Consider the following 54,991-nt stretch of genomic DNA (forward strand, 5'->3'; position numbering starts at 1 on the left):
CCGGACGAACGTCCGAACTGGAAACTCAGCTCTCTGCTGAGCAAAAACCGGTGGTATTGCGGAGCCAAGCTGGTCGGGTCGCATAGCTACAACCGGCACTTCGGGATGGAACGGTCGCGTAGCTGGACCATCCTCTTCGACAAGCTGACGATGTACCCGTTGGCGTTGTTCGATGCCACGGGTTATTCGACGCAGCGCACGGGTGCGTATGCATCGATCGTGGTCGATTGCCTGCTGAAGCAGAGTGCCTCGTTCAACGTGTTTGTTTTTGGTACGGGGCGGGTCGCCACGGCGGTCGTGGACGACCTGCAGGCCCATCACGCCGGGCGTATCCAGACGCTCTATGTCAAGAGTCATGAGATGGAGCGTGCCGAGGCTTTCGCACGCGATGCGGCGACGCGGGTGAGCTATCCGGTCGTGGCGGTCGAGCGTCTGGACCGTCTTTCGTTTTGCGAATTTGTCGTCACCGCGTCGAACGCGGCGTCGCCGCTCTTTGCGGCGGAAGATATCGGCCGCGATGCCGTCGTGCTGCATCTCGGAGGAAACGAGACGCCGGCTTCCTGGATACGCCATGTGCTGGAGACGGGGACTGTCATCTGCGATGACGTGCAGACGGTCGCGCATCGTCATTCGCAGAGCCTTGCACTGTATTTTTCCGCGCAGGGGCGTTCGCTCGAAGACAGCGCGTTGCCGTATCAGATTCTGGATCTGTGGCAGATTCTCGACGACCCCACGTTCAACGGCCGGAGGCCCGCATTAGTGACCTGCGTCGGTATGCCTGTGCTCGATCTCTATCTCGCCCAGTATGCGTATGAGCAGAACGATCTGACGCTCGCCGAACCGGCCAATGACGCCTTGGCCGGCCCACCGGGTTAAGTCCTCTGGTTAGAAGCGATCAACGGCGAACGCATCTAGCGAGAGGGACGGCTTGCCTTCGATGATGGCTTCCGCGAGCAGTTTGCCGACGATCGGTGCGAGCTGGAATCCGTGCGCCGAGAACCCGAACGCATGGAAGAGCGATGGCGCGGCGCGGCTGGGAGAGATGACGGGCAGGCCATCGGGCATGAAGCCTTCGATGCCGGACCAGCAACGCACGGCCTGGGCGTTTCGCATGATCGGGAACAGCGTACAGACCGTGCGAGCGGCTTTCGCCAGACCGTCGAGGGTGGTACCGGCGTCGTTGGTGTCGAGATCGACCGGGGCACGGTGTCCACCGCCGATCAGCACCGTGCCGTTGTCGAACTGCTTGAACGAGAGCGATCGACCGACGGCACCGACGACGGGCCCCACGAACCGCTCCATGCGTGCCGTGACCATCAGCATCGAGCCGTTCGGCCGGAGCGGGGTAGGGTCGCCGAGAGCCGCGGCCAGGCGTCCGGCCCATGCGCCGGCGCAGTTGATAAGGGTGGCGGCATGATAGGTTGCGGCACCCGCCCGTACGGTCCATCGCGCCCCATCGCGCGCCGGCAGGTCGGCGGCGCAACCTTCATGGAAGACCGCGCCGCGTGCTTCCGCCTGGCGACGAAACGCGGCGGTGGTGCGATAAGGCAGCGCATAGCCATCGTCGGGGACCCACAAGCCGCCCTCGCAATGCGGCGCCAGCGCCGGCAACCGCTGGTAGAGCGCGTCATTGTCGAGAACGAGCTCGCGATAAGCCAGTCCCAGCGAAGCCACCGCCCGACTACGGGCCCGGAGTTGATCCATCTCGGTCTCGGTTTCCGCGACGCGAATCTGACCCACGGGTCGGAACCCGCCGTCGTCGCCGACCAGCTCGGGCAGGCGGTGCCATTCGTCCTTCGCGGCGATCGAGAGCGCGAGTTCGGGTAATGCGCGTCCCAGCGTCCGGACGCCGCCGGCATTGACGCCCGATGCGTGCCGACCGACGTAATCTTTCTCCAGCACGCGAACGGAGGCGCCGCGCCGGGCCAGATGCAGCGCGGTGGCACACCCCATGAGGCCGCCGCCGATGATGAGCACGTCGGTACTGTTCATACGGGTACCTCGTCTCCTGCCAGTTCGGCCAGTTCCGCCAGGCGAACCGGGACGATCGGCGGCCGAATCCGCAGCGCATGCTCGACACGCGGCGCCTCGCCCTCCGCACACATCACATGCGCGAGCGTCAGCCCGCACTGACGCGATTGGCACGGTCCCATGCCGCAACGCTGACCGCTCTTGAGTCGGTTGGCGTCGCGCCCACCCTGGCGTGCAAACGCACCGACGTCGCGTCCATGGATCTCCTCGCAGCGGCACACCACGGTCTCGGGGTCGGGCGGCGAGCTGAACGTGGGTGCGGGGCGGTACAGCGTTTCCAGGAACGGCCGTACGGCGGCATCGCGGGTGAGCGTGCGCAGGATGGCATCGCGGCGGCGGGTGAACTCGTGCTCGCTCATGCGACCCAACGCGTGAGCGGCCGCCAGGGCAGCGAGCTCGCCACGCAGTGGCGCGCAGGCGGCACCGGTGATGGCGGCGGCATCGCCGGCCAGCAGGATCGCCGGCTGGGAGGTCTGTCCGCAGGCGTCCGTCACGACCCGCCAGCATTGCGCACGTTCGTCCCATACGCGCGCGCATCCCGCCGCGAGCGCGGCTTGAATGTGCGGGATCACGCCCTGATGCAGGAACAACCCCGAGGTCTCCAGCGACGTCCAGTGCCCGCCACGCTGGTACTGCACCCGTTCGAGCCGGTCCTCGCCTTCGGCGTGGATACCGGTGACGCCGTGCACGATACGCAGGCCGGCGCGGCGTAACTCCATCAACATCTGCACGCCTCGCGCGAGATAGCGCGCGCCGCGCAGCGCGGCACGCCACTGCGCCGCGGCGCGTCGGTAGTGATCGAACGGGGTCGTGTCCAGGACTGCGGCGATCGGAATACCGAGGCGGGCGTACTGGGAGGCGACGAGATACAGCAGCGGACCGGAGCCGGCGAAGACGGCGTGCGGCCGGCCGATGCCCGCCGTCTTCAGCAGGATCTGTGCGGCCCCCGCGGTCATGACGCCCGGGAGCGTCCAGCCGGGGATCGGGCAGGGGCGTTCGATCGCACCGGTGGCGAGGATCACGCGTTGTGCCGCGACGCGATGGGCGTGCCCGTTCATCGAGAAGGCGATGTTGCCGTCGGCGCCGACGAACCAGACGCTCGTGCCCGAGCGGTAGTCCGCGCCACAGGCACGTAGCTGGCGAACCAGGTCGGCCCCGTGGGCGTACGTCGTGCCGAGCCGAAGATGATGGGCGGGCTGCGTGTCGATGCCGCGGTAGATCTGTCCACCGGGGCTGTCCTGTTCGTCGAGCACCAGCACCGACAGCCCCCGGCGGCGTGCTTCGATGGCCGCTCCCATGCCGGCCGGTCCGGCGCCGATCACCGCGAGATCAACGGTCTTCATGCGTGGCTCTCAGGTCGACGTGCATGTCGTGTCGCACCGGCGTCAGGCAGGTGCGCTGGCCGGGCTGTCCGTCGATGCGCGCCACGCACTCGAAACATGCGCCCATCAGGCAGTAGGGTGCGCGCGGCAGGCCGCTGAGCGCGGAGCGACGCCAGAGCGGCACGTCGGCGTAACCGAGCAGTGCGGCGGCGACGCTGATTCGGGCAGGTACCTGAAGCGGCGTGCCGTTCACATAAAGCCGCACGGGCGTGTTGCCAGGGGCGAGCGGTTGGAACACCGAATGGCAGGTCATGATTTGCCGACAAAAAGACGGTCGAGGCCGACCAGGCGATCGATCGCGATGACCAGCGCGAGTGCGCCGACGATCATCAACGTCGACACGGCGGCGACCATCGGATCCATGGAATCTTCGATGCGCAGGTAGATGCGTACCGGGAGCGTCGTCATCGACGGCGACGCGATGAAAGTGCTCATCGTCAGCTCATCGAAGCTGTGGATGAACGCCAGCAACCAGCCGCTGGCCAGTCCCGGCAGCAGCAGCCGCAACGTCACGCGGCGGAACACCATCCACGCGGATGCCCCCAGCGAGATGGCGGCCTGTTCGAGCGAGGCATCGAGGCCGTAGGCAGAGCCCAGGGCAAGCCGGAGCGCGTAGGGCAGCACGATCACGAGGTGCGCGCCGAGCAGCCCCGCGAAGGTGCCGTTGAGTCCGATGGCGTTGAAGAAGCGCAGAAACGCGACGCCCAGCACGATGTTGGGAATCAGCAGGGGCGACATCAGGACGCCGTGCAGTGCCGAGCGCCCGGGGAACTCGCCGCGTGCAAGTGCGAGGGCGGCCGGCACCGCCAGCGCGATCGCGAGGCTGGCCGAACCCGTGCCGAGCAGCAGGCTCGTGCGCAGCGCATGGCCGAACTCGGGCGCGCTCAGCAGGGCCCGATACCAGCGCAGCGAGGCGCCGCCGAACGGCATCGACAGATAGCCTTTAGCGGTGAACGACACGAGCACGATCGCGACGAGCGGCGCGGCCATGAAGCCCACGAACAAAGTATGAAACGTCAGCGCCAGGGGGCCGTTCTTTCTCATGACAGGACCTCCTTCAGTGCGCCTTGCGCCGGCGGGGGCGCGCGGCGTTGCCGCTCAACCAGCCGTTGATACAGCGTCAGGATCAGCAGGTTTGCGGCCAGCAGCAGGACGGCGAGCGTTGCGCCGGTCGGCCAGTCCAGCGTGCCGAAGAACTGGTCGTAGACCGCGGTCGCCACGACCTTCAGGCGCCTTCCACCGATGATGGCCGGCGTGGCGAAGGCGGTGGCGGCGAGCGAGAACACGACCGCTGACCCTGACACGATGCCGGGCAGGATCTGGGGAAGGACGAGGCGCCGGATCACGGTCCACGGGCTCGCACCGAGGGAGATGCCCGCGTATTCCACGTCCGGGTCGCAGCCCTGCAGCGCGACCCAGACCGCGATGACGACAAACGGGACGAGCACGTGGACGAGCGCGATCACCATGCCCGTCATCGTGTAGAGCAACGAGAGGGGTTCGTTCACCCATCCCAGCGTGAGCAACCCCTGGCTCAACGGACCGTTGGCGCCGAACAGCACTGACCAGCCGAGCGTGCGCACGACGACGGAGATCAGGAACGGCCCGAGCACGGCCATGAGGAACAGGCCGCGCCAGGGCGCCCGCATGCGCGAGAGGATGTAGGCTTCCGGCGTGCCGATCAGGACACTGAGCAACGCCACCGTCGCGGCCAGCGCGAACGTGCGCGCGAAAATGACGTGGAAGTACGGATCGCCGAGGACCGCCAGGTAGTTTGTCGGTGCGGCATCGCTACCGGACCAGGTGCCCCGGCTCGCGTCGAAGGTATGCAGGCTGAGCAGCACGGTCGCGACAAGCGGGATCGCCAGCAGCAGGAGATACAGCAGCCAGGCTGGGCTGCTCAGTAGCCACGGCGTCAGGGCCGCACGGGACTTACGCATGACGGGTCTCCGTCACGACACGCACGTCATCCGGCCGCCAGCGTAGCCCGACCACGCAGCCCTCGTGTGCGTCGCCGTGACCGCTTCGCACCCGCAAGGCACCGAGCGCCGTGTCGATCTCGTACATCCAGTGATCGCCCCCGTACGTGCGGGCCGAGACCGTGCCGGTGAGGGTGCAGCCATCCTTGTCCGCATCGGCGACGTTCGGCAGCAGATCGATTTTCTCGGGACGCAGGCTGACGCGCGCGCGCCCTCGCACCGGCACCCGCTGCGTGGTCTGGAGCCACTGGCCGTGCGACTGGACCAGCACCGCGCCGCCCGGCCCCGAGGTCGCTTCGCCGTCGATCAGGTTGGTCTTGCCGAGGAAGGTGGCGACGAAGGGCGTGCGCGGATGTTCATAGACCTCCCGCGGCGTGCCGGCTTGCTCGATGTGTCCACCGTTCATGACGGCGACGCAGTCGCTGAGCGCCATCGCCTCGGCCTGGTCGTGAGTCACCATGATGGTGGTGGTGCCTGTGCCACGCTGGATGCGACGCAGTTCGTCCTGCATGTCCTCGCGCAGTTTGGCGTCGAGATTGGAGAGCGGTTCATCGAGCAGCAGGACGGGGGGCTCGATCACCAGCGCACGGGCGAGGGCAACCCGCTGGCGTTGCCCGCCGGAGAGTTGCGCCGGATAGCGATCGCCCAGCGTTGCCAGTCGTACCAGTTCCAGCGCGCGGCCGACGCGACGCTGCTGCTCGGGGCGCGGCACGCGGCGCGTGTGCAGTCCGAACGCGATGTTTTGAGTCACCGTCATATGCGGAAACAAGGCATATGACTGGAACACGATCCCGAGGCCGCGGGCATTCGCTTTGATCGCGAGCAGATCCCGCCCATCGAGCCGGATCGATCCTGACGAGGGCGTCACGAAGCCCGCGATCATCTGCAACGTAGTGGTCTTGCCACAGCCCGAGGGGCCGAGCAGGGAGACGAACCGACCGCGTTCGACAGTGAGGGACACGTCGTGCACGGCCACGGTCCCGGCATAGCGCTTCTGAAGCGCATCGAGTTGGAGGAAGGTCATAGGTCGACGCGAGGAAAATGTGGAAGGGGGGATGGACTGCGGCGGGGCGCAGCCATCAGCGCTCGACGTCACGGACCCAGCGCTGGGTCCACGCGACGCGCGCGGAATTCACGGTGTGCCAGTCGACCGGCACCAGGTGTGCGACGGCGTCCGAGCCGTAGACGACCGTTCGCGCGACCGCCGCGGGCAGCACGGTGGTGCGATTGACTGGCCCCCAGCCGGCGCGAGCGGCGAGGATGGCCTGCACGCGTGGAGCGAGAAGGTCCTGAACCAGTGCCTGGGCGAGCGCCGCGTGCGGGCTGCCGGCAACGACGCAGGCGCTGGTCACCAGCGCCTGGGCGCCTTCCTTCGGCGCGACGAAGGCGACCGGAAACCCGGTGCGCGCCAGGGCGTCGACGCGACCGCTGCCCCAGACGCCGAGCACGACCTCGCCGGTTTGCATCAGCTCGGAAATCTTGCCGGACGAGGTTTCGAAGGTGAGGACATTCGGGGCCACGCGATCCGTCAGGAAGCGGAAGCCCGGGGCGATATCGCTCGCGCTGCCGCCTTGCGCCTGCGCCAGCGCAAGCAGGGTCTGCAAGCCATACGTGTTGATGATCGAGGGAACGAGCACGCGCCGTCGATAACGCGGATCGGCGAGATCGGTCCAGGAGGTTGGTGCAGGCCACCCGTGACGCGCGAAGGCGGCGGTGTTGTAGGCAAGGCCGGTGGCGACGATGCCGATGCCCACCGAACGACCATCGCCATGCGTCGTGGCGATGTCGTACACGTCGCGGTAGACCGGCGCAGGTTCAAGCGGTTGGCATAGGCCCAGCGCGGTCGCTTCCTGCATCGGACCGTCGTCGAGGATCGCCACGTCGATCGCCGGGTGATCGCGCTCGGCCTGGAGCCGCGCGAGGTTGCTAGCGGACGCGCCCGCGACATACTCCACGTGAGCGCGCTGCGCCGCAGCAAAAGGCGCGAGAATCTGGGTCCGGAACGTGGCTTCTGTCGTTCCCCCATAACCGGCGACCACCAGCGCCTCGCTGGCGACGGCGGCCGGGGTCATTGCGCCTGCTAACGCGGCCATACCGAAGGCGCGTAACCAGGCTCGCGGCGCATCCATGCGCATGGCGATCTCCTTGAACGTTTGTGCTTATCGTGTCCTTGTCATGGTAGGCAGCAGAAAGGCATAGAGTCAAAGTCGAAATATGTAAGAATCTATGCCAGTGATCTATGGATGGATCAATGGGGGACACATTGCGTGATTTCAGCATGCGCCAGTTGGAGGTGTTCGTCGCCGTGTACCGGCGTCGATCCGTGACGGAGGCCGCGGAGGCCCTGCACATCACTCAGCCCACGGCGAGCAAGCTGCTTGCGGAGCTGGAACGGATTTCGGGGCTGACGCTTTTTACGCGGGAACAGGGGCGGCTCACACCGACGATGGACGCGGAGAGCCTGATCGAACCCGTCGAGAAGATGCTGGTGGCCAAAGACGAGTTGAAGCGAAATTTCGGGCGAGTCGCGCGCGGACAGGCAGGTCATGTTCGGGTGGCAACGCTACCGGCGTTCAGCGTGGGCCTCGTTCCGCACGCGGTCCATGCATTCCTGCGTGAGCGTCCCGAGGCGACCGCCGATCTGCATACCGCGCCATCCGACTACGTCATCGAAAGGGTGATGAACCGTATGGCGGACGTTGGCTTTGCGACGTGGCGCTCCGTGGATAACCGGGTCACGCTTTCGCTCTTCGCGTCGCTTCCCGCCGTCTGTGCGCTGCCGGCCGACGATCCACTCGCTGGGCGCACGGAAATCTGCCCTGAGGATCTGGCGGGGCGTCGGTTCGTCTCACTCGATAAACAGTCGCTGTTCCGCAGAGAACTTGATCGTGTATTCGAAGAGGCCGAGGTCGCGCGCCGGATTGTGATTGAAGCCGGCGACGCGGCCACGGTGTGCAAACACGTGTCACTCGGAAATGGCCTGACCGTCATCGATCCGATTTCCGCGCTTGATCGGTGGCGCGGCGGCGACATCGTGATGCGGCCCTTCACCCCGGAAGTGACGTTCGAGGTGTACGCGGTCAAACCGAACGGGACAGCGCTCTCGACGTTGGCCGAGCAGTTCCTCGCCGAAGCCGGTCAGGTGCTCGCCGCGTTGCAGCGCGAGATCGCCGCGGCCTGTCGGGCAGGTCCAGCGTGCTGATAGGCGATGGGGCGTCGCGCACCACATGGACGGACGGCGATCGGCGTGCGCGGCTGCCCGTTATTCATTCCGATCGATCCGGAGAAGGCCCCCGAACTTGCCGCACACGTACGTGTGGTGCAGGCGTCGGCCGCGTTGGATTTCGAGCAGTTGCCCAGGCTCGGGGCACACCAGGAGATTTTCGCCTACCAGATCAGAGAGGCCGGCGACACGGTGTTCATCAACATGGAGTTTTACGGCCGGCATCGAGCAACGGCCTTGGCGATGGTGGCCTGAACGGTCACACGAACTCGGCGCCTTGTCACCATGGCGACGGCAGGGGCTAGAACTTGTGCCGCATGCCGACCCGCGCTAACGCCTGGCGGTTGCTGCTTGAGGCGGTGAGGCCATTGATCGCCGCCACGGCGGGGCCACCGGTGGATCGCGTGCCGGACGCCTTCTGGATCATGCCGACGATGTAGACATCGGTGCGTTTCGACAGAACATAGTCAGCGCCGATCGCGCCTTGCCAGTAGGTCGCGCCGTCGTTTGTGGCGGTGGTGCTGGCGACGGTGCCGCTTTTCAAATAATTGACCGCGGTGCCGAGGACAAGTGCCGGCGTCGCCTGAAACCGGAGATTCAATTCGACGTCATTGAACGTTGCTGAGCCCGAGTAGTGCAACGGATTCGGACCCGATGTGGAGGTATCGCCGAGCGACAGGAATCTCGTATTCGAGTACGTCATGCCGAGTGTGGCCTTTCCGATCGTGTAGGCCGCACCGGCACCGATGACCTGCATGGACCGGGCTGAGGCAAAGCCACTGGTTACCGGCGACGTGAAGTAGACACCGTTCGCGCTCACCGCGGTACTCGCGCCGTTGTCGCCGTAGAAACCGACATTCGGATTGCGAACGTTGAGGTAGCCCACACCGACGGTCAAGGCCCCACTGTCGTAGCCGGCGCCGAGCGACCACACCTGGTCTCGAGAAGCATGACCTGCGATACCACCGAGGCTATAGAGGCCATCGACTTTCAGCCCCTGGTAGCTCGCGCTTGCCACCTTGATCGCATTGTTGACGCGACCGGTGTTGTTGAAGTTGTCGATATCGGCGGGATGGGCGGTAATCGATCCGCCCCATTGATCGGCGATACTCAATTTCCCGAGGAAATCCACCACCGAATCGTATTGCCGCCCGATCGTGACGGTGCCCAGGTCGTTACCCAGGCCGATCCATGCCTGACGGCCGAATTCCAGCCCCTGAGAGCTACCGGGATTCGCGTTGCTCAACGCGCCGTTGGTGATGTTGAAACCATTCTCCAGCATGAAAAGCGCCTTGGTGCCGCCCCCCAGGTCCTCCACGCCGCGGATGCCCCATCGGGTGCTTTGCAGACCGCCGCTTCCCATGCTGACCAGGTGTTTTCCGTTCACGTTCGTGTTGTAGGTCAGGTTCTCGTCGAGAATGCCGTACATCGTGACGCTGCTTTGCGCGCTCGCGAGAGAACTGACGGCGCCGGTGAGGAGCGTCACGATAAGCGACGAAGTCTTCATGCTTTCTCCAAGTCAGATTTGTGGTTATGAAACCTTCTGTCCGCGAGTCGCACTATCAATACAAAGCACTGCCAAGGATTGGCGGTCTCACATGGAAGGGTGAAGGGAATCTATCGACGCCATTTTTAGACGTCCAATTCCAATTCACCTTTATTCCATGCCGGAAGGCTATGACGACACGAAACACGCTGGTCGCCGGTATGCGCCCATGGCGCCGGGAGACCCGTCTGCTACTGTGGAGAGGCCGTGAAGCAGCGTGAATTTATCGAGTGATTTCCCGAGCGCCTCGAAGTGCTGATCCGGCGCAGGGCGTGTCGGATCGAAACCGCGCTTGAAGTGCGGACAGAATCGGGGCGAATCGTGTGGCCTCTCGCCTCAATGCTGGTGGCGGAGCAGGCTCAGCACCATTCCATCAAGGGAGGGGGCAGAAAGGGCGTGCGGTTATTGGATGCGGACCGGAAGGGCGCAGGCACTGTAGTACACGTGGCAATGGGTCGTACCCGTGCTGCAAACCTTTATGCCATCGTCGCTTGCCTGTGCGACCGTGGCGGCGGAGCTGGCATTGATTTTCCCGTCGCCGATGATCACGACGCCGCACTGATCATGGAAAGAAATGAGGACCCTGCATTGGGTGCCGCCTTGATTTTGGCATTCGCTTACGGCCGACGCCTCAGCGCTCGCTTGATTCGTGCCATTCATGGAAGCGCCGAGTTTGCCGAGTTGATTATCTGTCGCAATGGCGCCCCACTGGCTGGCCCATCGCGCCGGAGGTTGCTGCACTCGCTGCTGAGAGGGCTGCGCGGCACTGTTGGTCGGCATGCATCCTTGCCACCCATTGCCTTGAATGGGTACGCAGTCTATGCCGGGTTGTTGGGCATACGCAGCACGACCACAAGACACCGCAGCGATGAACAGCAAACTCAGCATGGAACGGATTTTCATGCCCATCAGCGTCCTTGTCATTCATCATCCCCCTGAAAAGGCTTTACAGCGTCTTGTCCGAATCTTAGGGCAGCCGCAAGCGATGCTCCGGGTTGGCGCCGTGAGCGGCCTGCCGATCCGCCGTGCGCCAAGTATAGATGCGCCGCCACGTCTTGACGTACAGGCTCTCGCGACCCGACGGCTCAGGAATCGAAACGGAGGGCTATACGACACCTTGGTACAGGCGTTCACGTGAACGGCGAAGTCAGGCTATCGATTGCGTTATGGCATCGCCGTCGACAGGCTCAAACCGAGCACACGAACGAGATGCTGTCGCACTCTACGCCTGTAATAGGCTGCGACTGTGCCGCCGGCGGGGCGATGATAGCGTCCGACGGCGATGAGCCAGTCTTCGCCCGGATTGTGTTGCTCGCGCAGGATGGTGGCGGCAATGGCGAGGTTGCGATACGGGTCGAGCAGTTCGCACGGTTCACGGTAGCGCTGGGCCTGATACCCCAGGTTGACCTGGCCCAGACCGACATCGAGGCGCGTGGCAGGCCACTGTCTCAGAGCGATCCGCAGTGCGCCGCACGCCTGTGCGGCAGTAGCATAGCGATACGGTACGCCTGCGATGTCCAGCGTCCACGGCCAGGGAATCAGGTGGCCGTGGAATCGCGCGCCGCTCTCCTGGAGCGCCACGGCGAAGAGCACGGTCGACGGGACGCCCGCGTCGTTGGCCGCGATCTGGTACGCAGGCGGCGGGAGCTCCATGGCGTGAATGGGGAGCGACGCAAGCCCGATCCATAAGGCGGCGATCCGCGTATAACGCCGAGTCACTGGCGTGACCATTGCCCGTGATCTTCCTTCAACACGGCGGGAAGATCGCTTTGGTCGCCGAGCGACAACCAGCGACCGGCGTCATGGTTGAGGGTGATCGTACGCGCGCGGACTTTCGCAGGATCGAGGCCAACGCGCCTGGCCCATTGGCGGATCGCGCTGTCATCGCCACGACTTCCGACGACATAGATATCGAAGGGCAAGCCTTGGGTCTGCAATGCCTGCACCTTCGCGTCGCACGCGGGACACTGATCGCGCACGAACACCGCCAGCCGTCCGGTGGCGTCCGTTGACGCGGCGACGGCCGGCGAGGCCGCGGTATCCTGCAGATGGACGGGTTGCATGGTGGGGTAGAGGCGCTTCCAGGCCGCGTCGTAGGCGAGCTGATAGGCGAGTTCTTTCTGGACACGCTGGGCTTCGAAATGCACCTGTAGCTCGGCATAGCGTCGACGCTCGGCGTCGGACCGTGCCTCGATCCCAAGTGCCGTCAACGGGTCGAGATTGGGTGAGGCGATCCCGAGCGGCCCGCGCATCAGTTGCTCGTAACGACTCCACTCGTCGGCGTGCAGGCCCCATGCCTGGGCTTGGGATGCGTCGTGAGGCACAACGGCTGTTGCCTGGATGCGCGTGCTTTGCGTGCTTACCTGTTGGGCATGACTCATCGGAGAGGTCGACAGGGTGATCCACGCGGCGGCGGTCATCGACCAGCAGAGCGCTGCGCGATTCATGGTGTGCGTCCTGGAATGTCGAGACGGACGGTTTGCCCGTTGGCGCGGAATATGGCCGTCGACCCGTCGATGGTCTGGAGCTGCCAGCCGGCGGTCGCATCCCCGGGATGCAGTAGTGTGGTCTGATCGATGGGTGCATTAACGCTTGGCGCGACTGCAAGAAAGCCCTCGCCCCCGCGCAGTTCCGTGCCGAGCACGGTGAATGGCGGCGTCGGGACGGGCGCTGCCACCGGACGAGGCCGCCGAACCGGCTTGCGGTCCGGTTTGACATGCTGGGCGGCTACCTCGGCGTCGAGCTGGCCGAGGCGGGTTTGCAACGCGGCCAGGTCCTGGCTCGCCGCGCGGGCGTCGATGGCCTGCTCAAGCTTGCTCAAACGTGCGTCGGTCGCTTTCTGGGCGGCGCGCAGATCCGCACGCCGCACGATGTCGACGGGATGCGAAAGCGCGGTCACGCGTTGCTCGAGCGCGGTTTGTTCACGATGTAAGCCATCCATATCCGCAACGCGCGGCACATGCGCGACGCGTGTCGCGATGCCGGAGACCAGCAGGTAGTCAATCACGACACCGGCGCTGACGAGCGTGCCCCATGCGCAGGCGACGAGGAGGGGTAGGCGTAGGCGGGGAGTCCCGGACTGCGGAAGCGGCATGGTCATGGCGTGCTCTCGTGGGCAGGCGTGATCGAATCGTTCGGGGCGGCCGGGCCCGGCGCCGCGAGGGAAGTTGCCGGCAGGGGCGATGTTCCTGGGATTGGGTTGAAGCACACGGTGCGCGTGGCGCTGTCGACGGCCACTTGCCAGGCGCCGCCGACAAGCGCCTGAAGTGCGTCTCGCAGGGTGACCGGACCGAGATGCAGGTCCGCGGCGGGCAGCGGCCAGCCAAACAGCGACTGGACCGGGCCTTCGCCGGTGCAGAGTCGATAGCCGGAGCGTCGCAGCACATAGCGCAGTGCATCGCCCACGGTGGCATCATCCGCACCCGGCATCGTCACGTCGATGATTTGCTGCATGAGTTCGTGCTGCGATGCCGTCACGCCGACCTCGACCAGCGTGTAGCGGCCGTAGCGCACCGCTGGCACCTCGGACTCAGGCGCAGGCGCGACCTGTCCGGTGTCGCTGAGCGCGGGGGCGGGGGATGGGGCCGCAGGCGTGACGGTGGCGCAGCCGGCGACGAGTTGCGCACCGGCGAGCAACCACGCGTAGCGAGTGAGCAGACGCCGCAGGCGAGATGGGGCAGGGCTAGGCATACGGAAGTCCCCAGGATCGATGAGACGTCACCATCGCGGCGGCGTGCCCGGGTGTCACTCGCCAATCGGTCACCTGTCGCGACCGCTTTCCAGCCGTCCAGGCCGAGCCCGGTCGTCAGCGACGACCCACGCCCGGAGGCGAGCACCGATGTGCCAAAGACCACATCCCACGAGATCGTTGCGACGGCGGATAGAATGAGCCTCCAGGCGGCTCGTCCGCGGCGGCTGCTGGGGCGAGTGGTCAGTCTGTCGATCTCTCACGAAAATCGGCGGCCAGCGATGCCGGGCCCGCGCGCGTATCGTTGAACAGCGGCGAGTCGAGTGGGTGCCTTGCGCGCCAGCGCAGCACAGATGCGCCATTGAATCGTCCACGGGGGAGCACCATGCGGTGTGATAGCTGCCATCAAAAAATGCAAAAAGTTGACCGGCGCACGGAACTGGCGGAGTTAGACGATGAGGCTACCGACGGCCAGATGGCGGATTACCTCGCTGCGGAGGAATCGGGTGACTACGGTGCATGGGGCATCGGGATCGTGGAGTATGAGTGCCGCCGATGCAACCGCATCTTTCAAGTCATGACGGACGAGCTGCAAAGCTACGATCCCTTGATTCTCGGCTGGCACGAGAAAGCCAAGGAGGGTGACTATTTTTCCCGCTTCGTTTTCGAGTATCTGGCGTTTTGCGCGCTGCTAAAAAACAAGCTTTTCATTGCGATCGACAGCGATCGAAGAGCGATACAGGCGCTCAAGCGAGACGAGGGGCGAAAAAAAACTTATCTCGCAGCCATTGCCGGGGATGAAGCTTTGTTCAAGCTCTGGCAAGCGGTGATCAACGAGCTCGGCCAGATGCCTCTGCTCAACAGCTCCCGCGACCTCGATCATCCAGAAATTGACGCGTGGTGGAACAACACGAGCGACGATATCGCGAGGGCCGAGAACGCGCCCAAGGGCGTTGTCCTATCTCTGGCGGATTGGGGGAATATGGTCGAATTTTGGTACGGTATCCGAAATAACTTATTTCATGGTGGAAAATCTCCGACCATTCAACGCGATTGTTTCCTGGTCGAGCACGCGTATCTGACCTTGAGGGCTTTTGTGGCGGCCGAAATCGCCGGCATGGCGTAGTTACTGAAATTTGCCCAAAGAGCGGCCCTGCATGGTCGTTGGTAACGCATGGATGAGGCAGGTATATCGATGTCTGAACACTCCACGATTGTCCTCATTGGTCCCGGAGCGATTGGAACGACCGTGGCGGCGGCGCTTCACGAGGCCGGCCGCAGTCCGATGCTTTGCGGTCGCTCTGGATGGGAATGTCTGACGCTGCGCTTCGATGGTGGGCACATCGTTGTGCCGGGGCCGGTGCATACGGTTCCCGCGCACATCAAAAACACGGTCGACCTGGTTTTCGTCGCGGTCAAGTCCACACAGCTAGAGGCGGCCGCGCCGTGGCTTTCCGCCTTGTGCGATGCGAAGACCGTCGTGTGCGTGCTGCAGAACGGCGTTGAACAAGAGACACAGGTTGCCCCCTATGTGGCCGGTGCCACCGTACTACCGTCGGTGGTATGGTTTCCCGCGCAACGTGAGGCGAACGCCTCGGTGTGGCTACGTGGCAAACCGCGCCTGACTCTGCCCGACATACCGGCAGCCGATCGGGTGTGCTCGGCGTTGCGCGATACGCTGTGCTCGGTCGAGGTGGTCACGGATTTCACGTCTGTCGCATGGCGAAAATTGCTACAAAACGCTGTCGCGGGCTTGATGGTGCTCACGGGTCGCCGCGCCGGTATGTTCTCGCGCGATGACATCGCCCGGCTATCCCTTGCTTACCTGCGAGAATCGCTGGCGGTTGCCCGAGCCGAGGGCGCCGCGCTTGGCGACGAAGTACCCCAAGAGATCCTCGATGGTTTTCAGCGTTCCCCAGCCGACCTGGGTACCTCCATCCTCGCCGACCGTCAAGCCGGCCGCCCGTTGGAATGGGATATTCGTAACGGCGTCGTACAACGGTACGGTCAGCGTCACGGCATCCCGACGCCGATCAGCGACATAGTGGTTTCACTTCTGGCCGCCGCGAGCGACGGGCCAGGGTGAAATGGCCTATCGGCAGGCGATGGTCGCGGTGTCGATGTCGATGGCCACGCGATGAACGCGGGCATATCGGCGGTGTCCGTCGCCTTGCGACATGTCGCCACGATGTGACGAGGGCTCGTGCCATGCCACCTTGCCTCGTGATGGAGGTGTCGATGGTTGGTAAGAAAAGGAAAGGCCGGCGTCCCGGAAAGGACGCCGGCATGGGTGGGTTACGCCGCGACCAGTTGCCGGGCCAGGGCGACTTCGACGGAATCACCGTCCTGATTCAGAATGTCCAGGCCGGATTCGGGCACGTCTCCCGACGTGCTTTGCGACACCATGATCTTCTTGGCCATCAGCCCCAGGCAGGTCATCTGCGAAGAGTTGGCATAGCCGAGATAGATCACTTTCACCGCAAGCTTCTGGCCAATGCGCCAGGATCGGCGGGCCGCCTGCTGCAACGAATATACGTTGTAGCCTGACTGCATGAACACGATCGTTGGAAATTCCAGCAGGTCCAGTCCCGTTTTCACCAGTTCCGGATTGGTGACAAGGACATCGATGCCACGATCCAGCTGCTCGGCAATCCAGTCCTCGCGTCGGGAAGCGTCCACGCTTGCGCGCAGTACCGCGACCTTCAGACCTTCCTGTTCGAGCAGGACCTTCAGGCGCGAGGTGGTGTCGCGCGTGCCTGTGTAGACGGAATAGACCAGCGTCTTGCGACCTTCAGCCTTCTCCTGCTTGCAGATCGCCAGCAGCTCGCGTTCTTTCGGCATGACCTCCAGATCACTGAACTGGGCGGGCACGAAGGCCAGTCCTTCACGCGTCCGAGGATGCTTCACCGACTCCGAACGAAAACACGTGTCAGGCCAGGCCAGCAGCACATTGAGGACCACGCCGAGCAAGGTCGTATCGCGTTTCGCGAGCGCCTGTTTCAGATGCATCGTCAACGTACTCGACAGGTCCCGATAGGCTTTCGCCTGCTCCGGTGCCATGGCGACCTCGCGAAATTCCTCGTCGTACGGCGGCAGGACGTTGCCACCGATATCCTTGAGCTTGAGGAAGACCGTGAACGGCAGGACGCACCGCAACACGCCCTTGGGACCAAACCCCGGCGCCTTGACGGTGCGCACCGTGATCTTGGAACCCTTCGCCGTCTTGTGCGCCGTGCCCTTGCTCTCGGAGTAGATGTCCTTCAATACGCCGTGATCGCGCATGAACGCCATCGCCGCCGACGTCATGCTGCCGCTCTTCGTCGGCCGGTAGCCGTCTTCGATCATCCGTCCTGGGAGGGCACGGAACAGCAGGTAGAAGAGATCATCGCCGTAGCCGCCCATCAGCGTGCCGGTGAGCAGCAGCGTTTTGCGCGCCTTGGCTGCGAGCACCCCCATGGCCTGGCCCTGCGCCGAGCCACCGTTCTTGTACTCATGCGCTTCGTCAGCGATAAGCAGGTCGAAGGTGCCTTGAGGCAGGTAACGTTTGATGAACTCGGAGGGCTGGTAGCCACCCTCACCGAAGCCGAACTCCATACTTGCCATCGCGCGTTCCATGCGATGGGCCTGACGGTCGGAAAACACGAGTTCGCCGCTGTCGTCCATCAAGTTGATGAACTCGTGGATGTTGTCGCCGAGCATCGAAGCGAGGAACGCATCACCGAATTTCTGCATCAGCTTCTGCGCGGTGACTTCCCCGATCGTTGGAATACGCTTCAACGCCCTGAGCACAGCGGTTGACTGGTCCGATGCCGAAAGTTCGCGTGGCCGCATCAGCGTCCACAACGCGGCGCCGCAGCGGCCGCACCAACGGCGACTTTCTTCGGCATCGAGATCGACTGGATTGAGCGGCTCGCCGTCGTCGTCGGTGATGAGCTGGCCGCAGTCGGGACAGGTGGCCGCGAAGCCTTCACGCGTCCGACGCGGACTGTAGATCGGCTTCCAGTGAAAGCCCATCCGCATCCGCACGCGCCCCAGGACAAAGAACTCCTGACCCTGGGCCGGCACGCCGAGCTGCTCGCGCAGCTTCATCAGTTTGACCAGCGTGTCGGGGCCGTTGAGTATCCAGACCTTGGCGTTGGCCACAGTCTCCTGGATCTCCCGACGCCATTTGTAGACCAGATGCGGCGGGGAGAGGACGAGGGTGCGGCGGTACCCTTCGGTATGGAGGACGGCGGCGGTGGCGATGCCCACGGTCGTCTTGCCGCAGCCCATCTCGCCATTGACGATAGCAGCACGTTCGTCGCGATCAATCAGCAGTTCGGTGACGGCGTGAACTACTTCGGCCTGTGCCGGGAACAGCTTGCGCTTCAGGCCATCGATGACCTGTTGCCGGTGAGAATGTGGCTGGCCGTCGTAGACCGGTGGGTTGGCGCGATTGAGGGATTCGAGCAGATCGTCGCCGAACTCGGCGACGAAGTCCGTCAGTCCCATCGTGAGAGGGGATGAAGCGGCGTCCAGCAGGTCGCCTCGCGCCGCATCCTGGTCGATCAGTTCGGTGGTCATGGTGCGCTCCTGAAAAAGCGGGGTACGCACCGCACCCGCTGGGGCGATGGCATGCCCCAGGGTGGGAAGGAATTCGGACGAACGGTGTTACGGAAGCACCGGTTCGTCGTCGAGCCGCAGTGAGGTCGCACTGCGATCGGCTTCAGTGACAATGCAAAGGTGCCGGCCGCCGGCGATGTCGTACCGCGAGACCAGGCGTCCGTGTTCGTGCAGGGCGACGTCGTTGTGCTTTCGCATGGCATCGTCGACGACGCCCCAGTCGCCCTGGAGGTGATGGGTCAGGTGCAGGGCGGCAAAGAGCCGCCCTTGCTGTTCAAGTTCGATGACCCCCTGACTGAAGTGCACCGCACCAGGGAGGAAGCGATAAGCGTTGATGGCGACCAGCAGGGCGCCGCTGCGGACGGTAAGCATGGGGAGATGCTCCACGTAAGAGGCACGTCCCCACGGGGAAATCGTGCCCCAAGGGTTAGGTGTATGGTCGGCGAATCGTGATCAGTCGTCCTCGCATTCGTCGGGTAATTGCACGATCGTCATGTCGCGATTTCGGGTGGTCACGACCCAGAGCGTGATATCTGGCGTGACCTTGTAGAGGGAGAGCAGGGGAAGTCGATCGCCGCTCAGTGCTGCGTCGTTGATTCGACGAAGGGAGTCGGTTGCTTCGCCCCAGTCGCCGCGAGCGTGGCGCTGAAAGTACGGCCAGGGATCGAGCCGACCTTGGTCTATCAGGCGGTTAACGCCTTCGGTGAAAATGAGTGCGCCTATCTTGAATAACGGTGATGGAACCTTTGCGTGACAATTTTCAGGTGCCATGGCTATCTCCGGAGAAAAGCGGAGTCCGGCACCCGGGCGGGGCGACATGACCCCGTAGGTGAGCAAAAGGCGGTGGTGGACCGCCCGAAGGTGCGATATCAACGAATGACGACGATCTCGCCGTGCGTCGGTGAGCCAGGGGTCATGTCCCACGCGCGGATGATGGGAACGAATCGATCGGTGAGGATGCGTGTTTCCGCGATCGAGCCGTCATCCCGTTCCGTGAATTCCGTGCGCAGGGTCTTCTCCTTGTGCGTGTCACCCTTCACGGCCAGTACGCGGCCGGTCCGGGACGTCACGACGCCAGAGATCGCACCCGCCGCGAGGGCCAGCGCGAGATGCCAGTGTGATAACGCGCGTGCCGGCGGCCGCAGGGATTGCTGGGCCGCACCGAGGTGCACATCGAACATGGGCCAATTGCCCTGCAGCCGATGGACTTCATCGGCGAACTGAGCGGGGTCGAGCGTGACGCGGAAAAAATCCTCCGGCTCGTTGACGCTTGCCGGTACGACGTAGGGCTGAAACGGCCAGGCCTCGGGCAGTTCCTCGGCTTCCTGCTCACCGCGGCCCACCTGCAGCAGGCATTCGCGCGCGGCGCGTGCGGGGTTGCCTGTTTGGTCACGCTGGCGGGTCCGTCGACCGAAGATAACGACCTGCTTGAACTTCGTTTCGACGGAGCGATAGACGCGCACCTCGATGAAGTGGCGGGTCAGCCAGCCGACCAGCTCGTCGTCCAGGGTGTACGACGGCACGATGAAGATCAGGACACCGCCGTATTGCAGCAGTGGCAACGTGCGTTGATAGAACAGCTTTTCCAGCCGCGGGCGGCCGTGCCCCTGATAGCCGATGTTGCCGTCGGCGTCACGGGACAGATCGCCGTAGGGTGGATTGAGCCAGAGTAGCCCAAAGGTCTGCCGGGTGATGATGGTGTCCATCAGGTCGCCGTGAATGCAGTGGTCGACCAGCGGACGGGCGTGGTTTGCCCGCTCGACATCGTATTCGACGGCGTACGCACGGACGCTGTCGCGTCCGAGCGCGTGCGCTGCCTCCGCGATGGCGACACCTTCACCCGCGCAGGGATCGAGGATGCACATGGAGCCGCTTGCGGGAGCGAGTGCGGACAGCGTTCGCTCCAGTGTCGGTTCGTCCGTGGGGAAATAGCCGTTCTTGACGAAGTTGCGCGCAAGGCGCGGAAACATGAGGGCCATGGTGACCTCCTGCGAAAAAATTAGAAGTGGACACGCGTGGGGGTGCGTGTCGGGGATGCCCTTATGCCGCGCGTCGCAGTGACGTGCGGGACTCTGGGAGGGACGGCGACGCGGCCAGGTCCTGCTGGCGGATCAGCTTGCCGAGGGCCTGTGTGATCGCGGGCACGTCGATGGCGAGCCGGTATCCGTCGAGCGGACCGAGGGCGGTGGGAAGTCGGTTCAGCATGTGCCGATCACGTAATTCGCCCAGCACGGTGTCGCGCCAGTGATCCAGCAGGGGCAACGGGCACGTGTCGCGTACCAGTCGCCAGAGCCGGTCGATCTCGTGGTCGTGCCCGCGGGGGAGGAGTGCGAGCGCGCTGGCGTTGGCCTGGTCAGGTTTCACGCAGCGTTGGTCGAAGAGCCACAGGTGAACCAGCGAGCCGAACAACGTTCGACGGAAGGAGCGACCGCTGCATTTCTGGAGCCGGTCAACCTGACCGACGAAGACCTGCAGGGCGCCGCCGCCCGTCTGTAGATGGAACTGCTCCAGGCCGCTTTCGGCGGGGCCCAGGGTGAGTCGAGCCAGAAACGCCTGGGTGGCGGTATCACGGCCCCAAACAGACAGGAAGACCAGGTTGCCGCTTTCGTCGCCGATGTAGGCGTCAGCCATGAGGTCAGGGCATTCGTCGATGGGATACAGCGCATGAGAGGGGGCAGGCATGATGACGTCCTCGATACGGTGAGGGGCAGCACCGCCCGCAGGGGCAGCCGGTGCCCCGATTGGGAAGAGAGAATGCGGATCAGGGTGATCGATCCGCTCGAGTTGATTCAGTTGCGCTCAGGCTGCGGCGAGATGCCAATCCTGTGACCGCGGCGCGAATTCGTACCCGATGACTCCGAGACGGTCGCACTGCTCACGCAGGCGGCGGCGGTCGACGGTCGTATCGAGCTTGACGATCTCACCGAGCGGCCAGAGGTGGCCGAAAAGCAGCTCGTCCTCCGCATCGGTCGACGCATCCGATGATGTCTCGACCGGTGTTTCACCGAACGGTGTGGTATCAACCAGCGGATCGCGCCGATGGCGGGTTTTCGTCTTGGCTTCGACCGAGGGCATCGCCGGGCGCGGTGCTTGCGCTTCTTCATCAATCGGATCGACTTCCTGCGGACTCAGCCGGCGAGCCTCTTCACCCGTCAGTGCGTCGATAGTGGAGAGGGTCATCCCAGCCAGAAGGGCCCGAATTTCGATGACCATGCGGCCACCGTTGGCCATGTAAGTCGCTGGACGGATTTCGGCAATGGCAAAGTCGCCGTCGTATTTGCCTTCGCGATACTGATCGAGTTCGGCATTCTTGACGACGAATTCGCCAATCGATGTCGCAAGACGGCCAACGTTGAAGTCACCGTTACGACCGTGGATGGTTTTGATGGCCAGTTGGCCGGGCATACTGATCATGGAAGACTCCTGCATGCAGGCGCGTCCATGCCACCGACGTGAACGTCGGCGGCATGTGGTCGCGAGGATAAGGAAAGGGCCCGGTGAGGCCGCTGATTAGAACGATTGGCCGACGGCGTGTCTGGTGTCGGCGATCTCGCTCGTGTCGTCGGCTTCGCCGTCGCTGGCTTGCAACGATGCGTCCATGGGGATGGCGGCGGCCGTCGGTGCAGCCTCGGGCGGTTGCGCGTGAACGTGCGCGTCGCTTTCGTCGGTGGGAACCGCTTTCGGTTCGGCCTTGTAGACCAGTTTGCCGTCGATCTTGATCCAGCCGATGTAGAGCAGGCGGGCCTTCAAACTGACACCGGTCTTACCGGCGCGGTCTCCCTTGGTGTACACGAACGTGTCCGGCCAGAGGTCACCGAGCCGCACGAAAGCCAACACCTTTTTCTCGGCATCCACCGCGTCCTTGCAGCGTCGCACGAGATGTTCGGCATCGCCGCCGACAACGTTGGTATCGAAGCGAAGGTAGTCAGGTTTGTCGCTTGAACCCTTCAGAATATTGACGTCAACTGCCCAGAACGGTTTGCCTTTCTTCGGCCTTACCTCGCGAATGCGGTTGAAGTAGCCGATGCCGGTGGTATGCAGGTCGAAATAGGTGCTTTCGCTGGATGAGGACATGGTGGACTCCCGGGAAGAACGCGGAGACACACCAGGCCCCAGGCGGGAGGTGTGGAACCCCCGCATGGGTGGATAGAGATGGCATCCTCGTCGATGATCTGACGACGTTCGCGCATGGGATGCCGGTGCGAACAGGGCGGATCAATGCGGTCGAGACCGCACCGTAGCCTTGAGATCCGGGCTACCTGGGCATGTTGCTGACGAGCGTCAGCGGAACATGCGTTCAGCGTGAGTCAGCGAAACGGCGACATACAGTGAGAATGGGTGGGCGACGCTTCCCGGTTTTCCGCTGAGTGGCATCTCGACATGACGGTCTCATGCGAATCTCCCCCAGGAGATTCGCACGGGTTTGTTACGAGTCTTGCGTGCTTTCCCGGCGAGCGGGAAGGTCTAAAAACCGAGGGTTTGAAATGGCGGCCAAGGTCTCTTCGGCCGAGGCATCGCCTTCCCAGTGGCCGTCGTAGAAGGCGCTGCGATCGAAGTCGGAACAGCTGTCAATATCGATGCATGGCGTCCCATCGTGGCAGTACGCCCAGCACAGATCCTGAGAATCGGGATGGAACAAGGCAACGGTGTCCGGACTGGTAATCAGTGCTTTGCCCGGGTTGGCCGCGAGCAATGTGCGATAGCGAGCAAGCACGTCTTCGTAGCTGAGCCATTGAGTGGACATGGCGATGACCTCGTGGTTGGCGTAGGAATAACAGCGCACGCGGCTCTTTGCCGTGATGACGCTGCGGGACATAGGGAGTAGAAAAAAAGACCCCCTCATGCGAGGGGGAAAGGGGGTGCGGAAAACGCGCTGATGCTTCCGGGGTGAAACGAGGACTGCCACCAGGGGAGGTTCAACCCGTCGTCGGGACGGTGGCCGTATGCCGGGCAAATCCTCGCGGCACCGATGTATGGTGCGCGCCTGTCATGCGGGCGGCAGCGAACAATCCGTTGTCCGGCAAGACCGATTATGGTGATCGGCACAAGGGGAGGTCGGCGCGTCATGCGCTTGGTGGGCATCGGGCTTTGTCGTGCGCCTGGTCTCTTCGCTGCGAGCCGAATGGATCGCGGAATGTGGAGCGATGCGCCATCCGGTGCGTGGCATGGGAAACCTTCATACCCATGAAAAGGAAAGAGGCGTGGTCCCTTGCGGACACACGCCTATGAAAGGAAACACCAGGGTCTTTCACACTGCGCAAAGCATGAGTCGTGCGATGACCCGGCGCAGGTGGCGACGCATCTGCGTGATGGTCATGAGGTGCTGAACGCCAGCGCGTTGCAGCAGCGCTGCGCCCTGTGCAAGATCGTAGAAGCAGACGAGAACGGCAGCCAGTTGCTGCTGCTCCTCCGAGAGCGCGTCGAATCCGTTGCGGATCGCGCCCACGTTCGGGCGTAGGTCGCGAGGGTCCACAGCGTCATTGACGCCTTGCGCGGTACCATCGCCGAAGAGATGGGAGCCGACGAGCTCGACGGCGTGGCGCCAGGTAAAAAAGAACTGGAAGTGCGACGGTTTCATCCCTTTGTCGAGAGGGACGACGGCATCGAGAACATCTTCCTCCAAAAGATCAGACATGGCCGAGAACTCCTGGGTGGTGAAGTGGCGATATTTACGGCGTGATGCGTTGCGTCCACGTGCCATTGTGCAAGGCCGTTTCTGCCGCAGACCGCGAGCGAAAATATTCAATTGATTCACGTGAAACAGGCTGATGATTTTCTGAAGTGCCCAAGTAGTAACCGTTGGCACTCCGTAGAATTTCAAGAGGCAATTCGCGACCTAAATAAAGCCATGCGAGTTTGCCGATCGAGGGATGTTTATCGGACGACATGTTGCCTCCTTTGAAGGGAAAATGCAGGGCAGAGAAATGGGCATCGTCGCGTAGGGGCGATCGTTCGCAGAGGATGCGAGGCGAACTTGATGATCTATGCAGCAACGCTGCACGTGGACTTGAAGATCGTGTCCACCTGGGCGACTGCTGGTGAAACCAGCGAGAGCTTTGAGAAGCGTCCACGATGGCGCGCGTGGAAGCGATCCAAAATCGACTTCGCGGGTATGCCGCATTTGATCGTGATAGGGACGCAGAGCGTGATGACAAAAAAGCCCCCCAAATTGGGGGGCTACGTCTCAGTGCTGTGGCGGCACCAACTCCAGGACAAATTCGTCGATGGTGGCGGAAACAACCAGGTCGTCCCGACCCGTCAGGATGCGGGTGAAGAGGGCGGACGTGGGGTCAAAACTCTCGGCCGAATCGTCTCCGCCCATTTCACGGTGGGCAAGGTCGTACCACTGTTCGAACGGATCGATGGCCGGGTTACAGCCCACGGCATAGGCGAGGTGTTTCGTTGACCCGTTCGGCAAGCGTTCGCCACGAGCCGGCATGAAATAGACGCCGCGATCCTTGACGAGGAATATTTCGCATTGTTTAGCCAGCGCATCCACCAGCACCCGGCGCATGTCGGCGTTCTTGAATCGAAGCATGATAGGACTCCGGAAAAGTGGGGAGATCGCTCTCGCCGAAGCGAGCGCGATTGCTGAAGGGGTCAGTGCGTAGTTCGCTTTCCCGGGCCGCTTATGATGTCGACGTGGATGCGCCGCCATTGACCGTCATCGATCAGGTGCTCCAGAACGGTTCCGAGGTCATCGACATACACTTCATCGTGCCGTTCGACGCATGCGCCGTGCTGACGCAGTTCGATGGCAAACACGTCCAGTCCGCGGTCATAGATCACCGCAGCACGGCCGGAAAATTTTGCGGTGCTGACGGAGAAGCTGATCTCGGGAGGCGTTCGCAGAATGTCTGCGGAGATGGGGTCGACGAGTTCGAAGTCGCGGGCGTTGGCGTCAACGAGCAGATGCACGATCCGGCGGAAGCGATCCGGTGCGGGCAGTTGCTCGAGCTGCTGGACCAGATCATGCAGCTCGGGACATTGCGGGCGGGCCACAGGCAGCTTGGTGTGCGGCGTGCCGAGGATCATCGATGTCACGGTGTATGGCTGGCCGTCTGCCGTGTGGCGTGTCGATTCCTCGGGGGTATCTGCGCGCAGCCCGTCAAAGCGCCGGCGCGCGTACGGTGAGACATGTACGGTCGCACCGATGGCCGGCTCCTGACTGGCGAGGTGGCGATCGACCACAGCAAACTGGGTACGCCCGATCTTTATCACGAGGGCGTCGGAGGTGATGGCGATGACCTTGCCTTCGAAAGGCGCTGGGTCGAGCGCAAATCCCAGCGCGTTGATGTGGGGTTGATCGTCGTAAAAGCGGTACGTGAATGCGCGGGCGTTGCTTGGCACGTGGCCTGCAACGAGGGTTGAGAGCTGCGCGGTGATGGCTGAGCGATCCATGTGAGGCTCCTGAAAAAATGCCAGGGAGCCGCACCCACAAGGGAGGGCATCCCTTGGGCGGTCGATGAAATGACGCTGACGCGTCGAGCATGAAGATGACCAGTGCGAGGCGTCGCACCGTAGCCTTGAAGATCGCGGCTACCTGGGGAGCCGAATGAAAATCGGCATGTCCGCGACGGAGGGTGATGAGTGCGACGGCTCACGTCGCGAGTGAATGCGCCCTCGGGTGCGCCCCATTGACACAAAAAAAGCGGCCCGAAGGCCGCTGGTGGGGTAGATTCAATGGGAGGTGTCCCAGTTGTGTTGCCTCAGCCCGTCAAGGGCGGGGGCATCGGGATCAAAGACCAGGATGCGCACGTCGGCCTGGCCGGCGAGGTCAAGGAGTTCCGTCAACGCGTCGGGGACGACGTGGTGCGACTTCTCGAAGGGCCAGGCCTGTCTCGCTTGTCGCTCGGTGAGCGGCAGCTCGTTGTGGGGCCATGGTGTGCCGATCAGCTTGACGCCCACAGAGGAAGACCCAGGAATCTGGAAGGCCTCGAAAAGAGGTCGGTGTGCGACCTTGGCGTGGGCCATCTGGAGGAGATAGTCGTACGCCTGCTCGGTAAGATGGCGGATGCTGATTTCCCAGCACCGGCTGAAAAAGCCTGTGTCGAACCGTAGGCGGCGCACCACTTCCTGGGCGTGCCCTTCGGTGGCGGTGTCGCCCACGTGAAGCGTTCTTCCCCCCAGGTCTTCCGCCATCACGGCGTAGACCACGCGATGTACCGTGCCGTCACCCCGGCACTCGTCATCGAGCGCCGGTGCGACGTCCTGTCCTTCTGTCACGACCGCAAAGGTATCGTTGAAGATGCACGGAAAACGCTCCACGGCGCTATCGGGAAGATGTGACTGGCTTGGATGCAGTGTTCGCCACACCGGCGGCCAGTCGCTATCGTGGATGATGCATATCGAACGGGTGATCCGTAGATGCTGATAGCCGCGTTCGAACGGATTACGTGGATTGGACATAGGGGCTCCATGAAACGGTCGCTGGAGTCCGCTTCCCCTGCGGGATGGCTCCGGCAGGGGGCTAGGAAGAGAGATTCAGGCGAGTGTCATTGCCACGACGTGGCCGTCAGCTTTTCAGCTACGCGGTGGCGCATTTGTCGCTGGAGCCCATGGTCATGAATGCTTGCGAGGAGGCCAGTCATTTCCGTAGCGATAAGCGATGCACATGTATCGATGTCGCGTGCTTGGAGCGCCTTGCGAAGATTGGCGCCAAGGGCGACGAGATCGGTGCTTGAAGCGGACAGACGCAGTTCGCGGCTGATGTAGACACCCACGCCGCCGCATCGGAACAGCTTCTGCTGGTCGTCGTTCCAACTGACTTCCAGCGTGATCGCCTGCAGGTTGTGCCCGTCGTTGAAGCGCGAGGCCAGCAGGAAGAGCCGGTCAAGGTCAGCAGGCCCATGGAAGATGCCGCACTCGATACACGCACGCCATGCATCGTCGCGTTGCACCCGGAAGTGCATGGCGAGGGCCTGGAGGATCGGCGTCATCGACTGCTTACCATCATCGTGAAACGGAACATCGAGCCGCCCGGCCAGACGTACTAGGTGCGCGTGAACGTCGGTCCACTGCGGGTCGCAATGCCGGGCGATGCGGGCGATGGAGACAAAACCGTCATCGGACCGTAGCGCGTTCAGTGCGAAGGCACCGAAGAGCGCTTCGATGACGGGGGTAACGCGATCGAGAACGAGCGTGCCGGTGGCACGGTAATCGTGCATGTGCATGAAATGCTCCTGGAGGGCAGAGCCGGTCCTGGTGGACGCGCGCATCCGCGAGAAATGACCCGTTGCGGGGAGGTGAATAGGTGGCAGGGGAAAGGTGTGGCGTGGAACGGGCTACCAGCCGACGTAGGTCAGAATCAGTGACGCGATGACCTGGCGCCGGTCGAGATCCAGGCTGTCGAGGTCGGAAAATCCCTCGAAGCCGGCGCGCTGCAAGAGGCTCCGGCTGTCGCGGCTGTTGTAGAAGCTGGTCATGGCAGCGAGAAACTTTCTCTCGCTGGGACTCATCGGGCCGAACGCCCGACGGATTAGTGGCATCCGCGGAGGAAGGTCCCATTTCGATGCGGCGCGCTCGAAACCCTCGCGGGTTCCATCGCCGAAAAAATGCACACCAGCGAGCGTGACGCCGCGCTTCCAGATCTCGAAGAACTCGTGAGGCGCCCTGGCGAAGTGCGCCTGGTCGCGATGAATGGCGGCGAAAATGTCGCTGTCGGACGATTGCTCCATGATGGCTTCCTTGTCGTGTGAGGGATGAGAGTCAACGTGCCGAGGTGGCTCGGGTCGTTGTGGACGAGTGCATGCATCGGTGCCTGGAGCGGCACGCGTCCGTGTTCGTGATGCGGAACGGACTGGTAGGTCGGCCACGTATGAAACGCGGAGCAGCCTTGAAGACCATGGCTGTCTGGGCATGTCGCTGAGATGCATCAGCGGGACATGGCGCTAACGTCGCAAAGATCGTCGCGGCGCGCGTGCGGAAATGGGCAGACGCACCAGACCGCATTGCGCGGCGCAGTGTGCTGATGTGGCATCTTTCGCGCGGCGTTGGCGGCGCATTGGTGGCCGGCTTATGGACGCGTTAGCCCATCGTGATGCGACGCTCCTCGGGAGCGTCGCTGACGGGACAGGTCACGCGCGGATCAATGGTTTGTGTCGTCCGCCATGAATTGCTTCCACACCGCGAACGCTTCTTCGGTGGGTAGCTCGTTGAGGATCACGATGGTGCCGCCAAATTTCTCGCGGATACGAGCGAAGACGACGGACTGGTTGGGATAAGCCTTGAGCTTGACGCCCTTGAGATACTTCAGCGTGCCATCCCGGACAAAAAGCGCCTTGTTGCCGATGTCCCGGTTGAAGGCGGCACGTAGTTTTCGCCCGGCGTGAAGTTCTTCCGCGAGGAGATCGACCAGGAAATCCAGGCTCATATCGAGGGCGTCGTCACTGGACGGTCCCGTGGAACCTGGGCGATTGAAGGTGTATGGCGGCAGTGTCGATGCATACGCTTCTGCTTCAGCGAGCGCCGCTTGCGCACCCGTCAAAGGGCGGAGATGGGTTGGTCCTCCAAACCCTTCGTTCCTGGCTTCGGCAATGGGTTTGCCGTCGAAGAGCACGGTAGCCGAGAAACACAAGGTTTCCTCGCTTGCGAAGTCAGCCACCTTCAGATTCTTGAGACGGATGCGTTCCTGGGTTACTGGCATGACGGCACCTCATGGTGGTGGGCGGGGCATGCGCTGCCCCGACGGGATAGCGCATGTCCGGTCGGGGTGGGTAGAAAATGCATCGACGTCGGATCGACGTTCGCCCGCGCGAGGATGCGGAGCGGGCTGGCAGGGTGCTGACAACGTCAGCCACGTGCATCGCGAGCATGGAACGATGTGGGGGCCGCATCTGGAACGAATGGGACGCGCCGACGCTCCGTATTGGAAGCAGCGTCAGCTCGGCGCGCCGCTAACGAAGGGCTGCGCACAGCCGCTGGCCGAGCCACGACAGGCAGGGCACCGCCATCGAATTGCCGATGGCCTTGTAGCGTGGCGCGTCTGCGGCAGGCTTGCCGCGATACGGTACGAGCGTGTAGTCGTCCGGCATGCCCTGAAGGCGTTCGCTCTCCACGGGCATGAGCCGGCGCACCCTCCATTGCGACCAATCGGCCTCGCCCGGCTCGCTCGGGGTGTAGCGGAAGTGCGCCTCGTAGGCCGGCGCCAGCACATGCCCCTTATCACTGCCGCCGCTGCTTGCGCGCAACGCAGGCGAAACCGCCCCGCCCAGTTCAGCGCACAGGCCGTCCTCGCGTCTCCGCAGGGAAAGGCTGACGACCATGGGCCGCCCTTGGCCGGGCTTGCCGCCGCCAGTGGAGAGTGTGCCGGCGAGCTGCCCGTGTCCGGATTCGAGCCGCAGTTCGCCGCGCGAGTTTTGTGCGAAAGCCATGGCTGGGACGACGCCTGCGTTCGCGTGGCTGGTGCGATGCCCGCCTGCACGCAGCGTCGGTGCCCGTTCCACCATCGCATCGGCACCACAACCCTGCGCGGTGAAAGCGATGATCGGCACACCCCGGCCGGTGCCGTCCTCGCCGCACCCCTTGCCGCCGTTGGCGGTGTCCAGGGTGTGGCTGATCGCGCCAGCGACCGATTGCACCAGATACGTTTCCGTGTGGAAGTCATGGCGGAAGCCGGCCTTGGCGGTCAGGCTGGCGCCGATATGAACGGGTCGACTGTTGCCTCCCGCGAACGCGATGGTGACGGGGCCGTAGGGACTTTTCAGTCCGGTATACCCGCTTGCAGCGTGAGGGCCTGATGCAGCAGCGAGGGCAGCGTCTTGCCACGGCGCGAGGCCCGGCGCAGGATGCCCGTGCAGGCCCGCTGGCTCAAAAAGTACCGCGGCGGGATCGAGGTCGTTTCGACCACTTGCGACAAGAAACACACGCTTGCGTCGTTGGGCCACGCCGAAATATTGAGCGTCGAGCACGCGCCAGGCGATGCGCCGGCGGGGACCAGCAACAAAACCTGCGTGCGTCCACGCTTTCCCTGCTGGCTCCAGTGGGCGGTCTTCGCCGGCCAGGGCGCCGAGCAGGCAACCGAAGGCGTTACCGCGATCGCTGAGGACGCCCGGGACGTTTTCCCAGACGACGGTAACAGGCGGCCGTTGGGCCTGACGACGGACTTGATCGATGGCATGGGCGAGCTCAACATAAGAAAGGGTGAGGGCGCCGCGCGGATCGGCGAGCCCGCGGCGGCCACCGGCGACACTGAACGATTGGCAGGGGGTACCACCGACAAGGATGTCGGGTGCCAGCACTTCATGACTGCGGATGCGGTCGGCAATCAGCGTCATGTCGCCGAGGTTGGTGACGTCCGGATAGTGGTGGGCGAGCACGGCACATGGGAACGGCTCGATTTCGGCGAACCAGTCGGCTTGCAGACCGAGCGGGCGCCAGGCGAGGCTGACGGCCTCGATGCCGCTGCACACGCTGCCGTAGTGCAGCGTGTCGGGTGGGGGTGAATGGCGGGGCATGGTGCTTCTCCTGTTCGTGGGCGCGGACCGGGTGGGCCACGCGGGTGTGCAAAGCAGGAGCAAGACGCCGAAGGTCACGCGGACCTCCGGCTACGACAGAGACACCACCTGCGGACTGCACCAGCGATCCGGCCGTCGTCAGAGCCGCGCTGCCTCAGTCATCACTCGACCAGTGTCGTGGTTGAGGTCGATATCCTCTGGCACACATCCGCGCACAAAGGGAGCCCGTTGTTGCGCCGGCGGGCACCGGCCGGGAGTACCGTCGACCCGAGGGGTCTCCTGACCTCACGCCCACACCATGCGATGCGACGTCAGGAGACCCCTCGCGCGACATAGCAGCGGGATCGGAAGTGGCGTCGTGGTGACGCCAGGAACAAAAGCCTCCCTGTCCGCGCCGGGTGAACGCGGGACTGGCACACAGTATGGGAGGTCGGCGTGCAGGGAGTTCCGCGGGATGCGGAACGATCACCGAACACCGTGCACGAGCACGGCGCGGCGGGGGATGCCGGGCGTCAGGAGGATTTCGGCGCGCGCCGCCGAGGGCGTGACGCGGAGCGCTTGCCGGTGCTGGATTCGACAGGCAGCGTGCCCTTGCACTCGGGGTAGCGGGAGCATGACCAGAAGGCGCCATTCTTGCCGGTACGCTGGCGCATGGGCTGCCCGCATTGTGGACAGGCAGGTGCCGCCGGCATCTTGACGGAGAGCGTGGCGCCACGGTGCTGAAAGACGATCTGCGAAATCCATGCGGACTGCTTCGCGATAAACGTGTCGAGCGTCAACTGGCCGGCGCCGATCATGTCGAGTGCCTGCTCCCAGATCGCCGTGGTGACAGGGTCGGCAATGGCGGCAGGCACGGCATCGATCAGCGTGAACGCGGCGTCGGACGCACGAATCGAACGGCCCTTCTTCACGAGGTAGTTGCGTCCGAGCAGGCCGCTGATGATGCTGGCACGGGTCGCCTCCGTCCCGATACCGGTGGTGTCCTTCAACTTCTGTTTGAGCACCGGATCGCTGACGAGTCGCGCGACACCCTTCATCGCCTTCACCAGTTCGCCCTGCGTGTAGGGGCGTGGCGGCTTGGTTTCGAGCGCCTTCAGATCGAGATGCTCGATACGCGTGTCCAGGCCTGCTCGTAACGGCGGCAGCACCTGGGTGCGTGGTGACGATGCGTCCTCGGGATCGGGCGCGTCGGGTTCGCTCAGCGCCAGCCGCCAGCCTGGGACGATGACCTGCTTGCCGACCGCATGCAGGGTCTGTCCGCCACTGGTCAGCGTGGCCATCGTTCGATCGAATTCATGATGTGGCAGAAACTGCGCGAGGTAGTGCGCGCGGATCAGGCGATAGACCGCGGCCTCCTTGTCGCTCATCGCCGACAGCCTGGCCGGTTCGAGCGTGGGGATGATGCCGTGGTGCGCGGTGATCTGACTGTCGTTCCACGCGCGCGAACGCTGCTGGCGATCGAGTTGGGGGATGAGCGGTCCGAGACTGGGGTCGGTCTTGAGCAGGCTGTCGAGCACCGTAGGCGCTTCGGCGAACATGCTCTCGGGCAGGTAGCCGGAGTCCGATCGCGGATAGGTCGTCGCTTTGTGCGTCTCGTAGAGCGCTTGCGCAATATCGAGTGTCTCCTGCACATCCAGGCCAAACTGGCGGGAGCACACTTCTTGCAGCGTGCCGAGATCGAATGGCAACGGTGGCCCTTCGCGGACGCGTTCGGTCGCGACGTCGATCACCTGCGCGGTGCCGGCGCGGCGCATGCTGTCGGTCGCCCGTTGGGCGACGCTCTGCTGCAGACATCGGCCCGCATCGTCATGACTGCCGGCGGGGGGCACCCACTGCGCGACGAACCGGGTGTCGTGGGTCGCGAGTGTCACGTCGATGGACCAGAACGGCACGGGCACGAAACGGGTGATCTCGCGATCGCGCTCGACAACCAGCCGCAGCGTGGGCGTCTGCACCCGGCCGACGGACAGCACGCCGTTGTAGCCGGCCTGCTGACCGAGGACCGTGAACAGGCGGGTGAGATTCATGCCGACAAGCCAGTCGGCGCGTGATCGCGCGAGCGCGGAGTAGTACATCGGCAGGGTGTCCTGCCCGGGCCGCAACGCGGCAAGTGCCTTGCGGATCGAAGCGTCGTTCAGCGCGGATAGCCACAGCCGCTGGATGGGGCCGCGGTAGCCGCAGTAGTCCAGGATCTCGCGCGCGATCATTTCGCCTTCGCGATCGGCGTCGGTCGCGATGACGACGTCGGAGGCCGCACCGAGAATGTTCTTGACCACACGGAACTGATCGGCAGTCTTCGGCTTGACCTCGATGCGCCATTGATCGGGAAGAATCGGCAACTGATCGAGAGACCAGCGCTTGTACTGCTCGCCGTACGCTTCGGGCGGCGCGGCTTCGAGAAGATGGCCGATGCACCACGTGACCATGAGGCCTGGCCCACCGAGGCATCCGCTACCGCGTTCGCGAGCGCCGAGGATGCGGGCGATATCTTTGCCTTGCGAGGGCTTCTCGCAGAGAAACACACGCATGCAGCCTCCCATGGCGCGCGAAGTTCAGCGGATGGGTTTCAGCATGGTGGCTGGCGAGCGGCACGGCAGCAGACAACGTGGCAGCGAAGATGTCCCGGTTGTGTCGCTGCCCGATGGAGGCGGCGACAGCACGGTCGAGCTAGTCGAACGCGTCGGACTCATCCAGGCACAGCCGTTCGCGCTGCAAGGCGTCGTGGGCGCGATTGAGTTCGCAGCCAATGTAATGGCGTTGGAGCCGTCGAGCGACAACACCGACAGTGCCACTGCCGAAGAACGGATCGAGAACGAGGTCGCCGCGTCGTGAGCCCGCGAGGATGCAGGGTTCGACCAGCGCCTCTGGAAAGGTCGCGAAATGTGCGCCGCGATAGCTTTGTGTGGCCAGTGACCAGACCGAGCGTCGATTCGCACGGCCCGTCGCATTGGCCCAATCGTTGCCACTCTTTGTACGGAATTCACCGCGGTCGTCGTCACCATATTTAGTGCCGCCGAAGCGTGCGCCGACCGCTTTCATGCGACCGTTCGATTTGCCCGGCACCCGATCGCTACCCTGCTGGTGTGCGAGTGTGGGTTGCGACAGGCGAGCGATACTCGATGGCGCGAGCGGCTGCGCGATGGCCGATGCGTTGAAGTAATAGGACGCATGGTTGGCCAGCAGAAAAAGATACTCGTGCGCTTTGGTGCACCGGTCCCGGACACTTTCGGGCATCGGATTGCGCTTGTGGTAGATGATGTCCTGCCGCAGATACCAGCCTGCGTTTTGCAACGCGAACGCCAGATGCCACGGCTGTCCGATGAGATCCTTCGGCTTCAACCCCGGCGGTACGGCGCTGGGCCCGGAGAACGTGTGACCTCTCGCGCCCCGGGTGCCGCGCACCTGATAACTGCGATTTGCCGCATATGAATCACCCATGTTCACCCATGCCGTGCCATCGTCCGTCAGCAACGCGCGGCATAGCTCGAACACGTCGACGAGCGTGTCGATGAACTCGCCCAGGGTCGGTTCCCGGCCGATCTCGCGGTGTTTGTCCGGGTGGTCCTTGGGCAAGTACGAGCGCAGCCGCCAATACGGCGGGGACGTCACAACCATCTGCACGCGCACGCCGTCGGCGATCATCGCGCGAAGCAGGTCGCGGCAATCGCCGAAATGGCAGCGGTCGATCCATGGACGCATGATGAATACGCAACTTTTGCGTACGCGTCAGTGATGGCCGTCCGATGACGCGTCGAGCGCGAACATGGACTAGTCGACATCGCGTGGTGGAGTATCCGTCGACTCCGGCCGGGCGGCCATGGTCACGGCGTCGATTCGGTAAGGCAGGATGGCGACGCAACGCGCCTCAACCACGAAGGTCACGCGCGGGTTGTCGTCCTTGTCGGTCCACTTGTCCTGCACGATGCGGCCGTCGACCAGCACGCGCATACCCTTCTGGTACAGCGTGGACCAGTGTTCGGCCTCGTCGTGCCACAGTTGCACCGGCGCCCAGAAGCCGCCGCGGTCCTCGTAACCGTCCTTCGCAGGAACGGGATTGTCGAAATGCACGTTTAGGCGCAGCAGCCGGCGCGGCTCGTCGTTGCCGTTCGGAAACTCGCGAAATTCCGGATCGGAGCCGATATTGCCTTCGCCAAAAAAATGAGTGCTCATGGAAACTCCTTGCGTAAAGTGAGCGCAGAGGCCGGCATCGGCTACCCCCTGCGACGTTGGGAGACTGCCTCGGCGTGGGCCATCTTGCTGGCGCAGGCGATGGCCTGAAGCGCGAGGGTGTGTGTGAGGCTGATCTGCATATTCAGCGCGATGCGCTGGAGTTCGATGGCATAGAGGTCGTCGATCAGCGCGTGCGGTGTGCCAGGGTGCTGAAGCAGGTCGCTCCACAGCGTGACGCCCATCAGGGACCGGTCGCTGTTGCGCCAGCGCAGGAACGTCGTCCCTGCGCCAGTGGTTTGCTGGGCCAGGTGAACGCCGAGCTGGGCGAACGGATAGCCCCGTGCCTGGGGAAGCACGTGATGGAGCGCCAGCCGGATCAGATCGTCGCGCAGCGCAGCGCAGTGATTGGCCCAGTCCTCCAGCTGTCCCTTACCTTTAAAAGGTTTTAAAAGGCCTTTTAGGTAGGGCGCATGTTCCAGCCGCAGGAAGTCCGCCTGTTCCAGCGGCACGAAATAGCGCGGCGCCATCACGCGGGCTCGTCGGCGTCGTCGTCCGACGCTTCCGCCGCCGGACTTTCGGCGGGCACCTCGGCGTCGTGTTCCACCGAGGCGACTGGGGTCTCCACGTTGGGCTTCGCCTCGCGGCTCAGTCCGGTGCGGCGTACGATCGGCGGGGCAAAGCGTGAGCGCCGCGTGCCTTCGAGCACGTCTTGCGGCAGCGGACCGAATCGTTCGAGGGCGGTGCGCGCCATGGCGTTGTTCGCGGCGAAGTCGTCGCGTTGCGCACCGGAGAATTTGTACTGCTGCGCCAGTGCGAACAGGCTGCGCAACGCGTGCGCGCCGTCGTTGAGCCAGCGTTCGAGCGTGCTGCGGTCGATCATGGCGGTGTGATGGGCCAGAATCAGCCGCCGCGCGAGATCGTCGAACTCGGCGAGCAGGTAGACAGCCATGAAGCCCAGCTGCGCGTTGATGAACAGCGGCAGTTTCACCGGCTGGACGTTGAGGTTTTCGCCAAGGCTCATCGCTGGCGGCACGGCAGTGAGCGCCTGGTCGACCTGCTGGCGCAGGGCTTGAAGTTGCGTCTTGGTCTCGGCGAGCTTGTCTTCGATGCGGATCATCCACCAGTCGGAGTAGGGATCATCCTGCTCGCTGCCGCGTTTCATCTTGTTCATCACGCTGATGAAACCGTTAAGGCCGATGATGCCGGGGCGGCCTTCTGCGGGTGCCCGGCCGTGCCAGATGCGCGAGGCGTGGTGCGTGTGCAGTGTCAGCGCCATCGCACTGCGCAGTGATCCGAGATTGAGTTCGACGTCGGTGGCCATGGAGCGACTCGCCTGGGAGGGGAGTCGCCAGCTTCGGCAGGATGCGGAAGGCCGTCAGTGAGCAATGCGCAGCTGTCGAGTCCCGGTTTGGCGTTCGCATGCAACGCCTGGCACCCATGGAGCGTATTCGAGAGCCGTTGCTCGGGGGGGCTGTACCGCCGCGGAGATTTATACCAGTGGTATAAATCTCCGCGTATGCTTGATGGAAGCCACTGGACCCTCTGGGATGGGGAAATGGTGGAGGAGGGACGCTGCCTCGCTATGGTAGCGGCATCGACGGGCATCACGGCTTGCCCGAAGGCACGATACTGTGGCTGCAGTCGACCTGGATGAACCTGTCAAAATGGACAGGGTGGTCATGGTTGAGCGGTGGCGGTGCGACATGAACGAGGGCGACGGTCGACGTCGCAGTGGTTCGAGTTCGGCCGGTTCACGATTCATGTTCCGACGACCTAAAAACATAATGAAACCTGCAGATATCAAGGCATTGGCGGAAGCCATCGCGAGCATGTTGGTATCCCATGGGGCACATGGACTGGCGACCGGCTCGCTCGAGGGCATGGGCGAAATCACGTTGCGAGACGGACTGGTTGTCGCGGCGGCGGCGGAGGCAGCTCGCAAGCGGCAATCGTGGGTGATCGAGCGCGAGATTGTTCCTCCCAGTTGGACTGACGCGCCGGTGGATCTCTATCTCGGTCGTGTCGGAAACAAGGGCGTGATGTCGACCCTAGGTGGCTGTGAGTTGAAATGGTGGCGGAAGACGGACCCCAGCAATGCCGCTAACCGCCGTCGCGATCTGATTCGGGATTTCATCCGTGCGGCGTCGCTGTACGCACTTGTCGAAGAGTTTTCCTTCGTTGCGCTCTTGTCGACCGAGGGCTCGTGGTCTTCCACCATCGGGACAAGCGGCACGGACAAAGCGGCGATGAGCATGCTGTCTGCCACCGGCTCGCAGAAATGGAACTTGAAGAAGATGATCGGTAGCAAGGCGATTGAGGGTGCCATGCGTTCTCTCGGCGACAAGGTACCGATGCCCAACATTTTTCATACCGAACTGCTCTGTACCCGGTCACTGACCGATGGGGCCAACGTGTTGGCCTTCAGCAAGGTGTGGCTCGTCAAAAAACCACAGAACACCAAGATGCTGACGCTTACCCAATTGGCCGGATTGATACCACCGAAACCTCCGAAGGCCGGTACTTTACCGGCGGTTGCGCCAGCAAACCCGCCTGTAGGGACTTGATGCGATCTCGACGCAGTGCGCGACCTCCCGTCGTTGACGAGGGGGCGTTGTATGGTTTCGTCCACAGATTCGCTCTGGGATCTGTATTTATGCCAGTGGTATAAACCGGTCGCGGGTCTCGCGAATCCGTCGTCCGGCGGTTCGCCTCGCGGCGACGTCGGCCATTTATACCAGTGGTATAACGGCAATGGATGTCAGTGGACAACGTTTCGCGACCGCCGCAGGGGTTTCTCCCGTACATGCGACGACGAATCGCCTCACGTCTGTCGCGTTCACGGCAAACCCAGGAGCTTGCGGAGCCGGGCGATATGCTCATTCGCCACGACGGGATCGGCGCGCCGCGGGGGGCTGGCCGGCGGTTTGGAGGGAGGGGGTGAGGTTGGTGGCGTGGCGCGTTGACTGGCCCATGCCTTGAATTCACCACGTAGCGCTTTCTGGACCACACCGAACAGGTAGCCCGCCGGGTTGCGTACGGTGCTGCTATCGCACCGCGCCTGCCATTCATCGAGCACCGCCTGCTGGAGATCGGCGTCAAGCGTTTCGAGCGCAAGCAGCGCGCCGGCCTGCTGCTCCGTGTGCAACAGGGCGAATCGCGCAGGCAAACGGAGCGTGGCGTCGGTGCCGTCGCGCGCGCGCCGTACAGTACGTTCTTCTAATGCTTTTATAGTACGTACTGTACTGACCGCCTTCGGATTCCGAAGCGCTTGATCCCATGCGCTTTCGCCACCGGTTTCGGATTCCGAAGGCGGGGGTGCACGATTCCGAAGGGGGACTTCGTCCCCGCCTTCGGAATCGTGCAGGGGTTCTGTCTGTGGATAACCTGTAGCCGCGCCTTCGGAGACGCCGTCATCGACAAGGCCATCCCAACCCTGATCGCCTAGACGTTCGGTGAGCCGTTGCAAACGCGTGGGTAAGGCGCGCCCCCGCAACATCGGATCGTGATGGATCTCCTGCAGGCTGTACTGGCCCACCCGTTGTATGGCCTTGCTCGCATGCGACAAGGCATCACTGACGAGACTCAGGTATTCCGGGTCGAGCTGCATGGCTTCAAACGGGGTGAGTGGTTCATCGTGCAGGACATAGACGTTGCCGGCCATGCGACCGTTGATCGGATCGCGCCGACGTCGCACGAGGCTCAGCCACCGGGTGAGACGCAGCAGGGTCAACGCGCGCGCGACAGTTTCCGTGGAGGCCCGAGCCGTGCACGGCATGGATGCGAGGAAGGGGCGCAATTGCTCGTACGTGGGAAACGCGGTTAGTCCGTCCTCCGCGAGCTGCATACGGATGACTTGCCAGGCGTTGCGTTCGAGGGGCGTCAGCCGGGCGTCGAGAAAGAGGGCGCGCGGTACGCTCTCGTGCCGGTTGCCGCTGAACAGAAACGCATCGCCCGCCATGACGCCAGGCGTCGGCGGGCGAGGTGGCGTGGGCCCGTGCATGTCAGGTGAGGCCCTGGTCGATCCAGCTCCTGATGGCGGACCAGACGACCGATGCGGGCAGCGCCATGCCTTCGGCGAGGTCGAGGGCGAGGGGCAACATCCCCGGCTCGTCATCAAGGGCAATGCCGGTGGATTTCACCTGCGGCTTCCAGCGTTCCCACAACGCGGCTTCCTGTGCTTCAGTCAGGACAGGATGCCGACCCTTGCGTTTCGGCAGTCCGAGGATGTCGCGCCGTAGCGCCACTTCCTGATGGGTCAGTCCATAGAAATGGCTCACCATTTCCGTACTCGCGCCGAGACTCAGCATTCGGTCAATCATCGCCACTTCGGTCTCGACGTCCTGAACCTGTTTCAGCAGCCGTAGCAGCACATCACGATTGACCTTCACCGAGCACCACGACACCGTGGCATTGAGCAGGATGCTGACCAGGGCCGGCTTCTTCAACGCGTCGAGCTCCACCTCGCCAAACCCCATCGCCTTGCAGCGTCGCAGTTGCCCATTGCGCAGATCATGGAGCGCCTGAGCAATGACGGCCTGGTTGAGGGGATGCGGGGTGGACATATCCGTGTCCTCAGGCATGTGCGATCGGCGTGCCGGTCGTGTGTCCGCGATCGTGATCGTGCAATCGACGGGCGAGTCGCACGAGCCGGAACAGCTTGACCAGGGCCTCGTCGCTCAGGCGCGCCTTGTTGCCATCGGCGCCGCCGAGCAGTAACGACGCCAGGGGCAGATCCGTGGTCGGTGCACCCTCGCTGAGCGCGTGCAGCAGTGCCGCGATGGCATGCCGGGGTGCCGCAGCCGAAGTGGGACTCGCCGTGTGCGGCGTGCAGGTGAAGCCGACGCCCGAGGCCACTTCATCGATCGCGTCGATCAGCCCTGCCTCGGCCGCGATCTCGCGCGCGAACTGGGCGATGTGCGTGCGCAGCGGCGCCGGTGCGTCGAGGCCCGCATCGATGAACCAGATATCGGTGATCGGGTAGAGCGCATCGACCTGAATAGGAATGGATTGCAGCATCCCGTGGGTGGCGTCCGGGCGTTCGTCGCCCAGCCCCTCGGCGACCAGCCGCTGGATGGCATCGAGCCGTCCGGTGGTCGGTGCGGGTGACACGATGGCTGTTGGTGGCCTGTCGTCGGGGTCATGTTCACCCGTTATGCGTGGCGCCGGGGTCGACGAAGCAGGCTGCCCCACCGACGCGTCCGCGGGCGCGCCGGCCGGTATCGTGCTCCCCGTCGTTGAGGGCACGACGGGGAGTATCATCGGCCTGGCGGATGCTGCGTCGATGGCGCGGCTGGTCGCATCACGCGCGGCATCGGGTGAGGGGATCGGCGCTGCCGGCGCGCCGGTCAGCGCGCGCTGGCGGTTCTCCGCATCGCGAAGATCGAAGAGCAGCGTGTCGTAGTCCATGCCGAGATGCTCGGCCATCTGCCCCACCAGCTCGTCTTCGATGCGTGCGATCGGCAGGGTGTCCGGCGTACCGTCGAACGTCGACAGAATCTCCTGGAAGAGCGTGGCGAACTCGACGGGCACTGACCGTCCTGCGGCGCGTGTGTCCCAGAGCCGCGCGCCGGCGCGACGCAGCCCCGTCAGCCGTTCGATTTGCGGTCGCCCGAGTCCGCCATAGAGAAGATGCGGAATCGCGGGTAGCAGATAACGCACCGCTTCCTGCATACGGCTGATGTGGGGCTGCGTGACGGGATAGCCGTCCGCCGTCAGCCGGCGGGACAGCTCGGTTTGCGTCAGCGGCTGGCCACTTTCCTGCTCATAGAGCTCTCGCGCTTTCTCGACGCCGAGCGCCCGTTCAATGAACGACAACCCGCCGTGCAGTTCGTTCTCGGCAAGATGGCCGGTGAGCGCGACGATCTCACCGCGGGCCGACCACGGCCGGAACAGACAGGCGATACGGAAGAAACGCTCTTCCCGGGTTTCCGTCCATAGTTCACGCAGGATCGCAAGGCGCGTGTTGCCGCCGTTGCGGATGATGTAGTGCGGCTCGCCGGGGCGGCGGGTGATCGCGGGTGGCGCGTCGAGGCCGCGCTCGCGTATGGAGGCCTTGATGTCTTCGTACAGCGGATTGCGAGTGACGCGTGGATTGTGTTCGTACGGCCGCAGCTCGTCCAGCGTCACGACCATGGCCGTGTCGGCGAGAGGATCGCTGAGCGTGGTCGCCTCGGGATCGGTGCGCGGAAACCCGTCGGCCAATAGCTTTTCCGCCATCGCTTGCGCAGTCAATTCAGCCATGGTACTCCCCCTCATCCGGGGCGTCGCGCAAGACGCGTTGTAGCCGCGCACGGGCGTTGCGGATCGCGCGATGGTCGCTCGCCGTCGAACTGGTATAGATCGCAGGCAGTCCGGGCTTGAGGAATTTCAGATGGCCGCCGGCGGTTCGCTGGACATCCCAGCCTTCGCGCAGGGCGTACTCGATCAGCGGGCGCAGCCGGCGATGCCCGCGCACCAAGTCATGAATGTTGGGCATGGGGGCGGGTCTGATCGGTCGAGGTATGGACCTGCGCAAAGCGTTCGCGCCAGGCAGGAAACAGTTCATCCGCCAGGGCGCGCATCGTGTCGAACGCGGCCGGGGCGACCCGGCCGGTCGGGCGACGCCGCTCGATCCGGTGCACCGGTTGCGATTGCGTGGCTGCGCGGGGATAGGCTTCAATCGCCGGAATGTCCGTGGCCAGCACCTGGACGGCGGGCTGGTCGGCGAAGATCTGTCGCAATGCTTGCTGGACGACGCGTGCATTGGCAGACACGGCGGGGACGCGATTGATCAGCAGGCGCAGCGGCGGGAGCGCAATGCCGAGCCGCTGATACGGCGCAATGTCCTCGATCAATTGCAGCGTGCCTCGCCGCAGTTCGCGCGCGGCGAGGATCTCTGGCGTGACCGGCGACACAGCCAGGTCTGACGCCAGCACGGCTGCTTCGAGCAAAACGCTGCGCGCGCCCTGGGTATCGATCAGCATGAGGTCGTAGTGCGGCGCGAAGACCGGAAGCAGATTGCGCAGGCGCAAACGCCCGTCCGGCGCATGCAGCAGCAACGTGCTGAGCTGGCCACGGTCGTCGTTGGACAGCACGAGGTCCAGGTGGTCGATGGTTGTTGAGGAGACGAGTCGGTCGCGCGCCTGCTCATTGAATGCGAGCAGTTCATAGACGCCGCCCACCGCGCGCGTGGCCAGCGGAAAGTAGCTCGACAACGTCGGCTGCACGTCAAGATCGAGCAACAGCACGCGCAAACCGGCATCGGCGACAAAGCCGCCCAGGTTGGCCGCCGTCGTGGTCTTCCCGACGCCGCCTTTCGTAGAGATGATCGAAACCACGCGCATCGCGTCGCCCTCCGTGGTGTCCGTGGGCGTCAGACGCGATTTTTCAGGCGATCAGCAATCCACTGGTCGATTTCGACCGAGTCCCACGCGACGGCGCGTACCCCAAGGCGGATCGCTTTGGGAAACTTGCCTTCGTTCATCAGGTTGTAGATATGGGCACGCTTGAAGCCGGTACGTGCCTCGACTTCCGCGCGCCGCAGGAAGCTATGTTCCGTCGCTGGTTCCGGACTTGCCGGGGTGTTCGTCTGCTTGGTCATTAGAGCCGCTCCTTAGCGCTTGTTAGCGTGAGTCGGCTCCATTGAAACGATGGCGGGTGACCCGGGGCACTGTAAATACGAAACGGCCGTAGCCCATATAGGTGACACGGTGACTAGGTGATGCGAAATTGCCGTTTGGCCTCCGCGAACTTGTTCTCTAGCGTCGACTGCGAGATGCCGAACACATCGCCGTAGTGGGCGAGCATCGCATCGATAATTGACCCTTGGGACCGGAAGGCGGAATACGGTGTGCCGGACGGTGACTGACTCAACATCAATGTAAGCATGCTTGCAATGATGTTCAGATAGGTGGCTTGGCCGCGGGGGCTTGTCGCTCGTAGCCGATGCTCCCGCGTCAGGCTCGCCTGGTGTTCCGTACTTAGCGCCTGGTGTTCCAGGTGTAGCGCCTGATGTTCCGTCTGCAGGGATTCAAGCCGGAACTTGAGGACATCGCGTTCGGCAAGCAGGGCCTGGAAAACGTGACGGTCGAGCAGCGGATCGGCCGCACACTCGCTGGCGTCGAACAGGAACACGGGTTTCTGTTCGGGATAAAACGTTTGCATCCAGCGTTTCAGGTCCACGTGCCGGATGGTGAGGTCCGGATCATCCAGCAATGCAGGATCGTCATGGGTGATGCCATGTTTCCCGTACGGCAACTCGTGATTCTGCATGCCGTCGAAGAGTCGCTCCGTATTAAGGCGAAGCGCCGGCCAACGCCGGCAGTCCGTGGGGGCGGGCATGCGGCGTGGTCCCAGGGTGGTGAGAATGCGGGCTTCGAAGCGGACGAGCCCACTCCAGCGGATGGCCGCCTCGATCGGCCGGTAGTAGACCTTCTGATGTGCGCTGGTATCGGTATTGTCGCGCATGTGCATTTCCTTTCGGATAAAGCTCCTTGTGAGCCATGATCTAGATGGGTCCACTCACGTTGCGACGATGCAGGTAAGTGGATTCGACGCGGTAGTCCCTCCGTGTGGCACGAAGCCTCTACGTTTTTGTCCAAACGCGACCGTATGTAAAGGTGCATATCGTCTGAATCGTTGCATAGAAGGTCACACCGGGTTGTGTGACCTTGGAGGTCTCACGTGAGACCCCGTACGCACCTGGAGTTGAAAACGGGCGTGATGGATTTCCCAACGGTCCTCCACCATGGCTCGCATCGCGCGATTTTCGTCTGACCTAATTAACAACTAACGTGCGGCCGCCTGCGGGCGAATGTCATCGCCCTGCGCGAGCTGTTGCGCGCGTTCGATGAACCGGTCGAGCTCGGGGAAGGACGTATCGTTGCGACGCAGCACGTAGGTCACCAGGGACGGGGCGAGGCCTGCCAGCGGTCGCGACACGAGATCGAGGGTCTTATAGGCCGTCATGTCGTGTTCGGAGGCGATGCCGAGGCCGTGCCCGGACGACACCTGGACCATCATCAGAAGGAACGACGCCGCCTCGATATAGGACGGGAGCGGGTGCGGGAGCCATTCGGTAATCTGCTGGAACGTGCCGGGGTGCGTCTGTTTGCTCGGAAGGATCAAGGGATAGCGGAGTGCTTCGGACAAGGGCACCCGGTCGTGGTGGAGCAGTGGATGGCGATCCGGCAACACGAGGACGACGGGCGTATCCCACAAGGGGATGGACGTGATGTCCTTGTCGTCGCACGTGGCATGCGCAAAGGCGGCATCATAAAGATCGTGCTGTAGTCCCTTGACCTGATGTCGGAAATCCGCCTCGGATAACGTCACATGCGTGCGTGGCTCATCGCGGCGGGACCGGGTCAGCAGATCACTGAGATGCTTTGCGGCGACGCCTTCAGCGACGGCGATGCGCAGCACGCCGTGGTAGCCGGAGGCTGCCATGCGGGCACTATCCCTGGCTTGTTCGAGCGCTTCCATGACGCGCTCGACCCCGTCGCGGTATTTGCGGCCCGCCCAGGTGAGTCGTGTGCCATGGCGATCGCGGTCGAACAGACGCACTTCCAGGTCGGCTTCGAGTTCCCGGATCGATCGGGAGAGGGGCGATTGTTCAATATGGAGGCGATTGGCTGCCCGTTGAAAATGAAGCTCTTCGGACAGCACGAGGAAATGCCGTAAGTGACGCAGCTCCATGGCAACATCCTTGTCTGAGCACGCAGGACACTGTATTGAGTCAATGTAAGAGCATTGTCATCTGTGCCTGCCATTTCAATGGCGTGTGATGCGAATGTGACAGGTTGCACACTGGTTTTTCATCGAGAGTACAGACGACCGCGGCAAGGTCAGTCGCTTGGAGGGTTACCAGGGTCGTCGATCCGCTGAACGTCGGCGCGTTGTGCGAAATCCGTCACGGTGGTTATGGTGGCGGCATCGCGTGGCGAATAACCGAACTCCATCTTGAACACCCGGCTGAAGTATTTTTCGTCAGTGAACCCGTACTGCCAGGCCACTTCCGCGATCCGAAGATGACGGCCAGCGGGAGAGCAGAGCGTGCGATGGGCCTGGACCAGACGTTGCCGGCGAATGGCTCGCATGACGCCGCCCGCCGATTCGTAGAGTTGGTAGAGCTTGGCGCGGGAGACACCGACCTCCTGGCAGATGCGCTCGGGCGTCAAGCTCACTTCGACCAGATGCTCGTTGATGAAGTGCTGCACACGGTAGCGTGTCACATCGCCAGGCTCAAACCGCTGCGAGCCCGTCGGCTCCAAATGACGGTGGATGGCTGCCGAGAGCAGTTGAATCGTCGCATGGACCACATGTGGTACGTCCACCCATGTCAGCGTATGCCAACGACGGTGAAGAGACAGGATGTGATCGGCGATCAATCCGGCAACCCCTGCGTTCAGTGACGTGCCATGGAGACGTTCGGTCGAGGTCGGAAGCAGAAAGCGTGGCACGGCTACCGCGACTTCCGAACCCGCCGAGATCGCGCACTCGAAGGCCTGCGCGGAGTCGAGGAGGTACATTTCGCCGACTTGCTTGATGGACGCGGCGTCGTCGGAACGCAGGGCGAGCTGACCTTCGAGTTGAAGATTGAAGCAATGGAAGTCATGACCGTCGGCACGCAGGCGTGATGGCGTACGCGTCGCGTGATAGAGGGGGTGTGTCGCGGGCCCGTGCAGCGTGCGGCTGGCGATGATCAGTGGGCCAATCGTGACGTGTTGACTGCGCGCCTCGAGTAAGTCCGCATCGTGTGCCGTCCTGGTCATGTCGTAAAACGCGCTGGTGCCGATCCAGGCGTCATACCGCTCCTTCGGTGCCACGCCCTCAGTGGTGAAGCGCCGCGTCGTCAAGCGGGCCGATTCTTCCATACACATCTCCGCAAAAATGACCTTACAACCGCCTTTCCTGCACCGCTTGGCCGTGCGGCAGGAGAGATCGGGCACCCTCGTCGCGGAATGGTTTTACCTTTCTGTGTTGTAAAAATCGTTTCCGCTTCGGCGTTAATCGTCAGCAGGCGCGCAAAAAATTTTATCGCGCAGTATCTAATTTGTCTTTATTAAAACGCACGTCCACCTAGTATGGACGCAGCTCCGCTTTCTGTTAAAGAGCGATGATTTAAGATGCTTTCTGCGTCAACCTTTCTTCAAAAGTTGACCCTGTGTACCATCCTCTACGCCCTTGTGCGAAGGGCGCGGCTGTGCCGCGCGTCAGGTATAGATAAAAGGCATGGATTTTAAGCGTAATGGAATAGCTAAATTCACCTCGTTTGTCTTTAAATATCGAAACGTAGCGGGCTGACGCCATCGGATTATGGGTGGGGGTATCTCCTATATAGGGTGAGATTTTTAGAGGCGTGGCATGCATTAATTCGTCTTGGGCTATTTGACAAGGAGCGGTCCAGGGAGAGGTGGTCTGATGGCGCGCGTTTGTTCCGACGATTGCGCTGTCCGTCGCGATGGATCGGGAAAAATCCACGGAATGGGAAAGGGGCATGACATACCTCGATAACGGTCTGTCCAGCCTGGTTGGCCAGCTCTACGACGCCTCTATCGACAGCGGTCAGTGGGCGGGGATGGCCTCGACGATCGCGACGGCGTTCAATGCGAACAGTGCTGTCCTGAAGCTCCATGATGGCGCGAATGTGCAATTGCTTGAGTCGACCGATAACCTGCAGGTACCGCAGGCGCGCCTGGATTGGGCGACCCATTGGCACCAGAACGATCTTTGGGTCCACCGCGCTGTGGCCCGCAGCGTTGAGACGATCTTCACGGACCGCGATCTCGTCACGCCTCGCGAGCAGCGTGAAAGTGGCTTCTATCAGGAGTGGCTGCGCGAACTCGACATCTATCATGTCGTCGGCACACTGTTTCCGGTCGGTGACGGCGCGCTTGGTGTACTGGGTGTTCATCGACCCAAAACGGCGCGGCATTTCAGTACCAGGGACCGCCAGCGCGCCTCATTCCTTCTTCCGCACCTTCGTCGCGCGTTCCAGTTAAGCCAGCGCCTGTCTTCCATCCAGCACGATGCCGCGTTGGAGGCGCTGAATCGCGTCGATACAGGCGTGCTGGTCACCAATCAATCGTGCCAGGTGCTGTACGCGAATGCGATGGCGGAATATCTGCTTCGTTCGGGGCAGGCGATTCGTGGTCACGCAGGCCGTGTCCGCCTCAATGATGGTGCATTGCATGAGCGGCTCGTGCAGTTGATCCGGTCGTCGGTGTTGACAGCATCGGGCCGGGCCATGCCGCTAGGCCATACGTTGAAGATTCCACGTGCCGGTCGGTTGCCGCTGACATTGAGCGTCAGTCCGCTAAGACCGAGCGGACTGATCAAGACGGCCACACCGCTTGCCCTCGTGATGCTGCGCGATCCGGAATATCCGACAGCGAGCGTGCACTATCTGCAAGAGTTGTTCGGTTTTACTCCGACCGAATCGGCCATTGCCGCCGATCTGGGGATGGGACTTTCGCTTAATGAGATCGCCCAGCGCAAGGGGATCGGTATGGGCACGGTGCGATTCCATCTGAAGCGAATCCTTGCCAAGACGGGCACAAACCGACAGGCCGAAGTGGCGGTGCTTGTGGCGCGAAGCGTGGCGTTGTTCCGGCCGCCAGAGGAGAAAGTCCCATCCCAAATGAGAGGCGACAGGTGTCTTTGACGCCGGTAATCTTTTGCCCGGTACGAAGAGCGTTTTTGTCTTGTCCCCGTCGATCGGGGCAAGGCCTCTGACGTCCATGAATGGGCTGGCAAGCGATACGCTGAACTGCTTATTCCGTAAGAAGTAAAGGACTACTTATCAGATGAAGGCGCCTATGCAATGTGGTGTGCCGGATGCGTTTTGGTTAGGTGAGGCAACGCGTCGGAGAGAGGTGTCTGGTGATGGATGCCCCGACGTTGGATTGTGTGCAGGGTTGGAGAGTAAGGAAACGCCGGTCGGCGATTAAATAAAAAAGGACTTTTATGAAACTCATTGCATGGACGGTTATGGCGGCCTGTCTGACGCTTACTGCGTGTGGCGGCGACGATGTTTCGACGACAGGCAGTGCCTCGTCGTCCGGCCCCTCGTCTCCTGGAGGAGGTGGAAATACCGGAGGCGGCAATACAGGTGGTGGAAGTACCGGCGGTGGTACGTCTCAGACGCAGGCGGGTTGGAGCCAGGCCGTCGCACTCGACGGCAAGACGGTCGCATTCGAGCCCAGCACGACCATCGATGCCAACGGCGATACGCTCGTGACGTGGATGACCAATGGCCCCACGGGCGCCATTGGCAATGAAATGTGGGGTGCGCGGTACGTGCCCGGCGCAGGCTGGAGCACGGCGACACGGCTCGATACCGGTGATGGAACGCACGCGATGACCGGACCGGGCACCATTCAACCGCAATTGGTCGGCAATGCTGCGGGTCAGGCGGTGGCGTTCTGGACCGAGTGGACGCCTGGTCCGAATATGTACGCACTGTGGGCGCGTCCATTCAGTCCGGGTGCCGGATGGGGAGCGGCGTATGAAGTGGCGCCGGACGTCACGAGTTCGACGTATACGGCGGGTATCGACGGCAAGGGCAATGCTCTCGTCGCTTTCCCGCAAGCGACTAGCATTCTGGATTCGCGCATTGCATGGACGCGATATACCCCGGACGGGAAGTGGTCCCCGACCACGCAGATCCAGATGCCGGTCCAGACCGGGCCGGGGGCGGTGATGGGGGATACCTTCAACGTGCGGCCCGTGATTTCGGTCCTGTCGTCGGGTAGCGCGGTACTTGCGTGGGGACAGACGAACCACACGCAATCGGCGATCTGGACGGCCACCTATGACGCGGCCAATGGCTGGACGAACGTTAATCCTGCCGTGACGGACACGAGCCTGTTCACGAACATCGACACGCCGACGGTCGGCATGGATGCGAAGGGCAACATCACGCTCGTTTGGGGGCAACTCGATGTCGCCAACGGGAAGATCATGACCACCACCATGTCGCAACGCTATGTGGCGGGCACGGGGTGGCAGGCGGCGAAGCCGGTGGCACCGGAGATCACGGAAGTGTCGGGCTTTATCGCCACGCCGATCCTGGCGGTCAGCGAGAACGGCGCGGCCGGCGTCATGTGGGCGGAGGGTGGGGCTGTCCTGAAGGTGAGCGTGGCGGATACCGACGGCAACTGGGGGCCGCTGCAGACATTGTCGGAGCATCTAAATTCCTTTGCCGGACAACTGCCGCCGCTGGTGATCGACGATGCTGGCAACGTCACCGCTGCCTGGCAGGACATGGGGACGTCGGGGTCCTCGAACATCGTCACGAGCAGCTATCGCAACGGGACGTGGAGTGCGACGACGTTAGGCCAGGACCCACAGTCGTCGTCCTGGCCCGCGCTAGCGGTCAATGCGGCCGGCGCCATGGCGCTCATCTGGGAGAACTACATCGAGGATGTTGGTCAGCAAATCCAGACGGCCTTCTATACGCCAGGCCATTAACTGTTTCATCACTCATGCCGACCTGTGGTGTCTCGCGCCCATGAGCGCAGCAGGTCGGCTTGTGTCATAGCCGTGCGTGTCACGCGTCGGGGGGGCTGCTTGGTAAGCGGTAAGGCATCGCTGCTGGGCTTTCACCAGCGGACCGACACGAGACCACATGGCAGGAAAAATCGGGGCAATCATGTATCGCAAAATTGTTGGTATCGGCCTTTGTATGGCCATGGCCGCCTGCGCAGGTATGGGGGGTGACGAGGCCAATCATCCGTCTCCGTTCGACAGCGCTTATCTCAAGGCCCATGTCATTCCGGGCAAGACCACCGAAAGCGACATCGCGCAGATGTTCGGTGACCCCTTCCAGAAGAAGAGCTTCCCCCAGTTGGGTAAAGACATGTGGGTGTACTCCAACATCCATATGCCAGGCCAGGGCAACCGGTTGTTGTCGATGGCCGGTATGGCTGCGAGCTTCATTCCGGGTGCGGGGCTTCTTGCCCAGGCGACCAACGCCGGACAGATGGTTGACGCTACGTCGGGCCCGACCAAGGCCAAGACGATGCAGTTCGAGTTCAATAGCAGCAACGGCACGGTCAAGGACTGGTTTGGCGATGTGCAATAACGTGAGGCTCGTCGCTAACCGACACTGACGACTCCCGATGCCTGACCTTTCTCCGCTAGATACTTATCGGTTCTCGACGCTCGACGTGCCGGAAAAGGAGCGCTTCGAGGCGTGGGCAGGGGCCATGTCGACCTGCGATTACCAGTCGCCGAGCGATACGGCTGTTCCTTTCGACGTTGAATTCCATGCGGTGCGATTCGGACCGTTCGTGCTTACGTCACACCGTTGGATTCGGCATGCACACACGGTGTCTTATCGCGCGATTCGCAGCGCCCGAAAAATCCGGGCCGATGGCCTGGATCATTTTCACCTGATGTTTCAACTCACCGGCAGCTCGGCGGACGGGTTTGGGCCTCGCTGGGTTCAGAGTCGCATAGGCGAGCTGTACGTGTGCGACATGAGCCTCCCTTTCGATTGTGTGGTGACGGCCGGCGACATCATCGGCTTGCTGGTTCGCCGGGATATGCTGGGATCGCTGGACGTGAGCCGACGCATCAACACCATTGATCCAGTCATGGGAGGCGTTCTCGCCGAGCACCTGCTGACTCTGCAAGGCAGTATGGAAAAACTGGGTGCCGGCGATGTGCCATACGTTGTGCGAGCAACCAATGCACTGCTGCGGGCGGGATTGATGCGATCAAGTGAGGCGTCGCACGGGGATCTTCCCGAGACGGATCTCTCCCTGGTTCGTCAGGCCAGGCAATTCATCGTGGAGAATCTGCATCGCGCTGACTTGACGCCCGAGGTGATCGGCGAGGCGATCTGCATCTCACGGGCCAAACTGTACAAACTCTTTCAAGGGAGCGGCGGCGTCATGCGACAGGTTCAGCGGCAGCGGTTGGATCGAGCTTATGACGTTCTGACGGACCCGGATATGCCGAAAGAGCGTGTTGCGCACGTTGCGTGGCGCCACGGTTTCAACGACGAAAAATACTTCAGCCGGATATTTCGTGCGGCGTTCGGATGCACACCAAGAGAAGCGATGGAAACGCGACGTATTTCGTCATCGCAGCCCCAGGTCATTGCGACACGCACGCACGGGCCGACGTTCGTTCAATGGCTGAAGGCCGACGCGGAGAGCCGGCAGGATAGTCAAGCGTCCTGACACACGACGGGCGGGCAAGAGGAGAAGTGCCTATGTTGAGCTTGAAAAGGATCGTACTGGCGGTAGGGTCGCCTGCAGCGTACCGGATGCGATTGCATATGCCTGCGCGCGCGATGGTCCGACTGGCCGTTCTCGCGACAGCATTACTCGTGGGACGTGCGGTGTGTGCGCAGGTGAGTTGCCCGGCCGGGCAAATGTCGTATGGCGGCACGGATATCAGTTCATGTGGGCCCATTCCGCCCGGCTATCAGGGAAACATGGCGCCGCCGCCTCCGCGATGGATGCATCAGTGGGGCGCGATTGCTACACACGACGATGATGGCAGCTTCGGGGCCTCCGTTGATATGCCGAGCGAGAGCCGTGCAGTAGAAGCGGCGCGTGAGAATTGCCGTTCGAAACATGGTTCGACCTGCACCGTCCAGATTACTTACCATGATCAATGCGTTTCGATGGTGATCAGCGCCAAGCGGTACAACGTGGGCAGTGCCCCTACCGTGGAAGAGGCGACACAGAGCGGTATGGAAACCTGCGTGAATTCAGGCGATCCCCATTGCCGCGTCTATTACACGGCATGCAGCATGCCCAGGCGGATTCAATAGCACGAGGTTTCGAATGATGGGGAGCAGCCCACGACGGTTGCGTGCAGGGTGTGTGCAAAGACTGAGGCTTGCGTCCCTGCGGGTGAGGGTGATCGCGACGACGTTGCTCGTCACGCTCGAATGTTCATATTACGTATGACCGAGCTGGAGCTCGGATGCATTTCACAGGGAGAATATTGTGCGCACATCGATTCTCGCCGCGGGGATGGTGGTGGCTGTTACGGCGCTTGCCGGTTGCGTGGCGAGGACCTCGCCTTGGGTAGCTCAACCCGTGACGAACCAGGCTGCGGCCAGTCAGCCTGCCACCGCCAAGGCGCTGACGCTGGAAGACGTAGACAAGTCCATCGAAGCGATCGACAAGATCACCGCAGACGACCGTGACAGGATTGCGAGGGATGCCGCTCCCAAGGAAGACCTGGAGATCGATCGCCAGATGCGGCAATTGCTGATGGAAGCCAAGCCCATCGTGATATCGCGCGACAAGGCGGCGGGGAGCGAGTGGAAAAGGAAATACAACGCGCTTGCTGTACGAAGGCACGAGGCCGAAGAGCGCTTCACGTACGACTGGTTCCGGAGGCATCCGGGGATGGCCTCGCAAGATACCGGCTCGCCGTTCGCGGGACGAACCGACGCCGGTTGCATCGGTGGACATTGCCAGTGGACGCCCCCGCCACCCGAACCGCGAACGTGCATCATCAACGGGAACGGTTGGGTTGGCCAGGCACCGTGCTGAGTACGTCGGCTTTATTGCCGAAAGCGTTGATAAATCATCGCCGCGATCTCTAGCGGCGGTTGCTCAGCGGAGCTCTAAACGAGGAGCAGTGCTGTCCACTAACAGATAAAGGATTTCATTGTGCGTGCAGCGATTTTTCGAACGACATTGACGGCAAGCCTCGTAGCGATCCTGTCTTCGTGTGCCTCGCCATACCATTTTGATAAGCCCGTACGGGATCAGTCACCATCAGAGCGCTGGGCTGCGACGACAGATGGAGATCGCAGTATGGTCGAAAAGGGCTTTTATTCCAGTGAGGTTCTGCAATTGGATGGAGAAATAGCTCAACTGATACCTGAAGGCGAGGCGATCATGGCGACACATGATCTAGCCAGGGCGCATGAATGGTTGAAAAAGAACAATGCCTTGATGGCGAGGAGAGAGCTTCTCGTGAGGCAAGGACACGCAAGGGTACAAGAATGGCTTTCCCGTCAGCCGGACTACGACGTTCACGGCTGCGTCGACCCGGCCAATGGCGAAAACCAGTGCGGACCCCGGAAACCTCCGCCACCAACGGTCAACCGATGGTGTGACCGTGGTAATGGTGTACTGGAGCCATGTGGCTGATTCATTGAAGGTGGCGACGCGGCGTCAAGTGTGCCCTTCCGCCACTGATGCTCATGATGATGAACCTCATCGCGCCTTTGCTGTAGTGATCGAATAATCAGGGTGTATTCGTCATTTTTGCTAGGGGTCGGGTATGTATGTCATGCGAGGCCGAAGAGCGCTTCATGTACGACTGGTTTAGACAGCACCCGGGTATGATCTCGCAAGAACCGGCTCGCCATTCGCTGGACGAACGGCCCCGGGTTGCATCGGCGGACATTGTCAGTGGACACCCCCACCACCCCCGCCGCGGACGTGCATCATCAAAGGAAACGGGTGGGTGGGTTAGGCGCCATGCTGAGCACGTGGTCGGTGTTCCTGAAGAAACGGGAAACAAGCGAAGCGGCGTGCTGACGCCATGTGGCTGATTCTTCAGAGTGGGGCCGCTGCATAAAGAACTGCCCTGCCTTGATAGGGCTAAGGGTGAGTTATTAGTCAACTCACCGAACCCATACGGCCGGCAGCAAAGGACCATATTCCATATGACCGAGATGGAACTCGGACGCATATACAAAGGAGAGAAGATGCGTACTTCGATGCTCGCCGCCGGCCTGGTGGTGGCTGGTGCGGCGCTCGCTGGGTGTGCGGCGGGGGCAACGTCGTGGGGCGCTCGGCCCGCGAATGCTCAGTCTCCCAATGCCAAGGCACCCGTATCGACACCCGCACAGATCGATGCGGCGGTAGAGGGGATGGACAAGATTATCGCCGCTGATCGGGAGTCAGTGGCGAAAGATCTGGTTCCCAAGGAGGATATCCAATTCGATCTCGAAAAGCGGCAATTGCTGGTGGAGTCGAAATCCGTTTTGGCCTCGGGTGACAAGGACAAGGCGCGCGACTGGAAAAGACGATGGGATGCTCTTGAGGCTCGGAAGGCCGACGTCGACAAGCGTTTTCTGAATGCCTGGTTTGCCAGGCATCCGGGTATGGCCGCGCAGGATACCGGTTCGCCTTTCGCGGGCCGGACAAACCCAGGTTGCATCGGTGGGCGTTGCCAAGATACCTCCCCAGCGCCTGAACCGCGAACATGCATCATCCATGGGAGTGGGTGGGTTGCGCAGGCGCCGTGCTGAACGTGGACCGTGTAGCCGAAGAATCTGAAAACAAGCGACCATGCATTTCGGGACGACAGGCACCTTGCTGCTTGACGACGGCGAATATCTGCTTCTTCTGAAGCATCGTGGTCCGCTGGCGGCTGGACTTGGATATCTGTTTCGTCGATGTCGTGTTTCCGAGGCCGCTCCCGAAGGCCTCGAATGTGTCGGCGGATACGACCTGCAGCTGTTCGAAGGTTGGTCGGCCAGTATCACGGTGCCCTACGATGCCGCGACCGACTCGGACTGTCTCTGTCTTGGCTGTTTCAACAATCCGCTTACCGCTATCTGCACATTGTGGGGGCAACGGCATAACGCGCTCACGTTGCAGCCAAGACATGAGGGCGGGTGCTGACCCACCGCGACCGGTCATGATACGGCGTGCCTTTGCGTTCGTGCGGAACCTGCGGTCCCGTTCGGCGCGATCAGGCGGGCGTCGTGTGGGGTGACGCATGCACGGCGACTGGCGAGGGATGGTCCGGATTCAGTGGAGGTAGCCGAGCAGCACACCGGCGCCGTCGCCCAGGCCGGCACGCAAGGCACCCGAGCTCAGGACGTCTGGCTGAAGGCCCGCGTTGAGTCCCCACAACATCAGTACGGCGGGTGCATTCCGAATGGCTTCATCCACCAAGGCAGCATCTTGCATGGTAGCCCCGGTCATCAGTTGGGCTGTATTGA

General features: G+C 62.8%; 60 protein-coding genes (2 of these 60 running past the window's edge). 15 read left to right on the forward strand and 45 right to left on the reverse strand.

Annotated elements, in window-relative coordinates:
• Positions 1-876, forward strand: the 3' portion of a protein-coding gene (locus tag DIE11_RS17395) for an ornithine cyclodeaminase (protein ID WP_260437134.1). 258 nt of this gene lie to the left of the window's left edge; the window shows 876 of its 1,134 coding nt (coding positions 259-1,134); the start codon falls outside the window, past its left edge; its stop codon occupies positions 874-876.
• Between the two features lie 9 nt (positions 877-885).
• Here DIE11_RS17395 and DIE11_RS17400 read toward each other — a convergent pair whose 3' ends face one another.
• The 7 genes from DIE11_RS17400 to DIE11_RS17430 are packed head-to-tail and all read right to left on the reverse strand — an operon-like array spanning position 886 to position 7,527.
• Positions 886-1,992, reverse strand: a complete 1,107-nt coding sequence (locus tag DIE11_RS17400) for an FAD-binding oxidoreductase (protein WP_124625844.1) — start codon at positions 1,990-1,992, stop codon at positions 886-888.
• On the reverse strand, positions 1,989-3,374 hold the full coding sequence (locus tag DIE11_RS17405; RefSeq protein ID WP_124625846.1) for an FAD-dependent oxidoreductase: 1,386 nt from the start codon (positions 3,372-3,374) through the stop codon (positions 1,989-1,991). The genes DIE11_RS17400 and DIE11_RS17405 overlap by 4 nt, the downstream gene beginning before the upstream one ends.
• The gene (locus DIE11_RS17410) at positions 3,361-3,666 is read right to left on the reverse strand and encodes a (2Fe-2S)-binding protein (protein ID WP_124625848.1); all 306 of its coding nucleotides are present in this window, start codon (positions 3,664-3,666) and stop codon (positions 3,361-3,363) included. Before DIE11_RS17410 ends, DIE11_RS17405 begins: the two co-directional genes overlap by 14 nt.
• Positions 3,663-4,457, reverse strand: a complete 795-nt coding sequence (locus DIE11_RS17415) for an ABC transporter permease (protein ID WP_124625850.1) — start codon at positions 4,455-4,457, stop codon at positions 3,663-3,665. Before DIE11_RS17415 ends, DIE11_RS17410 begins: the two co-directional genes overlap by 4 nt.
• Complete coding sequence (locus DIE11_RS17420; protein WP_124625852.1) at positions 4,454-5,353, reverse strand: ABC transporter permease; 900 nt, start codon at positions 5,351-5,353, stop codon at positions 4,454-4,456. The genes DIE11_RS17415 and DIE11_RS17420 overlap by 4 nt, the downstream gene beginning before the upstream one ends.
• On the reverse strand, positions 5,346-6,416 hold the full coding sequence (locus tag DIE11_RS17425; protein ID WP_124625854.1) for an ABC transporter ATP-binding protein: 1,071 nt from the start codon (positions 6,414-6,416) through the stop codon (positions 5,346-5,348). The genes DIE11_RS17420 and DIE11_RS17425 overlap by 8 nt, the downstream gene beginning before the upstream one ends.
• A 55-nt stretch (positions 6,417-6,471) precedes the next feature.
• Complete coding sequence (locus DIE11_RS17430; RefSeq protein ID WP_260437135.1) at positions 6,472-7,527, reverse strand: ABC transporter substrate-binding protein; 1,056 nt, start codon at positions 7,525-7,527, stop codon at positions 6,472-6,474.
• A gap of 116 nt (positions 7,528-7,643) precedes the next feature.
• Between DIE11_RS17430 and DIE11_RS17435 the strand changes: the two genes are divergently transcribed.
• Together DIE11_RS17435 and DIE11_RS17440 are read left to right on the forward strand one after the other, a co-directional pair.
• Entirely contained in the window at positions 7,644-8,594 is a 951-nt protein-coding gene (locus tag DIE11_RS17435) for a LysR substrate-binding domain-containing protein (RefSeq protein ID WP_260437136.1), read from the forward strand.
• A 6-nt stretch (positions 8,595-8,600) separates the two neighbouring features.
• Positions 8,601-8,870: a hypothetical protein gene (locus tag DIE11_RS17440; RefSeq protein WP_124625856.1), complete on the forward strand. Its 270-nt coding sequence runs from the start codon at positions 8,601-8,603 to the stop codon at positions 8,868-8,870.
• Between the two features lie 46 nt (positions 8,871-8,916).
• Here the strand turns inward: DIE11_RS17440 and DIE11_RS17445 are convergent, their stop codons facing one another.
• The 6 genes from DIE11_RS17445 to DIE11_RS17470 form a co-directional block, all read right to left on the reverse strand.
• Positions 8,917-10,122, reverse strand: a complete 1,206-nt coding sequence (locus DIE11_RS17445; RefSeq protein WP_124625858.1) for a porin — start codon at positions 10,120-10,122, stop codon at positions 8,917-8,919.
• A 441-nt stretch (positions 10,123-10,563) separates the two neighbouring features.
• On the reverse strand, positions 10,564-11,085 hold the full coding sequence (locus tag DIE11_RS17450; protein WP_124625860.1) for a DUF4189 domain-containing protein: 522 nt from the start codon (positions 11,083-11,085) through the stop codon (positions 10,564-10,566).
• Positions 11,086-11,325: 240 nt separating this feature from the next.
• Entirely contained in the window at positions 11,326-11,892 is a 567-nt protein-coding gene (locus DIE11_RS17455; protein ID WP_124625862.1) for a lytic transglycosylase domain-containing protein, read from the reverse strand.
• The gene (locus tag DIE11_RS17460) at positions 11,877-12,608 is read right to left on the reverse strand and encodes a TIGR03759 family integrating conjugative element protein (RefSeq protein WP_124625864.1); all 732 of its coding nucleotides are present in this window, start codon (positions 12,606-12,608) and stop codon (positions 11,877-11,879) included. The genes DIE11_RS17455 and DIE11_RS17460 overlap by 16 nt, the downstream gene beginning before the upstream one ends.
• Positions 12,605-13,261 (reverse strand): hypothetical protein, encoded by a 657-nt coding sequence (locus DIE11_RS17465; protein WP_124625866.1) that lies wholly within the window; start codon positions 13,259-13,261, stop codon positions 12,605-12,607. The genes DIE11_RS17460 and DIE11_RS17465 overlap by 4 nt, the downstream gene beginning before the upstream one ends.
• A complete protein-coding gene (locus DIE11_RS17470; RefSeq protein ID WP_185633779.1) occupies positions 13,258-13,674 on the reverse strand; it encodes a PilL N-terminal domain-containing protein in 417 nt (138 codons plus the stop codon). Before DIE11_RS17470 ends, DIE11_RS17465 begins: the two co-directional genes overlap by 4 nt.
• 587 nt (positions 13,675-14,261) lie before the next feature.
• Here DIE11_RS17470 and DIE11_RS17475 point away from each other — a divergent pair.
• Entirely contained in the window at positions 14,262-14,975 is a 714-nt protein-coding gene (locus DIE11_RS17475) for a hypothetical protein (RefSeq protein WP_124625869.1), read from the forward strand.
• 69 nt (positions 14,976-15,044) lie between these two features.
• Entirely contained in the window at positions 15,045-15,935 is an 891-nt protein-coding gene (locus DIE11_RS17480; protein ID WP_409364572.1) for an oxidoreductase, read from the forward strand.
• A 209-nt stretch (positions 15,936-16,144) separates the two neighbouring features.
• Here the strand turns inward: DIE11_RS17480 and DIE11_RS17485 are convergent, their stop codons facing one another.
• The 22 genes from DIE11_RS17485 to DIE11_RS17590 form a co-directional block, all read right to left on the reverse strand.
• Positions 16,145-18,412, reverse strand: a complete 2,268-nt coding sequence (locus DIE11_RS17485; RefSeq protein WP_124625871.1) for a DEAD/DEAH box helicase family protein — start codon at positions 18,410-18,412, stop codon at positions 16,145-16,147.
• Between the two features lie 87 nt (positions 18,413-18,499).
• Positions 18,500-18,823: a hypothetical protein gene (locus DIE11_RS17490; protein ID WP_124625874.1), complete on the reverse strand. Its 324-nt coding sequence runs from the start codon at positions 18,821-18,823 to the stop codon at positions 18,500-18,502.
• 81 nt (positions 18,824-18,904) lie between these two features.
• Entirely contained in the window at positions 18,905-19,222 is a 318-nt protein-coding gene (locus tag DIE11_RS17495) for a hypothetical protein (protein WP_124625876.1), read from the reverse strand.
• 98 nt (positions 19,223-19,320) lie between these two features.
• Positions 19,321-20,430, reverse strand: coding sequence for a DUF6094 domain-containing protein (locus DIE11_RS17500; RefSeq protein ID WP_124625878.1), 1,110 nt, complete (start codon positions 20,428-20,430; stop codon positions 19,321-19,323).
• 61 nt (positions 20,431-20,491) lie between these two features.
• On the reverse strand, positions 20,492-21,133 hold the full coding sequence (locus tag DIE11_RS17505) for a hypothetical protein (RefSeq protein WP_124625880.1): 642 nt from the start codon (positions 21,131-21,133) through the stop codon (positions 20,492-20,494).
• Between the two features lie 117 nt (positions 21,134-21,250).
• Positions 21,251-21,865 carry a DUF3275 family protein gene (locus DIE11_RS17510; protein WP_124625882.1) on the reverse strand — a complete coding sequence of 205 codons (615 nt, stop codon included), beginning with the start codon at positions 21,863-21,865 and terminating at the stop codon, positions 21,251-21,253.
• Positions 21,866-21,961: 96 nt separating this feature from the next.
• Positions 21,962-22,525, reverse strand: coding sequence for an STY4534 family ICE replication protein (locus DIE11_RS17515; protein WP_124625884.1), 564 nt, complete (start codon positions 22,523-22,525; stop codon positions 21,962-21,964).
• Between the two features lie 352 nt (positions 22,526-22,877).
• Positions 22,878-23,195 (reverse strand): hypothetical protein, encoded by a 318-nt coding sequence (locus DIE11_RS17520; RefSeq protein WP_124625886.1) that lies wholly within the window; start codon positions 23,193-23,195, stop codon positions 22,878-22,880.
• Positions 23,196-23,699: 504 nt separating this feature from the next.
• A complete protein-coding gene (locus DIE11_RS17525) occupies positions 23,700-24,086 on the reverse strand; it encodes a hypothetical protein (protein ID WP_124625888.1) in 387 nt (128 codons plus the stop codon).
• Positions 24,087-24,120: 34 nt separating this feature from the next.
• Positions 24,121-24,339 carry a hypothetical protein gene (locus DIE11_RS17530; RefSeq protein ID WP_124625890.1) on the reverse strand — a complete coding sequence of 73 codons (219 nt, stop codon included), beginning with the start codon at positions 24,337-24,339 and terminating at the stop codon, positions 24,121-24,123.
• Positions 24,340-24,635: 296 nt separating this feature from the next.
• A complete protein-coding gene (locus DIE11_RS17535; protein WP_409364573.1) occupies positions 24,636-24,989 on the reverse strand; it encodes a DUF3085 domain-containing protein in 354 nt (117 codons plus the stop codon).
• Between the two features lie 62 nt (positions 24,990-25,051).
• Positions 25,052-25,852 (reverse strand): GTPase, encoded by an 801-nt coding sequence (locus tag DIE11_RS17540; protein ID WP_124625892.1) that lies wholly within the window; start codon positions 25,850-25,852, stop codon positions 25,052-25,054.
• Between the two features lie 279 nt (positions 25,853-26,131).
• A complete protein-coding gene (locus DIE11_RS17545; RefSeq protein WP_124625894.1) occupies positions 26,132-26,860 on the reverse strand; it encodes an ABC transporter substrate-binding protein in 729 nt (242 codons plus the stop codon).
• Positions 26,861-26,946: 86 nt separating this feature from the next.
• Entirely contained in the window at positions 26,947-27,624 is a 678-nt protein-coding gene (locus DIE11_RS17550; protein WP_124625896.1) for a hypothetical protein, read from the reverse strand.
• Positions 27,625-27,735: 111 nt separating this feature from the next.
• Complete coding sequence (locus tag DIE11_RS17555; protein WP_124625897.1) at positions 27,736-28,128, reverse strand: hypothetical protein; 393 nt, start codon at positions 28,126-28,128, stop codon at positions 27,736-27,738.
• Between the two features lie 410 nt (positions 28,129-28,538).
• Positions 28,539-29,096 carry a hypothetical protein gene (locus DIE11_RS17560; RefSeq protein ID WP_124625899.1) on the reverse strand — a complete coding sequence of 186 codons (558 nt, stop codon included), beginning with the start codon at positions 29,094-29,096 and terminating at the stop codon, positions 28,539-28,541.
• Positions 29,097-29,346: 250 nt separating this feature from the next.
• On the reverse strand, positions 29,347-30,906 hold the full coding sequence (locus tag DIE11_RS17565; protein WP_124625901.1) for a DNA cytosine methyltransferase: 1,560 nt from the start codon (positions 30,904-30,906) through the stop codon (positions 29,347-29,349).
• 512 nt (positions 30,907-31,418) lie between these two features.
• Entirely contained in the window at positions 31,419-33,434 is a 2,016-nt protein-coding gene (locus tag DIE11_RS17570) for a DNA topoisomerase III (RefSeq protein WP_124625903.1), read from the reverse strand.
• Positions 33,435-33,573: 139 nt separating this feature from the next.
• Entirely contained in the window at positions 33,574-34,605 is a 1,032-nt protein-coding gene (locus DIE11_RS17575) for a site-specific DNA-methyltransferase (RefSeq protein ID WP_124625905.1), read from the reverse strand.
• A 69-nt stretch (positions 34,606-34,674) separates the two neighbouring features.
• On the reverse strand, positions 34,675-35,076 hold the full coding sequence (locus tag DIE11_RS17580; RefSeq protein ID WP_124625907.1) for a single-stranded DNA-binding protein: 402 nt from the start codon (positions 35,074-35,076) through the stop codon (positions 34,675-34,677).
• A 41-nt stretch (positions 35,077-35,117) separates the two neighbouring features.
• Positions 35,118-35,603 carry a DUF3158 family protein gene (locus tag DIE11_RS17585; protein WP_124625909.1) on the reverse strand — a complete coding sequence of 162 codons (486 nt, stop codon included), beginning with the start codon at positions 35,601-35,603 and terminating at the stop codon, positions 35,118-35,120.
• On the reverse strand, positions 35,603-36,397 hold the full coding sequence (locus tag DIE11_RS17590) for a PFL_4669 family integrating conjugative element protein (RefSeq protein ID WP_124625911.1): 795 nt from the start codon (positions 36,395-36,397) through the stop codon (positions 35,603-35,605). Before DIE11_RS17590 ends, DIE11_RS17585 begins: the two co-directional genes overlap by 1 nt.
• A 463-nt stretch (positions 36,398-36,860) precedes the next feature.
• Between DIE11_RS17590 and DIE11_RS17595 the strand changes: the two genes are divergently transcribed.
• Positions 36,861-37,640, forward strand: a complete 780-nt coding sequence (locus DIE11_RS17595; protein ID WP_124625913.1) for a hypothetical protein — start codon at positions 36,861-36,863, stop codon at positions 37,638-37,640.
• A 272-nt stretch (positions 37,641-37,912) separates the two neighbouring features.
• Here DIE11_RS17595 and DIE11_RS17600 read toward each other — a convergent pair whose 3' ends face one another.
• The 9 genes from DIE11_RS17600 to DIE11_RS17640 all read right to left on the reverse strand — a co-directional run bounded on the left by DIE11_RS17600 (position 37,913) and on the right by DIE11_RS17640 (position 45,929).
• Entirely contained in the window at positions 37,913-39,190 is a 1,278-nt protein-coding gene (locus DIE11_RS17600; protein WP_409364576.1) for an STY4528 family pathogenicity island replication protein, read from the reverse strand.
• Positions 39,078-39,638: a DUF2857 domain-containing protein gene (locus DIE11_RS17605; RefSeq protein WP_124625917.1), complete on the reverse strand. Its 561-nt coding sequence runs from the start codon at positions 39,636-39,638 to the stop codon at positions 39,078-39,080. The genes DIE11_RS17600 and DIE11_RS17605 overlap by 113 nt, the downstream gene beginning before the upstream one ends.
• Before the next feature lie 10 nt (positions 39,639-39,648).
• On the reverse strand, positions 39,649-41,316 hold the full coding sequence (locus tag DIE11_RS17610) for a ParB family protein (RefSeq protein WP_124625919.1): 1,668 nt from the start codon (positions 41,314-41,316) through the stop codon (positions 39,649-39,651).
• Positions 41,309-41,551, reverse strand: a complete 243-nt coding sequence (locus DIE11_RS17615; protein WP_124625921.1) for a type II toxin-antitoxin system HicA family toxin — start codon at positions 41,549-41,551, stop codon at positions 41,309-41,311. Before DIE11_RS17615 ends, DIE11_RS17610 begins: the two co-directional genes overlap by 8 nt.
• On the reverse strand, positions 41,535-42,398 hold the full coding sequence (locus tag DIE11_RS17620; protein ID WP_124625929.1) for a ParA family protein: 864 nt from the start codon (positions 42,396-42,398) through the stop codon (positions 41,535-41,537). Before DIE11_RS17620 ends, DIE11_RS17615 begins: the two co-directional genes overlap by 17 nt.
• 29 nt (positions 42,399-42,427) lie before the next feature.
• The gene (locus tag DIE11_RS17625; protein ID WP_124625931.1) at positions 42,428-42,655 is read right to left on the reverse strand and encodes an AlpA family transcriptional regulator; all 228 of its coding nucleotides are present in this window, start codon (positions 42,653-42,655) and stop codon (positions 42,428-42,430) included.
• A 113-nt stretch (positions 42,656-42,768) separates the two neighbouring features.
• On the reverse strand, positions 42,769-43,521 hold the full coding sequence (locus DIE11_RS17630) for an ATP-binding protein (protein WP_124625933.1): 753 nt from the start codon (positions 43,519-43,521) through the stop codon (positions 42,769-42,771).
• 321 nt (positions 43,522-43,842) lie between these two features.
• Positions 43,843-44,751, reverse strand: a complete 909-nt coding sequence (locus DIE11_RS17635; RefSeq protein ID WP_124625935.1) for a LysR family transcriptional regulator — start codon at positions 44,749-44,751, stop codon at positions 43,843-43,845.
• 149 nt (positions 44,752-44,900) lie between these two features.
• On the reverse strand, positions 44,901-45,929 hold the full coding sequence (locus tag DIE11_RS17640) for a helix-turn-helix domain-containing protein (protein ID WP_185633780.1): 1,029 nt from the start codon (positions 45,927-45,929) through the stop codon (positions 44,901-44,903).
• A gap of 623 nt (positions 45,930-46,552) precedes the next feature.
• Between DIE11_RS17640 and DIE11_RS17645 the strand changes: the two genes are divergently transcribed.
• From DIE11_RS17645 to DIE11_RS17685, 9 genes are all read left to right on the forward strand, one after another.
• Positions 46,553-47,719, forward strand: coding sequence for a helix-turn-helix transcriptional regulator (locus tag DIE11_RS17645; protein ID WP_124625940.1), 1,167 nt, complete (start codon positions 46,553-46,555; stop codon positions 47,717-47,719).
• Between the two features lie 302 nt (positions 47,720-48,021).
• A complete protein-coding gene (locus DIE11_RS17650; RefSeq protein WP_124625942.1) occupies positions 48,022-49,527 on the forward strand; it encodes a hypothetical protein in 1,506 nt (501 codons plus the stop codon).
• 157 nt (positions 49,528-49,684) lie between these two features.
• The gene (locus tag DIE11_RS17655; protein WP_260437137.1) at positions 49,685-50,140 is read left to right on the forward strand and encodes a hypothetical protein; all 456 of its coding nucleotides are present in this window, start codon (positions 49,685-49,687) and stop codon (positions 50,138-50,140) included.
• Positions 50,141-50,177: 37 nt separating this feature from the next.
• On the forward strand, positions 50,178-51,245 hold the full coding sequence (locus DIE11_RS17660) for a helix-turn-helix domain-containing protein (protein ID WP_124625944.1): 1,068 nt from the start codon (positions 50,178-50,180) through the stop codon (positions 51,243-51,245).
• A gap of 32 nt (positions 51,246-51,277) precedes the next feature.
• Positions 51,278-51,844: a DUF4189 domain-containing protein gene (locus tag DIE11_RS17665; RefSeq protein ID WP_124625946.1), complete on the forward strand. Its 567-nt coding sequence runs from the start codon at positions 51,278-51,280 to the stop codon at positions 51,842-51,844.
• 178 nt (positions 51,845-52,022) lie between these two features.
• On the forward strand, positions 52,023-52,577 hold the full coding sequence (locus DIE11_RS17670; protein ID WP_124625948.1) for a hypothetical protein: 555 nt from the start codon (positions 52,023-52,025) through the stop codon (positions 52,575-52,577).
• A gap of 267 nt (positions 52,578-52,844) precedes the next feature.
• On the forward strand, positions 52,845-53,183 hold the full coding sequence (locus DIE11_RS17675) for a hypothetical protein (protein ID WP_124625950.1): 339 nt from the start codon (positions 52,845-52,847) through the stop codon (positions 53,181-53,183).
• A 563-nt stretch (positions 53,184-53,746) separates the two neighbouring features.
• Positions 53,747-54,292: a hypothetical protein gene (locus DIE11_RS17680; RefSeq protein ID WP_124625952.1), complete on the forward strand. Its 546-nt coding sequence runs from the start codon at positions 53,747-53,749 to the stop codon at positions 54,290-54,292.
• 64 nt (positions 54,293-54,356) lie between these two features.
• Positions 54,357-54,668, forward strand: coding sequence for a hypothetical protein (locus DIE11_RS17685; protein ID WP_260437138.1), 312 nt, complete (start codon positions 54,357-54,359; stop codon positions 54,666-54,668).
• 129 nt (positions 54,669-54,797) lie between these two features.
• Here DIE11_RS17685 and DIE11_RS17690 read toward each other — a convergent pair whose 3' ends face one another.
• On the reverse strand, positions 54,798-54,991 hold the end of the coding sequence (locus tag DIE11_RS17690) for a hypothetical protein (RefSeq protein WP_124625956.1). The gene runs 403 nt beyond the window's last position; 194 of the gene's 597 nt are visible here — the last part of the coding sequence; its start codon lies beyond the right edge, outside the window; it ends in the stop codon at positions 54,798-54,800.

It is taken from the genome of Burkholderia sp. Bp9012 (assembly GCF_003853825.1).
Taxonomy (GTDB): domain Bacteria; phylum Pseudomonadota; class Gammaproteobacteria; order Burkholderiales; family Burkholderiaceae; genus Burkholderia; species Burkholderia diffusa.

Bases quoted from the DNA above. Each gene is read 5' to 3' on its own strand.
- DIE11_RS17530 (WP_124625890.1), bottom strand. From the start codon at position 24,339: ATGTCGTCCGATAAACATCCCTCGATCGGCAAACTCGCATGGCTTTAT.
- DIE11_RS17625 (WP_124625931.1), bottom strand. From the start codon at position 42,655: ATGACCAAGCAGACGAACACCCCGGCAAGTCCGGAACCAGCGACGGAA.
- DIE11_RS17440 (WP_124625856.1), top strand. From the start codon at position 8,601: ATGGGGCGTCGCGCACCACATGGACGGACGGCGATCGGCGTGCGCGGC.
- DIE11_RS17590 (WP_124625911.1), bottom strand. From the start codon at position 36,397: ATGGCCACCGACGTCGAACTCAATCTCGGATCACTGCGCAGTGCGATG.
- DIE11_RS17680 (WP_124625952.1), top strand. From the start codon at position 53,747: ATGCGTACTTCGATGCTCGCCGCCGGCCTGGTGGTGGCTGGTGCGGCG.
- DIE11_RS17435 (WP_260437136.1), top strand. From the start codon at position 7,644: ATGGGGGACACATTGCGTGATTTCAGCATGCGCCAGTTGGAGGTGTTC.
- DIE11_RS17630 (WP_124625933.1), bottom strand. From the start codon at position 43,521: ATGCGCGACAATACCGATACCAGCGCACATCAGAAGGTCTACTACCGG.
- DIE11_RS17555 (WP_124625897.1), bottom strand. From the start codon at position 28,128: ATGGAGCAATCGTCCGACAGCGACATTTTCGCCGCCATTCATCGCGAC.
- DIE11_RS17450 (WP_124625860.1), bottom strand. From the start codon at position 11,085: ATGACAAGGACGCTGATGGGCATGAAAATCCGTTCCATGCTGAGTTTG.
- DIE11_RS17410 (WP_124625848.1), bottom strand. From the start codon at position 3,666: ATGACCTGCCATTCGGTGTTCCAACCGCTCGCCCCTGGCAACACGCCC.
- DIE11_RS17500 (WP_124625878.1), bottom strand. From the start codon at position 20,430: ATGGCCCTCATGTTTCCGCGCCTTGCGCGCAACTTCGTCAAGAACGGC.
- DIE11_RS17515 (WP_124625884.1), bottom strand. From the start codon at position 22,525: ATGTCCTCATCCAGCGAAAGCACCTATTTCGACCTGCATACCACCGGC.
- DIE11_RS17540 (WP_124625892.1), bottom strand. From the start codon at position 25,852: ATGGATCGCTCAGCCATCACCGCGCAGCTCTCAACCCTCGTTGCAGGC.
- DIE11_RS17620 (WP_124625929.1), bottom strand. From the start codon at position 42,398: ATGCGCGTGGTTTCGATCATCTCTACGAAAGGCGGCGTCGGGAAGACC.
- DIE11_RS17525 (WP_124625888.1), bottom strand. From the start codon at position 24,086: ATGTCTGATCTTTTGGAGGAAGATGTTCTCGATGCCGTCGTCCCTCTC.
- DIE11_RS17570 (WP_124625903.1), bottom strand. From the start codon at position 33,434: ATGCGTGTGTTTCTCTGCGAGAAGCCCTCGCAAGGCAAAGATATCGCC.
- DIE11_RS17655 (WP_260437137.1), top strand. From the start codon at position 49,685: ATGGCAGGAAAAATCGGGGCAATCATGTATCGCAAAATTGTTGGTATC.
- DIE11_RS17550 (WP_124625896.1), bottom strand. From the start codon at position 27,624: ATGCACATGCACGATTACCGTGCCACCGGCACGCTCGTTCTCGATCGC.
- DIE11_RS17605 (WP_124625917.1), bottom strand. From the start codon at position 39,638: ATGTCCACCCCGCATCCCCTCAACCAGGCCGTCATTGCTCAGGCGCTC.
- DIE11_RS17455 (WP_124625862.1), bottom strand. From the start codon at position 11,892: ATGGTCACGCCAGTGACTCGGCGTTATACGCGGATCGCCGCCTTATGG.
- DIE11_RS17505 (WP_124625880.1), bottom strand. From the start codon at position 21,133: ATGCCTGCCCCCTCTCATGCGCTGTATCCCATCGACGAATGCCCTGAC.
- DIE11_RS17645 (WP_124625940.1), top strand. From the start codon at position 46,553: ATGACATACCTCGATAACGGTCTGTCCAGCCTGGTTGGCCAGCTCTAC.
- DIE11_RS17585 (WP_124625909.1), bottom strand. From the start codon at position 35,603: ATGGCGCCGCGCTATTTCGTGCCGCTGGAACAGGCGGACTTCCTGCGG.
- DIE11_RS17580 (WP_124625907.1), bottom strand. From the start codon at position 35,076: ATGAGCACTCATTTTTTTGGCGAAGGCAATATCGGCTCCGATCCGGAA.
- DIE11_RS17535 (WP_409364573.1), bottom strand. From the start codon at position 24,989: ATGCTTCGATTCAAGAACGCCGACATGCGCCGGGTGCTGGTGGATGCG.
- DIE11_RS17595 (WP_124625913.1), top strand. From the start codon at position 36,861: ATGAAACCTGCAGATATCAAGGCATTGGCGGAAGCCATCGCGAGCATG.
- DIE11_RS17520 (WP_124625886.1), bottom strand. From the start codon at position 23,195: ATGTCCACTCAATGGCTCAGCTACGAAGACGTGCTTGCTCGCTATCGC.
- DIE11_RS17425 (WP_124625854.1), bottom strand. From the start codon at position 6,416: ATGACCTTCCTCCAACTCGATGCGCTTCAGAAGCGCTATGCCGGGACC.
- DIE11_RS17635 (WP_124625935.1), bottom strand. From the start codon at position 44,751: ATGGAGCTGCGTCACTTACGGCATTTCCTCGTGCTGTCCGAAGAGCTT.
- DIE11_RS17420 (WP_124625852.1), bottom strand. From the start codon at position 5,353: ATGCGTAAGTCCCGTGCGGCCCTGACGCCGTGGCTACTGAGCAGCCCA.
- DIE11_RS17600 (WP_409364576.1), bottom strand. From the start codon at position 39,190: ATGACGAGCCGGGGATGTTGCCCCTCGCCCTCGACCTCGCCGAAGGCA.
- DIE11_RS17485 (WP_124625871.1), bottom strand. From the start codon at position 18,412: ATGACCACCGAACTGATCGACCAGGATGCGGCGCGAGGCGACCTGCTG.
- DIE11_RS17405 (WP_124625846.1), bottom strand. From the start codon at position 3,374: ATGAAGACCGTTGATCTCGCGGTGATCGGCGCCGGACCGGCCGGCATG.
- DIE11_RS17545 (WP_124625894.1), bottom strand. From the start codon at position 26,860: ATGTCCAATCCACGTAATCCGTTCGAACGCGGCTATCAGCATCTACGG.
- DIE11_RS17510 (WP_124625882.1), bottom strand. From the start codon at position 21,865: ATGATCAGTATGCCCGGCCAACTGGCCATCAAAACCATCCACGGTCGT.
- DIE11_RS17460 (WP_124625864.1), bottom strand. From the start codon at position 12,608: ATGAATCGCGCAGCGCTCTGCTGGTCGATGACCGCCGCCGCGTGGATC.
- DIE11_RS17490 (WP_124625874.1), bottom strand. From the start codon at position 18,823: ATGCTTACCGTCCGCAGCGGCGCCCTGCTGGTCGCCATCAACGCTTAT.
- DIE11_RS17665 (WP_124625946.1), top strand. From the start codon at position 51,278: ATGTTGAGCTTGAAAAGGATCGTACTGGCGGTAGGGTCGCCTGCAGCG.
- DIE11_RS17465 (WP_124625866.1), bottom strand. From the start codon at position 13,261: ATGACCATGCCGCTTCCGCAGTCCGGGACTCCCCGCCTACGCCTACCC.
- DIE11_RS17660 (WP_124625944.1), top strand. From the start codon at position 50,178: ATGCCTGACCTTTCTCCGCTAGATACTTATCGGTTCTCGACGCTCGAC.
- DIE11_RS17565 (WP_124625901.1), bottom strand. From the start codon at position 30,906: ATGCCCCGCCATTCACCCCCACCCGACACGCTGCACTACGGCAGCGTG.
- DIE11_RS17475 (WP_124625869.1), top strand. From the start codon at position 14,262: ATGCAAAAAGTTGACCGGCGCACGGAACTGGCGGAGTTAGACGATGAG.
- DIE11_RS17445 (WP_124625858.1), bottom strand. From the start codon at position 10,122: ATGAAGACTTCGTCGCTTATCGTGACGCTCCTCACCGGCGCCGTCAGT.
- DIE11_RS17495 (WP_124625876.1), bottom strand. From the start codon at position 19,222: ATGGCACCTGAAAATTGTCACGCAAAGGTTCCATCACCGTTATTCAAG.
- DIE11_RS17640 (WP_185633780.1), bottom strand. From the start codon at position 45,929: ATGGAAGAATCGGCCCGCTTGACGACGCGGCGCTTCACCACTGAGGGC.
- DIE11_RS17560 (WP_124625899.1), bottom strand. From the start codon at position 29,096: ATGCCAGTAACCCAGGAACGCATCCGTCTCAAGAATCTGAAGGTGGCT.
- DIE11_RS17610 (WP_124625919.1), bottom strand. From the start codon at position 41,316: ATGGCTGAATTGACTGCGCAAGCGATGGCGGAAAAGCTATTGGCCGAC.
- DIE11_RS17415 (WP_124625850.1), bottom strand. From the start codon at position 4,457: ATGAGAAAGAACGGCCCCCTGGCGCTGACGTTTCATACTTTGTTCGTG.
- DIE11_RS17675 (WP_124625950.1), top strand. From the start codon at position 52,845: ATGGTCGAAAAGGGCTTTTATTCCAGTGAGGTTCTGCAATTGGATGGA.
- DIE11_RS17615 (WP_124625921.1), bottom strand. From the start codon at position 41,551: ATGCCCAACATTCATGACTTGGTGCGCGGGCATCGCCGGCTGCGCCCG.
- DIE11_RS17430 (WP_260437135.1), bottom strand. From the start codon at position 7,527: ATGCGCATGGATGCGCCGCGAGCCTGGTTACGCGCCTTCGGTATGGCC.
- DIE11_RS17650 (WP_124625942.1), top strand. From the start codon at position 48,022: ATGAAACTCATTGCATGGACGGTTATGGCGGCCTGTCTGACGCTTACT.
- DIE11_RS17480 (WP_409364572.1), top strand. From the start codon at position 15,045: ATGTCTGAACACTCCACGATTGTCCTCATTGGTCCCGGAGCGATTGGA.
- DIE11_RS17575 (WP_124625905.1), bottom strand. From the start codon at position 34,605: ATGCGTCCATGGATCGACCGCTGCCATTTCGGCGATTGCCGCGACCTG.
- DIE11_RS17400 (WP_124625844.1), bottom strand. From the start codon at position 1,992: ATGAACAGTACCGACGTGCTCATCATCGGCGGCGGCCTCATGGGGTGT.